At 51.6% G+C, this 57,671-nt stretch carries 42 protein-coding genes (1 of these 42 running past the window's edge); 25 read left to right on the top strand and 17 right to left on the bottom strand.

Translation table 11 applies throughout. The annotated features are described in order from the left end of the window. Positions 1–1,221, top strand: the 3' portion of a protein-coding gene (locus JTN23_RS23020; protein WP_247237431.1) for a M56 family metallopeptidase. 711 nt of this gene lie to the left of the window's left edge; only the last 1,221 of its 1,932 coding nucleotides appear in the window; the start codon falls outside the window, past its left edge; its stop codon occupies positions 1,219–1,221. Between the two features lie 36 nt (positions 1,222–1,257). Here the strand turns inward: JTN23_RS23020 and JTN23_RS23015 are convergent, their stop codons facing one another. The 4 genes from JTN23_RS23015 to JTN23_RS23000 form a co-directional block, all read right to left on the bottom strand. Beyond that, entirely contained in the window at positions 1,258–2,964 is a 1,707-nt protein-coding gene (locus JTN23_RS23015) for a GH39 family glycosyl hydrolase (RefSeq protein WP_247237430.1), read from the bottom strand. A gap of 120 nt (positions 2,965–3,084) precedes the next feature. Continuing rightward, complete coding sequence (locus JTN23_RS23010) at positions 3,085–3,918, bottom strand: helix-turn-helix domain-containing protein (protein WP_247237429.1); 834 nt, start codon at positions 3,916–3,918, stop codon at positions 3,085–3,087. Positions 3,919–3,954: 36 nt separating this feature from the next. Then, a complete protein-coding gene (locus JTN23_RS23005) occupies positions 3,955–4,509 on the bottom strand; it encodes a cupin domain-containing protein (RefSeq protein ID WP_247237428.1) in 555 nt (184 codons plus the stop codon). Between the two features lie 191 nt (positions 4,510–4,700). Further along, positions 4,701–5,939 carry a porin gene (locus JTN23_RS23000; RefSeq protein WP_247237427.1) on the bottom strand — a complete coding sequence of 413 codons (1,239 nt, stop codon included), beginning with the start codon at positions 5,937–5,939 and terminating at the stop codon, positions 4,701–4,703. Positions 5,940–6,607: 668 nt separating this feature from the next. On the opposite strand from JTN23_RS23000, the gene JTN23_RS22995 reads away from it, so the two are divergent. The 4 genes from JTN23_RS22995 to JTN23_RS22980 all read left to right on the top strand — a co-directional run bounded on the left by JTN23_RS22995 (position 6,608) and on the right by JTN23_RS22980 (position 12,025). Beyond that, the gene (locus tag JTN23_RS22995) at positions 6,608–8,584 is read left to right on the top strand and encodes a DUF3858 domain-containing protein (RefSeq protein ID WP_247237426.1); all 1,977 of its coding nucleotides are present in this window, start codon (positions 6,608–6,610) and stop codon (positions 8,582–8,584) included. Positions 8,585–8,608: 24 nt separating this feature from the next. Then, the gene (locus JTN23_RS22990; protein WP_247237425.1) at positions 8,609–10,513 is read left to right on the top strand and encodes a DUF3858 domain-containing protein; all 1,905 of its coding nucleotides are present in this window, start codon (positions 8,609–8,611) and stop codon (positions 10,511–10,513) included. 126 nt (positions 10,514–10,639) lie between these two features. After that, positions 10,640–11,119 (top strand): GAF domain-containing protein, encoded by a 480-nt coding sequence (locus tag JTN23_RS22985; RefSeq protein WP_247237424.1) that lies wholly within the window; start codon positions 10,640–10,642, stop codon positions 11,117–11,119. Positions 11,120–11,308: 189 nt separating this feature from the next. Continuing rightward, the gene (locus JTN23_RS22980; RefSeq protein WP_247237423.1) at positions 11,309–12,025 is read left to right on the top strand and encodes a YgaP-like transmembrane domain; all 717 of its coding nucleotides are present in this window, start codon (positions 11,309–11,311) and stop codon (positions 12,023–12,025) included. A gap of 80 nt (positions 12,026–12,105) precedes the next feature. On the opposite strand, the gene JTN23_RS22975 is transcribed toward JTN23_RS22980, so the two are convergent. Then, a complete protein-coding gene (locus tag JTN23_RS22975) occupies positions 12,106–14,304 on the bottom strand; it encodes a B12-binding domain-containing radical SAM protein (protein WP_247237422.1) in 2,199 nt (732 codons plus the stop codon). 159 nt (positions 14,305–14,463) lie between these two features. On the opposite strand from JTN23_RS22975, the gene JTN23_RS22970 reads away from it, so the two are divergent. Further along, a complete protein-coding gene (locus JTN23_RS22970; RefSeq protein ID WP_247237421.1) occupies positions 14,464–15,621 on the top strand; it encodes a zinc-dependent alcohol dehydrogenase in 1,158 nt (385 codons plus the stop codon). Between the two features lie 89 nt (positions 15,622–15,710). Here JTN23_RS22970 and JTN23_RS22965 read toward each other — a convergent pair whose 3' ends face one another. Both JTN23_RS22965 and rbp read right to left on the bottom strand, forming a co-directional pair. Continuing rightward, positions 15,711–16,586 carry an aldose 1-epimerase family protein gene (locus JTN23_RS22965; RefSeq protein ID WP_247237420.1) on the bottom strand — a complete coding sequence of 292 codons (876 nt, stop codon included), beginning with the start codon at positions 16,584–16,586 and terminating at the stop codon, positions 15,711–15,713. 39 nt (positions 16,587–16,625) lie between these two features. Beyond that, complete coding sequence (gene rbp, locus JTN23_RS22960; protein WP_247237419.1) at positions 16,626–17,333, bottom strand: RNA-binding regulator; 708 nt, start codon at positions 17,331–17,333, stop codon at positions 16,626–16,628. Positions 17,334–17,456: 123 nt separating this feature from the next. Here rbp and JTN23_RS22955 point away from each other — a divergent pair, with 123 nt between their 5' ends. Next, complete coding sequence (locus JTN23_RS22955) at positions 17,457–18,905, top strand: glycoside hydrolase family 30 protein (RefSeq protein ID WP_247237418.1); 1,449 nt, start codon at positions 17,457–17,459, stop codon at positions 18,903–18,905. A gap of 164 nt (positions 18,906–19,069) precedes the next feature. Continuing rightward, positions 19,070–22,291 (top strand): WD40/YVTN/BNR-like repeat-containing protein, encoded by a 3,222-nt coding sequence (locus JTN23_RS22950; protein ID WP_247237417.1) that lies wholly within the window; start codon positions 19,070–19,072, stop codon positions 22,289–22,291. 123 nt (positions 22,292–22,414) lie between these two features. Here JTN23_RS22950 and JTN23_RS22945 read toward each other — a convergent pair whose 3' ends face one another. Together JTN23_RS22945 and JTN23_RS22940 are read right to left on the bottom strand one after the other, a co-directional pair. Next, positions 22,415–24,616: a TonB-dependent receptor plug domain-containing protein gene (locus JTN23_RS22945; RefSeq protein WP_247237416.1), complete on the bottom strand. Its 2,202-nt coding sequence runs from the start codon at positions 24,614–24,616 to the stop codon at positions 22,415–22,417. Between the two features lie 149 nt (positions 24,617–24,765). Further along, positions 24,766–25,275, bottom strand: a complete 510-nt coding sequence (locus tag JTN23_RS22940; RefSeq protein WP_247237415.1) for a metallophosphoesterase family protein — start codon at positions 25,273–25,275, stop codon at positions 24,766–24,768. Between the two features lie 142 nt (positions 25,276–25,417). On the opposite strand from JTN23_RS22940, the gene JTN23_RS22935 reads away from it, so the two are divergent. Then, positions 25,418–26,473, top strand: coding sequence for a 3-oxoacyl-ACP synthase III family protein (locus JTN23_RS22935; protein ID WP_247237414.1), 1,056 nt, complete (start codon positions 25,418–25,420; stop codon positions 26,471–26,473). A gap of 150 nt (positions 26,474–26,623) precedes the next feature. Here the strand turns inward: JTN23_RS22935 and JTN23_RS22930 are convergent, their stop codons facing one another. Beyond that, the gene (locus tag JTN23_RS22930; protein ID WP_247237413.1) at positions 26,624–28,213 is read right to left on the bottom strand and encodes a glucoamylase family protein; all 1,590 of its coding nucleotides are present in this window, start codon (positions 28,211–28,213) and stop codon (positions 26,624–26,626) included. Between the two features lie 399 nt (positions 28,214–28,612). Between JTN23_RS22930 and JTN23_RS22925 the strand changes: the two genes are divergently transcribed. Continuing rightward, entirely contained in the window at positions 28,613–29,227 is a 615-nt protein-coding gene (locus tag JTN23_RS22925; RefSeq protein ID WP_247237412.1) for a DUF6134 family protein, read from the top strand. Between the two features lie 60 nt (positions 29,228–29,287). On the opposite strand, the gene JTN23_RS22920 is transcribed toward JTN23_RS22925, so the two are convergent. The 3 genes from JTN23_RS22920 to JTN23_RS22910 form a co-directional block, all read right to left on the bottom strand. Next, entirely contained in the window at positions 29,288–31,957 is a 2,670-nt protein-coding gene (locus JTN23_RS22920; RefSeq protein ID WP_247237411.1) for a S41 family peptidase, read from the bottom strand. Positions 31,958–32,124: 167 nt separating this feature from the next. Then, positions 32,125–32,862 (bottom strand): hypothetical protein, encoded by a 738-nt coding sequence (locus JTN23_RS22915; protein ID WP_247237410.1) that lies wholly within the window; start codon positions 32,860–32,862, stop codon positions 32,125–32,127. A 53-nt stretch (positions 32,863–32,915) separates the two neighbouring features. Continuing rightward, positions 32,916–33,578, bottom strand: a complete 663-nt coding sequence (locus JTN23_RS22910; RefSeq protein ID WP_247237409.1) for a hypothetical protein — start codon at positions 33,576–33,578, stop codon at positions 32,916–32,918. Positions 33,579–33,829: 251 nt separating this feature from the next. Here JTN23_RS22910 and JTN23_RS22905 point away from each other — a divergent pair, with 251 nt between their 5' ends. From JTN23_RS22905 to JTN23_RS22895, 3 genes are all read left to right on the top strand, one after another. After that, positions 33,830–36,664, top strand: a complete 2,835-nt coding sequence (locus JTN23_RS22905; protein ID WP_262918633.1) for an outer membrane beta-barrel family protein — start codon at positions 33,830–33,832, stop codon at positions 36,662–36,664. A gap of 128 nt (positions 36,665–36,792) precedes the next feature. Next, positions 36,793–37,539 carry a GLPGLI family protein gene (locus JTN23_RS22900; protein WP_247237407.1) on the top strand — a complete coding sequence of 249 codons (747 nt, stop codon included), beginning with the start codon at positions 36,793–36,795 and terminating at the stop codon, positions 37,537–37,539. Between the two features lie 498 nt (positions 37,540–38,037). Then, positions 38,038–38,925 (top strand): OmpA/MotB family protein, encoded by an 888-nt coding sequence (locus JTN23_RS22895; protein WP_409049469.1) that lies wholly within the window; start codon positions 38,038–38,040, stop codon positions 38,923–38,925. A gap of 128 nt (positions 38,926–39,053) precedes the next feature. On the opposite strand, the gene JTN23_RS22890 is transcribed toward JTN23_RS22895, so the two are convergent. Then, the gene (locus JTN23_RS22890) at positions 39,054–40,064 is read right to left on the bottom strand and encodes a phosphotriesterase family protein (RefSeq protein WP_247237405.1); all 1,011 of its coding nucleotides are present in this window, start codon (positions 40,062–40,064) and stop codon (positions 39,054–39,056) included. 102 nt (positions 40,065–40,166) lie between these two features. Here JTN23_RS22890 and JTN23_RS22885 point away from each other — a divergent pair, with 102 nt between their 5' ends. Continuing rightward, on the top strand, positions 40,167–41,465 hold the full coding sequence (locus JTN23_RS22885) for a serine hydrolase domain-containing protein (RefSeq protein WP_247237404.1): 1,299 nt from the start codon (positions 40,167–40,169) through the stop codon (positions 41,463–41,465). Positions 41,466–41,483: 18 nt separating this feature from the next. Next, positions 41,484–42,788 carry a serine hydrolase domain-containing protein gene (locus tag JTN23_RS22880; protein ID WP_247237403.1) on the top strand — a complete coding sequence of 435 codons (1,305 nt, stop codon included), beginning with the start codon at positions 41,484–41,486 and terminating at the stop codon, positions 42,786–42,788. Positions 42,789–42,827: 39 nt separating this feature from the next. On the opposite strand, the gene JTN23_RS22875 is transcribed toward JTN23_RS22880, so the two are convergent. Then, positions 42,828–44,519, bottom strand: coding sequence for a fatty acid--CoA ligase (locus JTN23_RS22875; protein WP_247237478.1), 1,692 nt, complete (start codon positions 44,517–44,519; stop codon positions 42,828–42,830). 222 nt (positions 44,520–44,741) lie between these two features. Here JTN23_RS22875 and JTN23_RS22870 point away from each other — a divergent pair, with 222 nt between their 5' ends. Together JTN23_RS22870 and JTN23_RS22865 are read left to right on the top strand one after the other, a co-directional pair. Beyond that, positions 44,742–45,698: a threonine ammonia-lyase gene (locus JTN23_RS22870; RefSeq protein ID WP_247237402.1), complete on the top strand. Its 957-nt coding sequence runs from the start codon at positions 44,742–44,744 to the stop codon at positions 45,696–45,698. 303 nt (positions 45,699–46,001) lie between these two features. Further along, positions 46,002–46,319, top strand: coding sequence for a hypothetical protein (locus tag JTN23_RS22865; RefSeq protein WP_247237400.1), 318 nt, complete (start codon positions 46,002–46,004; stop codon positions 46,317–46,319). A gap of 34 nt (positions 46,320–46,353) precedes the next feature. On the opposite strand, the gene JTN23_RS22860 is transcribed toward JTN23_RS22865, so the two are convergent. Both JTN23_RS22860 and JTN23_RS22855 read right to left on the bottom strand, forming a co-directional pair. Further along, complete coding sequence (locus JTN23_RS22860) at positions 46,354–46,836, bottom strand: hypothetical protein (RefSeq protein ID WP_247237399.1); 483 nt, start codon at positions 46,834–46,836, stop codon at positions 46,354–46,356. An 84-nt stretch (positions 46,837–46,920) separates the two neighbouring features. Then, complete coding sequence (locus JTN23_RS22855) at positions 46,921–47,736, bottom strand: SDR family NAD(P)-dependent oxidoreductase (RefSeq protein ID WP_247237398.1); 816 nt, start codon at positions 47,734–47,736, stop codon at positions 46,921–46,923. Between the two features lie 50 nt (positions 47,737–47,786). Here JTN23_RS22855 and JTN23_RS22850 point away from each other — a divergent pair, with 50 nt between their 5' ends. The 8 genes from JTN23_RS22850 to JTN23_RS22815 all read left to right on the top strand — a co-directional run bounded on the left by JTN23_RS22850 (position 47,787) and on the right by JTN23_RS22815 (position 57,570). Further along, complete coding sequence (locus JTN23_RS22850) at positions 47,787–47,954, top strand: hypothetical protein (RefSeq protein WP_247237397.1); 168 nt, start codon at positions 47,787–47,789, stop codon at positions 47,952–47,954. 175 nt (positions 47,955–48,129) lie between these two features. After that, the gene (locus tag JTN23_RS25885) at positions 48,130–48,708 is read left to right on the top strand and encodes a hypothetical protein (RefSeq protein WP_262918632.1); all 579 of its coding nucleotides are present in this window, start codon (positions 48,130–48,132) and stop codon (positions 48,706–48,708) included. 174 nt (positions 48,709–48,882) lie between these two features. Continuing rightward, positions 48,883–50,340 carry a PQQ-dependent sugar dehydrogenase gene (locus JTN23_RS22840; RefSeq protein WP_247237396.1) on the top strand — a complete coding sequence of 486 codons (1,458 nt, stop codon included), beginning with the start codon at positions 48,883–48,885 and terminating at the stop codon, positions 50,338–50,340. Positions 50,341–50,356: 16 nt separating this feature from the next. Then, the gene (locus JTN23_RS22835) at positions 50,357–50,698 is read left to right on the top strand and encodes a c-type cytochrome (protein WP_247237395.1); all 342 of its coding nucleotides are present in this window, start codon (positions 50,357–50,359) and stop codon (positions 50,696–50,698) included. 150 nt (positions 50,699–50,848) lie between these two features. Further along, entirely contained in the window at positions 50,849–52,228 is a 1,380-nt protein-coding gene (locus tag JTN23_RS22830; RefSeq protein WP_247237394.1) for a Gfo/Idh/MocA family protein, read from the top strand. Between the two features lie 762 nt (positions 52,229–52,990). Continuing rightward, complete coding sequence (locus tag JTN23_RS22825; protein ID WP_247237393.1) at positions 52,991–54,619, top strand: carboxylesterase/lipase family protein; 1,629 nt, start codon at positions 52,991–52,993, stop codon at positions 54,617–54,619. 97 nt (positions 54,620–54,716) lie between these two features. Beyond that, on the top strand, positions 54,717–56,261 hold the full coding sequence (locus tag JTN23_RS22820; protein ID WP_247237392.1) for a carboxylesterase/lipase family protein: 1,545 nt from the start codon (positions 54,717–54,719) through the stop codon (positions 56,259–56,261). Positions 56,262–56,274: 13 nt separating this feature from the next. Next, on the top strand, positions 56,275–57,570 hold the full coding sequence (locus tag JTN23_RS22815) for a CitMHS family transporter (RefSeq protein ID WP_247237391.1): 1,296 nt from the start codon (positions 56,275–56,277) through the stop codon (positions 57,568–57,570). The last annotated feature ends 101 nt before the right edge of the window (positions 57,571–57,671 follow it).

The raw sequence follows: 57,671 nt of genomic DNA, 5'->3' as shown, positions 1-57,671 counted from the left end.
AAAGTAGTAGGAGTACCAGATTTCCGGATTGCCAATCAGTTCAATTTGTCGTCCCTAAAACAGCGAATCAAGATGATGAACCGTATGAAAACTGCCCGGATCCAGTTAATCCGGTTCCTGTTTGTGCTACCCCTGCTATCCATCCTGCTGCTGGCCTTCCGGAGCGATATTGAATCCCTGGTTCCTCCAACCCAAGCCGCGCCAACCCAGGCATCAGCCAGTAAAAGTCAGAATGTTAACGACAGCACCATGTACATAGCCGGAATACTATTGGATGGTACTACGGGTAAGCCCATTCCTGATTTTCCCATTGCGGTTACAGTCAACAAAGAGGATAAAGGAACAATTGTGACGGACAAAGATGGCTTTTATGCTATGGAGTTCGAGGTAAAGGAGGGCGAAGAGATTTCTTACATGCTTACCAATGAAAACAGTCCGTATAGGGATTTCGGTACTGCTTCTACCTTAGGAAGAATCAAGGAATTACGTAATCATAATATGAATATTGTTTTTCTTGGAAGAAGGCCAGAAAATAGGTTTCAAAACGATGATTACAGGTTTTCAGATTGGTATAGGTTTTCTTTTGATCCGGCAGCTATTAACTGGACTGCTACCTCCAAAGAGGAGATGAAGCAGTTGATGATGGAGCACCTACCCCGGTTCGCAGCAGAGAATAAACTAAAACGGGATTTCAGAAGAGAATACAAAAGACCAAAGGAGGTAATATCAAAGTTCAGGAACGGCTATTTCGATCGGAAAAGGGAATTAGTAGGATACGAATCAGTTACCGAGTTTTTCCTGGATGGGGAGAAGGTATCGTATCAGGCTATTAATATGGCTTTCAGGAACAAACCAGCGGAGGTAGCTTACAAAGACTATAAAAATCCGTATGGTATCAATGACAAAATGGTCTACCTGACTTTCCCGCTATTCAAAGACACACCCCCGCCATCCCTGGTGTCAGATCGGAATGTGGAATGGATAGATGTAGAAAAATTTGATCTGGCAGTACTGGAAAAAGAACCCTATATGCTGGATGGATTCCGCCAGGTTTACGGAGTGGGTAGTAACCTGATGCCGCAAAAGGAGGAGATCAAACGAGTGGCTGTACTCAAAGGAGCCCTTGCCCGCTACTACGACCGCAGCCTTAAGAAGATCTGGTGGATCGAAACCCGGCCGCCGGCTGAGGTACAGGGGCGACCGGAGTTTGCCAACCGGTAGTAAGGTAGATATGAGCTACTCCATTTTCTGATAGAATTACCACGAAACCTTGATCAGCGATACGCCCTGGCGGGGCAGCGAAAAATCCAATTGTAATAAACCGTTTTTAGCATCCATCCAGGTTGGGGAAGTATAAGCCTGAAGTTGGCCTGCTTTTTCCAGGGTGGCTATCTGTTCGGCCGTGGGGTTCTGGGGAGAACCCATGCTTTTCCAGACTTCGTAGGAGTTGCTATGCTGCTGATCAATGCGGTAGTGATGCACCAGTACCCGTCGGGCGGGTACGCCTTTGAGCTGAACCGAAACCGGAGCGCCTGGCTCGAGCTTGTTGTCGTCGTGGTAGTGCCATACCATCACGGCGGCTTCCTGAGCCCCTTTGGTCGCGTAGGCATTAATATCGGCTTCTCCGCGTACGCTTTCAGCTTTCAGCTTTTGGGCATTGTAGGCCAGGTCCTGCTGTACCTGCACCCGTTTGCCGGACATCATCCCGAACATCCTGAACACGTTGAGCACGGGCTTATCTACCCCATTGGTAGCCAGGTCCCGGAATCCCCTGAACCAAGGCTGATTTTCAAATTCGAAGCCCCAGGTAACCGCTCCCAGCAGATTGACCCCCCGGGCATCGGCCAGTTCGTGCTTGCGGGCAAAAGAAGCGGCCGTGTAGCTGGAGTACATGGTACCGTTGCGGTAGGCGTTCTGCGGATGAAGGTCTTCGGAGCAGGCCGCACAGCCTTCCGGGTCCGACTCCCCGATGATGATAGGTAGTTTTTTCAGGTTAGGGTAGGAGGCTACAATTTCAAAGCCCTTGTCAATATCCCTGAGCTGGGTACCCATGTTCATCTGTACGATGCCGTCTACTACCTTGGGTGAGCCCTTGGCGTGGAAGGTGATGAAGTCCAGGGGAGATCCGGTTTTGCCGGTCACGTAGTTCTTTCCGCTTACAACATGGTCCAGAAAGGCTTTCATAAACTTCGCTGATACATCCCAGTTAGGTCCCGTCACCTCGGGGCCACCGATCTTGGCCGTAGGCAGGGCACGCTTGACGGCGTCGGCCGTATAATCGTACAGCTTGATGTACTCTTCGGTGGTGCCTTTCCAGTACCCTATGTTCGGCTCGTTCCAGAGCTCCCAGTACCACGACTCTACCTCCTGCTTCCCGTACCGCTCTACCGAATGCCTGACCCACTGGTACACCAGTTCCGCAAATTTCGCGTAGTCTTTGGGTGGGTACGCCCAGCCGGTATAGATATCGTTGTAGTTGTCGCCGGGCTTCCAGTAGTGCCGGTAGGGCTGGGGATTAGTTGACAGGGCCTCGGGCATAAAGCCAATCTGCGCCATGGGCTTCATACCCCGCTCTATGTAGGTGTCAAAAATCTTGTCAACGATGGTCCAGTTGTAGATGGGCTTTCCGTTGGCATCTTCGGTGTAGGCGTTGGTGGAGCCCCACTTGAGGGCAGCTTCTCCGTCGCCGGTTACCAGCAGGCCGTGTGTCCTCACAAATACCGGCACCTTGCTAAGCTGAGAGATTTCGGTGAGCAGCTTCTTCCCATCCTTCATGTAGGTATAGTTGGGCTCGTCGTAGCCAAACCACGCCCAAATCGGTTTTGCCTCGCCCAGTTCTTTGGTCAGGTCAACCCGAATGGGAACAGGACCGGTAGCGGTGCTTTGGGCCCGGCTGACGTGGGCAAGCAGAAGTAGCAAAAGAGCCGCTAGCAGGCGGATGGGGAGGAAGGAGTTAGAGTACATGGTCAGACAAAGTAGAAAAAGACTACCCTTAAAATGTCAGTACGCCCTTTTTATACTAACTAGACCTGCACAAAAAGGCCTCCCCTCATCACAATGGGAGGCCCGGAAGGTAGTGAAGTACTATACCTCCTTAAACCCGTACTTCCGTTCGGGAGCTTTGCTGTCCTGCTGGTAGAAGGCCGAGGGAGTCAGGTGGGTAAACTCCCGGAAGTCCCGCACTAGGTGCTGGTAGTCATAGTACCCCAGGTCCAGGGCTATGCTCAGCCAGTCTTTCTCAGGGTGAGCGTTTTTCATCTTTACTGCATTATCAAACTGTACGATTCGGGAGTAGAATTTTGGACTTACGCCCATACGCTCGACAAACTTTCGGTAAAACTGCTTCCGGCTGAGGCAGGCCTGCCGGGCCAGCCAGTCCATTGATACCGGTTTTGGACTTGATATCAGGTACATCCCCACCTTATCTACCGGTCTGACATCGTACTTTTCCTTCCGGATCAGATACCACAGAAATTGCTCCACGATCTCCACCATTTCGAGGTAGTTGCCGGTACTGCTCAGTCGTTCATTGACCAGATTGATTTCGGAAGAGAAAATAGCCTCGGCGTCAAAGAACTGATTCGTAAGAAGATTGGCGGGTACGCCCGTCAGCCGGAACAGTGCTCCCGGCTGAAAGACGATCTGGAACATCATAAAGTTATTACTCGGCTGTCGATTGGTGATAACGCAGGGCTGCCCCATGACGGAGGCGCGGTGCCTGCGTTCTTCCTGATGGCCGTCGGCAAATTCTATGATTTCCGTTTTTCTCGGGTAAAATGACAGGCAGTTCTCCGGTCGCGGCCAGTAGGGCTTCCAGGGAGCCGTTTCTGATGCTGCAAACTCAAAACCAACGATCTGAAACAGCCTGACGTACTCTCTCAAACCGGGGCTGGGCAGTCTGTAGTCAAAGACGATCATGTACGTTTGTGTTTAGGCTGTTGGAACGTTACATCTTTACACGGTCAAAGGCGGACCTACTACTTTCAGGTCATGAGCCAGATGTATTTTCTGGACCACTTCGGCGGTAGGTATACCTTCCAGAGCATTCATTTTCTTAAAGAACTCCTCCATCTTACCGGCCGGCTGGAGCAGGTACATCAGCTTGCCCCGGTCTGACAGCTGCAGCCAGGTATGAGGTACATTGCGTGGCAGAAATATAGTATCTCCTGCGACAAGCGTCTGGCGCTGGTCACCTACCTGAAACAAGAACTCCCCGTCCAGTACATAAAAGGTTTCGTCCTGTTTGAAATGTACATGCAGATCAGGACCCATTTTAGCCACGCCTTCGTATTCAAATATCGAATAAATTCCACCGGTATCTTTGGCTGATATCTTCACCAGATTGGGATTAATGCCCCGGTACTTGATGGGTTCGTTAAAGCGATCTTCTCCCGTCTTGACCGTGAAGCTCTTGGTAGCCGGTTTGGTGTCAATTCCCTCAACAACTGATGTCAGTCCAACCAGAGGGGCCGCCACCAGACTTCTCTGAATAAATGTTCTGCGCTCCATAACTATTTCATTTTGAAGTTAATGAAAAATTGATTGTTATGTAAATTTCAGCAGGTTAGCGTGTAGTCTGGTGGTAAAAACTGGTCATTTTTGTGAACCGGTGTTCGATGTAATGGTGGAGTGTTAACAAAAGAAAAAGGCCTCCAATCGTACGACTGGAGGCCCTGACAAAAGAATTACTCTCTATAATTTTAAAAGTTAACCTGAGCCTGTAGTCTTAGAAGGCGACCCGTCTGAAAGTTGTTCTGTTTCTGAAAATCTTCGTAGCGTCGGCTGGAAATGGTGTACATAGGTACCAGCTCAAAATTCTTAAAGGGTTGCCACTCCACGCCGATTTCCAGTTCCCGTACCAGGTAGCTGCGGGCATCCCGTTCGTGCTTCTTACCGCCGTCGTAGTACTGAGCCCTAATGAATGGGTACAGGAGCTGGTCTTTAATTGCGGTTTTGTAGTTGAATAGCACGTACCCGCCCGTCAGTTTCTGTACCTCAATGGTCTCCGTTGCTTTGTTGAATTCCGGCCCTCGACCTATGTTGTATTCGGTCTGGATACCAAAGGGCTTTGGATACAGGACAAAGGTAGCCGCTACCCGTTGATCAATATAATTGAGATCTTCTACAAACTTTACCCCCTGGCTCAAATTCGCCCTGGGCATTACATACTTGCCGGTATATCCCTGAATCCCCGTTTCAATGATTTGGTTTCCTACCGTAAAAGGATAGGTGAGTCGGGCCACTACGTGACGGTTCTTGTTGAGCTCAGGTGTGTTGGCTGTCTGGCCATTGTAGATACCAAGGCCAAGCACCCCGTAGTCACCACTCCCTTTGAGACCTGAATCGACCAGCTCTTTGAATAAGGCACGGATGCGCTTCGGCGCCCAGTAAAACATGACCCCCAGGTCCCGCTCGTTGGCTATGGCACTGTTAAGCGCATCGTTCCGGTCCAGCGGTATCCGGTTCTGGCTCGACTGCATGTTTTCAAAGCCGTAGGGGATTTTGCTTTGACCGATCCGGAAGCGGAATTCGTTGTCGTCATCCAGTCCCACATCAAAGTACATATCCCTTAATTGAGCAAAGTGGAGCCGGTCGGAGGAGGGACTATTGGCAAAGTCGGGCTGGATGTACAGGTACACCCGCTTGTGGATCTGCCCGTAGATGATAACCCGGGTACGCCGTATAAAGAAACCCCCATTGCCGCCCCACGACCGGTCGCACTGCTCACATCCTAGGTCCGGGTTGGTTTCGAAGAGGCCATTGTACCGTACCTGAGCGTACCCTCTGATCTGAATGTTTTCAAACCATTTTTTGGGAGCAGCCTGTACGGGCTGAGCGGGAAGCTGGGTAGCAGGTGGCTGTGTAAGGGTGGAGTCACTTTGGGAAAACCCTAATAGGGGAATGAGTAGCCATGCTACCGCAAGCCATTTTACATTCATCAGAAACTTTTCTTATATGGGTGTCAAATTGTGTTTTACAAGCCAGAATGCAATTTTTAAGTACATTCTGGTTGAAAATAGCCACGAAAGTAGTAAAAAAATACTACTTCTGAGCTATTGATTTTGTCAGGTTGGATAGAGGAAAGTACACTAGTCGGCTTCTGGTACTGCCTGTGCGGGTTCAGCAGCATCAGCCGTTGTATTTATTTTTAAAATGCCATACCAGCAGTGTGCAAGGGGGAGGTACTATAGATTCAATATGGAGAGATGACCGTTGGATAAAAAAACAGGAAAAAGTAGTGGTACTTTGGTGTGACCAGGATGGGGTGACCTACCGGAAGGGAGGCTATCTGGTACTATTCTACGCCACCTACACCTCCTGCATGTAGGGGCTCATTACTATTAGGTTGCAGGACTCACTTATCCGACTGGTCTGTAGAAGGGCTCTTAGCCCATGAGTATATACCCTTTCGTTAGTAGGTACACAAGGCTTCCCAAGTACCTTATAACTCCACATCAGATGCGACTGCTGAGATGATATGGCACATATATTGCGGCAAATGTAGGTTGAGCCCGGCCTGCTGACAGGGTGGGAATCACCCCTATGTCCCGAACAATACATTGTAACCTCATACCTCTGATTCATTACAACTACTCTCTATCTGCACATGCGTAACCTTATCCTTTACTGGGGGCTAATCCTCCTGTCGGTGACTTCGTTTGCCCAGAAACAATCCGTAGAATTCGGTAAGATCAAACCGGAGGACCTTCAGCTGCTTAAGATGAAGGCATACCCCAAAGACTCCTCAGCCGATGCGGTAGTACTGTATGACTACGGCGAAACCGACTTTACCATCATAGGCAACGAACTCTATATTCGGACTACCTACCACGAGCGGATCAAAATTCTGAATAAGTCGGCTTTTGACCTAGCCAATGTACACATACAGTACTACTGGGGAGGGAATAACAAATCAGAGATCATAACCAATATTAAGGGATATACCTATAACCTTGAAAATGGAGTAGTCAAACAGGAAAGTTTGACTAAGGATATGATTTTCGATGAAAGGTCTTCAGATGGGTTCTCTTCAAGAAAAATTACACTACCAAATGTGAAAGAAGGGTCAATCATCGAATATACCTATGAGGATTTAACTCCGTGGGTAATCAGAAATAGTCCAGCAGGCTGGAAGTTTCAAGGAGAACGGCCGGTGGAGTGGAGCGAATATCGCATTACTATACCTCAGACTCTCTATTACCGCATGGTTATGTCGGGCTTCTTAGGCTTATATATTAACGAAAGCAAACCTGCAGATATCAATCTTGAAAATCTGGGCACTAGGGCCACCAGCTACCGCTTTGTCGTGAAGGATGCGCCAGCGTTCCGTAATGAGCCTTTTATTACTACGTACTCCGACTATATATCCACGATCAATTTTGCTCTGGCTCGCGTTGATGTTCCAGGTAGTTTGATTAAGAACATTTCATTGAGTTGGAAGGACCTGAATAATACATTACTAAGCAGTGAGTACATCGGGGGCCAGTTAGAGCGTACTGGCTTTCTTAAGGATGCAGCTACTAGAATCAAAGCCCAGACTTCCGATACCACCGCTCAACTAGAGGCAGCTATGAAGTACATTCAGAACAGTGTACGTTGGAATGGTGAAATAAATAGGAGCTCTGAGAGTATCAAAAAAGCATTAGAAAAAAGGGAGGGAGACTCTGGTGATATTAACCTGCTACTGACGGCCCTATTGCGGGAGATCGGCTATGATGCGCATCCCCTCATCCTGAGTACACGGCAGCACGGACGCATTGACAGCAGTTATGCTATGATCAATAAGTTTAATGCTCTGGTGGCCCACCTCTCCCTCAACGGAAAGGATGTACTTCTGGATGGTACCGATGAATTCCTGAAAGTAGGTATGCTGCCCGACTACTGTCTCAACCAGGTAGGCTGGCTGCTACACCCGAAGAATGCCCGCTTCGTAGCCATCAAACCTACCGAGCTGGATCGGAATTTTGAAAAGGCAGACCTGACCATCGGAGAAGACGGCGAACTGACCGGGACCTTCACGAGGTCGTACGGAGGGTACAGCGGCTGGAACGCCCGGAAAAAATACAAGGCGGAGGGCGAAGCCAGGTTTGTGGCAACTGTCAAAGAAGGAAGGCCCTCCTGGGATATTTCCAAAACTACCATCATCAACCAGGAGGCCGTAAACCTGAGTATGGATGCGACCTTCGAGTTGAGTATGCACGACTACGTGACCCAGGCCGGTGATATGCTGTACCTGAAGCCCATGCTCTCCGAAGCCCACACCGAAAACGCGCTGAAAGCAGAAACGCGCGCCTATCCGGTAGACTTCGCCTATCCCAAAGAAGAAGTATTCGTGGCTACGTACCGGCTCCCGGCCGGGTACAAGGTGCTGGAGCAACCCAAGCCGGTAGCCGTCAATCTGCCCAACAACGAAGGACGCTTCCTGTACGCCGTTAGCGTAAATGACAAGCAGGTGACGGTAACCAGCCGTATCCATCTGCGAAAGGCGGTTTTTGGGGCCGATGAATACAGCATGCTGAAGATGTTCTACGATCAGATCATCGCCAAGCACAACGAGCAGATCGTGCTCAAGAAAGCCAACTAATACTTATCTATTTAACCCCTCGCTATGCGATTTTACCTGTTTATACTCCTCGTACTTATTACCGGATGGGTCGCTCGGGCGCAGAATTACTCGGCTTTCTCCATACCCACTGCTCTTACGATTAATGCGCATGCGGTGGTAAGGTACCAGGACACCGAGTTTCATGTTAAAAGTGCCGGAGAAGCCGTAACCCGGGTCAATGGAGCGGTTACCGTATTGGACGAGAAGGGGGAAGTGTACGCCACACTGGCTATACCCTACAGTAAGTTCATCAGGATCACGGACATGGAAGCGCAGCTCTACGACGCCAGCGGGCAGCGGGTAAAGCGACTCAAGCGAAGTGATATCGAGAGCTTCGGTACCAACTCGGGCAGTAACACCATTGACGACAGCTACATCAAAGCGGCGGTACTGAAGCATACGCATTACCCCTATACCGTGGCCTACTCCTATGAGTACACTACCCGCAATATGATGTTTTACCCGACCTGGAAGGCGTACCCGTACACGCTGGAAGGTACTTCCGTGGTGAGGAGTTCGTTTGTGGTGTCCATGCCCGCCGGGCTGGCACTCCGCTACCGGGAGCAGCATATGCCCCAGCCGGCCGTACAGTCGGATAAGGATGGCCGTAAACTATACCGCTGGGAGGTAGCTAACCTCCGACCCTTCGAGACCGAACCGTACGCGCCTAATGTAGAGCTGTCGCTGCCGATCGTCTATACGGGGCCAACAGACTTTGAGGTGGAGCAGTACAAGGGAAAGCTTACCAGTTGGAAAGACGTAGGTACATTTTATCGGGAGCTGAACCGGGACCGGCAGGCGCTGCCTCCGGCACTGGTCACTGCCATTCAGGAGCAGACTAAGGCGCTGGCATCGCCCGTTCAGAAAGCGCAGAAGATCTACGAGTACCTGCAGGCCAACACGCGCTACGTGAGTATCCAGTTGGGGATCGGGGGGTGGCAGTCCATGCGGGCGGAGGAGGTAGCGGCCAAAGGCTACGGCGACTGCAAGGGCCTGACTACCTACATGGGAGCTATGCTTCAGGCCGCGGGCATCCGGTCGTACCCGGCACTGGTACGGGCCGGGGAGGATGAAGATGAGATACGCGCTGATTTCCCGTCGTTTCAGTTCAACCACGTCATCCTGTGTGTACCTGCCGCCAGGGATACCCTCTGGATCGAATGTACCAGCCAGACCAACCCCTTCGGCTACCTGGGTAGCTTTACCTCAGACCGGCAGGTACTGCTGATCACCGAGGAAGGAGGGAAGCTCGTACGGACACCTACCTACCAGCCCACTGACAACCTGCAGCAGCGCCAGGCCCTGGTGAGGCTGGCCGAGAATGGAGAAGCTACCGTTACCATGAATACCCTCTACACCGGCCTCCAGCACGATGAGCGAGCCGCGGTCATGCACGCGCTGGGTACCGAAGATCAAAAGAAGTGGATCCTGAAATCGCTAAGTCTGCCCAGTGTCGAGATCCGGAGCTTTGAGCTGAAGGAAAGCCGGAAGGGGCTGCCCATCGTGGAGGAAAACCTGAACCTTTTCGTCCGGAATGCCTGCACCCGCAGTGGTACCCGGCTCTTTCTGATCCCTAACCAGCTCAACCAAGTCAGGAGTGCGCCGGTACCTAATGCCAGCCGTAAGTTTGAGTTTGAGCAGTCGCTTCACTACGCGGATGTGGACAGTATTCAGTTTGAGATTCCTGAGGGCTACGCCCCGGAGTACCTGCCCGAGCCTACCCGTATCGAGTCTGCCTTCGGGAGTTACGAGTCGCTGGTCCGGCAGTCCGGCAGTACCCTTACCTACGTGCGCCGGGTGGTGATGAGGAAGGGAAGGTACCCGGCCGCCAACTACAACGCCTGGGTAGACTTCCGTAAGAAAATGGCCAAAGCCGACAAGAACCAGATCGTGCTGGTGAAGAAATAGCAGGTAAGATGTGTATAAACTATAAGAGAATGTAAACCTAAGGAAAGTGCTGCTTGTTTGGCTATATTACCGGGCATAAAAGCAAGCTACTGCATTCCGTGATTTATCTTATAATTCTAACATAGTATGAGAACCAACACTTCATCCATCTATAGCTCATTACAATCAGTGCCGTCGGCGGTTGACTGGCAGTTACTACTTTCGGATATAATCGAGGCTTTCGATTGTACCACCGGTACCATTCACTTTCTGGACGAGGGGAGCCAGCTCCTGAAGCTGCAGGCGCAGCAGGGCATTCCTGAGTTTCTGCTTCCCAAAATGCAGGAGATACCCATTGGCAAAGGCATGGCCGGCATCGCCGCCGAGCGCCGTGAACCCGTGGAGATGTGCAACCTCCAGACCGACGAATCGGGCGTAGCACGGCCCGCTGCCCGCGAAACTAAAGTAGAAGGCTCCATAGCCGCCCCTATGATGCTGGAGGGCGAATTGCACGGGGTATTGGGAATAGCCAAGCCCGTTCCCTATGACTTTACGGAGGAAGAGGTAAGCGAGCTGATGAAAATAGGGGAAGAAATGAGCCGCTGCCTGATCAGAGGTAAGGAATAAGTCTACCCTTAGGGCGTAAGTATATGAAACACCGGCAGATTCATAGCCGGTGTTTTTGTTTTTAAAGGGAGTAAGGGCAGTTTCCGGGGCCTATCACCAAAGCTCCTAAGGGTATATTGGGTGAAACTCGCGCAAACAACCCGCCAGTGCTCCTGGTTATAGCTACACCACACCAAGTAGATACATGTTATGAAAGACGCATATAGTCCGATCCTGCGAAACCAGAAAATCAATGTTGGCTCTACGGAGCGTATCCTGTCCGTGTTAGGTGGTTCGTACCTGCTGTACGACGCTCTGACCAGTAGACGAACCAGTATGACGGAGGCTCTGCTGGGAGGGTACCTGCTGTTCAGAGGTACCACGGGCTACTGTCCGGTACACGGTATGATCGAGGACCGTCCGGCGCAGGAGCACAGCCAGAACATCAACATCCGCGTCAACATGACGGTTAACCGCAACCGTATGGATGTATACAACTTCTGGCGCAAGCTCGAAAACCTGCCGCTCTTTATGAGCCATATCAAAAAAGTACATGAGCTGGACAGCAAGACCTCCGAATGGACCGCAACCGGACCCGGAGGTATTGGCAGCGTAAGCTGGAAAGCCGAGATCGTGAAGGATGAGCCGGGCCGTCTGCTAAGCTGGCGTTCGTTACTGGACTCCACCATTGAGAATGCCGGTAAGGTGGAGTTCCTGGATCAGGGAGCCCTGGGTACTACCCTGCACGTAGTGATTACCTATAAGGCACCGCTGGGGGTGCCCGGTAAAGAACTGGCCCGCCTGCTGAACCCCATGTTTGAGGATATCGTAAAGGATGATGTTCTGAACTTCAAATCCTACATGGAAACCGGGGAGACGCTGACCATGAACGATGTTCAAGGTACTGACGAAGGCATGCTTGAATAATAAGTACATAAGCAAAAAGAGAGGAGCCAGCACTACTACTGGCTCCTCTCTTTTTCTATAAATGGAATTTCGTTTTCTCTTTAAACTACCAGCAGTCCGTTCTGATGCAACTCCTTCCACACGTACGAGTGCCTGAAGTCGTCAAAGCTGCCGAGTCCGGCCTGCTCATAGCGGGCTTTTAGCTGCTGCATCGACAGGGGCTCGTGCGTCCCAATGGCCAGTTGAGGCAGGGTATCCACCAGCCAGTCGGCCAGTAGTACATGGGTGGTAAGTACCCAGTGATTCTTCTTGCTGTAAAATTCCAGCTCAGCGATCTCTACTACCTGTCGGCCCTGCTTCTGCTCAAACACCGTCAGCGAGGGCTGACCTCCCAGCCATACGGCCAGCGCATTGGGGCGAGCTTGACCATCGGTAGCATCATTGATACTACGCTCAATGTAGTTAGGGGGAATGGAGGTAGGAGGTACTTTGAAATCAAACCATTTCTTAAGCGGCATGTCGAAGCCAACACCGTGCATGTAGTTGAAGAGAGACTTCCTGAGTCCTTCGGCAAACAGGTCATGATCAGCACCGGTGGGGTCATCGTGGAAGAGGTCATTGTCGGCAAATCCCCCAAAGTCAGGACCAATGCGCATCACATCAAACTCCGCCGGATGCAGCCCCACAGGGCTGTGGGCTGTCATGGCAAAGCGGTGCCAGAAGCCCGACTGCACTACCCCCAGCTGGAACAGCTGCCGGACCATCTCCAGGGAGTCTATGGTTTCCAGCGCCGTCTGGGTGGGGAAGCCGTACATCAGGTAGGCATGTACCATAATACCCGCCTGCGTAAATCCATCGGCCACGCGGGCTACCTGAGCTACAGTTACCCCCTTTTTCATGCGCTCGAGCAGGCGGTCCGAGGCCACCTCCAATCCGCCCGATACGGCTATACAGCCGGAGGCTTTCAGGAGCTGACACAGGTCCGCCGTGAAGTTCTTCTCAAAACGAATGTTGGTCCACCACACTACCGTCAGCTTGCGGCGGATGATCTCCAGCGCCAGGTCACGGAGCAGGGCCGGAGGAGCGGCCTCGTCCACGAAGTGAAACCCATTCTGTCCCGTCTGCTCGATGATCTCTTCGATGCGGTCGCATAGGAGGGAGGCTGTAACGGGCTCATAGCGCTTGATGTAGTCCAGTGAGATGTCACAGAACGAGCACTTGCCCCAGTAGCATCCGTGGGCCAGGGTCAGCTTGTTCCAGCGACCATCGCTCCACAGCCGGTGCATGGGGTTGACGATCTCGATCACCGACAGGTACTCGTGTAGCGGCAGATCGCCGTAGTCGGGAGTACCGGTATCGCGCTGGGAGACGTCCTTTTCTTTGGCTCCGTTGTAGTAGATGACCGTTCCGTCGGTGCGGGCAAATACCCGTTTTAGCTCCCGCTGCTCCCGCTGGCCCGACAGGTACTCCAGCAGGTTGATAAGCGGCGCTTCACCGTCGTCGAGGCTGATGTAATCTATATAGTCAAATACCCGTGGTTCGCGCAGAGTACGAAGTTCGGTATTGGCGTATCCACCTCCCATCACCAAGGCTATCTGCGGGTAGTGGCGCTTAATGTACTGTCCGCATTTGAAGGCCCCGTACAGGTTGCCCGGGAAGGGCACCGTCAGACACACCACGGTAGGCTGCCACTGCTGAATTTTCTGCTCGAGCAGATCTACCAGTAGGGAGGAGATAAGTGTATCAGGCGCCAGTAAAGTGGCTTCAATTTCGTCAAAATGCGTAGCGGTACGCCCCAGCCTCTCGGCGTAGCGGCTAAATCCAAAATGCGGGTCAATGGCCTCCTGAATCAGATCCCCCAGGTCCTCGAGGTACAGCGTGGCCAGGTGCCGCGCCTTGTCCTGGATGCCCATGGTACCAAAAGCCCAATCCAGCTCGTCGAGCTGCTCAAAACGCGAGGCTTCGGGCAGGTAGCTCCGGTCGCAGATGCTGTGGGCCAGTGTCGGGTTTTTGTTCTGCAGGAATCGGATCACCGGGTCGATGGTACTAATGTACTCGTCGCGCAGGGCGTAGATGCGGTAGCTGTTGTCAGAAAGCTCCACATCCGAGGCCTCCAGCTCCGCAAACATCCGCCGTAACCCCTTGGAAGAAAATAGTCTCAGGATCACCTCTATACCCAGGTCGGCCTGGTGCGACTCGTAGCCTCTGGTGTTCAGAAAGCCTTTGAGATACGCCGTGGCCGGGTAGGGGGTATTGAGCTGGGTAAACGGAGGGGTAATAAATAAGATCTTCTGTGTCAAGGCGCTACTCATTCTGCTGTGATTCGGATGCAAAGGTAACGTTAGTTTAGGATATGGTGGTTCCTGGAGTAGTAGTGTTGTGGGAAAAGCCGGAGGCTGGCTTGATTTTTTTGGCGGTACTGGTGGTAAATTGTTTATTCACACTTCAACAAGAATACTATGAAAGCAGCTGTTTTCCACAAGATTGGTGATATCAGAGTAGACACCGTCGAAGATCCGCGTATTGAAATGAAAGGTGATGTTATTCTGAAGGTGACTTCTACCGCCATTTGTGGCTCTGACCTGCACATCTACGATGGATTCTTCCCCCAGCTACGCAATCAGATTCTGGGTCATGAGTTTATGGGAGTAGTAGAGGAGGTAGGTCCCAATGTTAAAAATCTTAAAAAAGGCGACCGGGTAGTGGTGCCCTTTCCGGTTGCCTGTGGGGGCTGCTTCTTCTGTAACAATGACCTGCATACCCATTGTGAAAACTCTAACCCTGAGTTCTACGGACCTGAGGGGAACATGTTGAGTGGCAAAGGGGCCGGACTCTATGGCTACACCGATATCTATGGTGGCTACGCCGGCGGACAGGCTGAATACGCCCGTGTTCAGTATTCTGAATTTAACGTACGAAAAGTACCCGAAGGCATGACCGACGAGCAGGTCCTGTTCCTGACGGATATATTTCCAACGGGTTGGGCAGCCATTGACTGGGCCAATCTGAAAGGGGGCGAAACGGTAGCGATCTTTGGTTCGGGGCCGGTGGGGCTGATGGCCCAGAAGGCGGCCTGGCTGCAGGGGGCCAAACGGGTGATTGCCATTGATCCGCTGGACTACCGCCTCGACATGGCCAAAAAGAACAACAACGTAGAGGTACTGAACCCCCACAAGGTAGATGTAATTGAAGCCATCCGGGAGATGACCTCCGGGCGGGGAGCCGATGTATGCGTGGATGCCGTAGGCGTGGAAGCCGAGCGCAGTACGCTGGATAAGGTAAAGGCTACCCTGATGCTGGAAAAAGGTACCGTTAAGGTTCTGGAGCAATGTTTTGAAGCAGTACGGCGTGGAGGTACGGTTACCGTGGTAGGAGTATACGGCAGTCCGTATAATAACTTTCCGCTTCACCGTATTTTTGACAAAGGACTCACCATCAAGATGGGGCAGGCCATGGTGCAGCGCTATATCGATCACCTCTTTGACCTGGTGAAGGACCAGAAAGTAGTCCTTAATGATATTATCACCCACGAGATTCCTCTGATTGATGCATCACGTGGTTACGAAATGTTTAAGCACAAGAAAGATGACTGCGTAAAGGTGGTGCTGAAACCCTGATACTAGTTGATGGCTCATTTCAACTACAAAGCCCCCGACCAGGTTTCTGGCGGGGGCTTTTCTATATCTGCTAAGTAAGTACGTATCTGTTACTCGATGATCTCGATGGTATAGGAGGCCGTGAAAGTACCACCCCCCTGTAACCTGATGATCCCTTCCTTGGTTTCGAGGTTCTGGTCCGTATCATGGCTGTCGGCTACTCCGTGCCAGGGCTCTATACATACATAGTCACCTTTGGGCTTGGCCCAGATGCCCAGGTACGGAAAATCACCAAAATACAAAGCCACTACCTGATCTGACTTCCTGCTCTTAAGGCTAACTTTGGTAGATTTTAAATCCTTGAACACCAGTGCATCCTGATCAAATAACCTGTGATATATGGGCAGGTTTTTGGTATCCTTTAAGACGGGTTCAGTTTCGCCGCTTAGCAGCCCCTTGTCGGTCAGTAACCAGCGGGATACGGTTTCGCGCTGCTCAAATTCCAGGTAGAAGTCATCATAGTTTTCACCATTCTGACGTGGACACCTGAAGGCAGGGTGCCCGCCTATCGAGAACAACATCACATCGTCTCCCAGATTTTTTACCTCGTGGTGTACGATGATGCGGTTATCTTCCAGCGTATAACGGATGTTAAACTCAAACCGGAACGGGTAAGCCAGCAGCAAGTCTTCGTCGTAGCTCAGTGTGAAGCGCAGACTGTTGTCGGTACTGTCGGCCAGCCTCACCTTAGGGTTGTTCCGAACGAAACCGTGTCGATTGAGCTGGTAGTTGTTGCCCTGGTAGTGGTAAGTACCTTCTTTCAGTTCACCTATAATGGGGAAAAGTACCGGTGCATGGCTGGGCCAGATATCCGGGTTACCGTCCCACAAGTAATCCATACCGGTAATTACTGATTGAATCCGGCAAAGTTCAGCTCCGGTTTCCTTGACGGTTACTCTTAGCTGATTGTTCTCAATTGTATGCATGTATGATTATGAATAGGATTGTAATGGAGTTGAAAAGACTTATTCATCATCATCCCAATCCCAGCGATTACCTCCTTTTTTGCCTTTATTACGGTCAAAGCTACCCTTATTGCCATTACGGCCGGAGCCACTGTCTTTACGGGTGTCTTTGCCTCTACGTGAGTTACCTTTTTGAGCGCCTGCATCCCAGCTGAAGTCACCTCCGGAGCTAAATCCGCCGCTGCCCTGAGAGCCACTGCCACTGTTACGATCAAAGGTTCGGCCCTGGTAGTCACCGCTTCCTCTTTTGAAACTGCTGTTGTCTGAGCGACTGCTGTCTGTACGGCTGCTGTCTGAGCGACCGCTGTCTGAGCGGCTGCTGTCAGGTCGGCTGCCATACCCGCTTTCCGGACGGCTGCTGCCGCTATCGGAGCGGGGGCCACTACCCTGAGGGCGAGGACCGCTTCCCTGTGGACGTGGACCACTTCTTTCCGGACGGCTATCGCCACCGGGACGACCGGCCTCTTTCTTGAACTTGGATTCGTTTACAACGAGCGGACGCCCGTCTATCTCTACACCATTCAGTTCCGAGATGGCATGCTGAGCCTGCTGTTCGTCGGGCATTTTAACGAAGCCAAACCCTTTATTCTGTCGGGTTTCATGATCGATGATGATCTTCACGGAAGATACTTCTCCGTACTTCTCAAAGATCTCCTGCAATTCTCTTTCCTTCATTTTGAAGGGAAGGCTGCCCACAAAGATGTCCATTTGTAGTTAATAGTTAGCTAGATGTGTTTTTTTTGTAAATGTAGCTTTTTTTGTTTTAGATAAAATCAGCAGGTATTTACATTAATTGGAAGACCTGCTTCACCGCCGTTTACCCTTACCATTATGCGTACAATTCTTTACAGCCCAGCATGGCTTCTGCTGCCTTTGTTACTGGGCCTACTATCTTGTAATAAAAAGTATACCACACAACAAACTACTGTTCAGGATAATCAGTCGGGGCAGGTAGCCGTATGGCTGACCCATCCAGCCGGGCAGGTACTGTTTCAGCGGCAGCAGGCATTGCGAATAGGAGCTTCAGCAGATACTACTGGTGGCCCGGTCATTATGGTAGATGATAGTCAGACCTACCAGCATATCGAAGGCTTTGGTTATACCCTCACGGGCGGCAGCGCTATCCTGCTTAACCGGATGAGACCGGCAGCCCGGGAGGCCCTGCTCAGGGAGCTGATCAGCACCGCAGGGAATGGTATTGGCGTCAGCTACCTGAGGTTGAGTATCGGAGCGTCTGATCTGAGTGACCGGGTATTCAGCTACAACGATCTACCTGCCGGACAAACTGACCCGGAGATGACCCGGTTCAGTTTGGAACCGGAGCGAAAGGATCTGTTGCCTATACTTAAGCAGATACTGGCTATCAATCGGGATATACGCATTATGGCTTCGCCCTGGTCGCCGCCCGTCTGGATGAAGACCAATGAGAGCTCAAAAGGAGGTAGCCTGAAGCCCGAGTTTTATGATGCCTACGCCAGGTACTTTGTAAGGTACAAACAGGAGATGCGGAAGGAGGGAATAGATATTGACGCCATTACCATCCAGAACGAGCCCCTGCACCCCGGCAATAACCCCAGCCTGCTGATGCTTCCCGACGAGCAGGCCACCTTTATCAAGCGCAGCTTGGGACCAGCCTTCGCAGAGGCTGGTCTGAAAACAAAAATCCTTATCTACGACCACAACGCCGATCGTCCTGACTACCCTATTACTATCCTCAATGACCCGGAGGCCCGAAAGTACGTAGATGGCTCAGCCTTTCACCTGTACGGCGGCTCCATTGAAGCTCTTTCGGAAGTACACCGTGCCCATCCCGACAAAGCTATCTACTTTACGGAGCAGTGGGTGGGGGCGCCGGGCAACTTGGCCGGTGACCTGCCCTGGCACGTCAGGAACCTGATCATAGGAGCCTCCCGCAACTGGTCCCGTACGGTACTGGAGTGGAACCTGGCCTCTGACCCCCAGCAACGGCCGCATACCGAAGGAGGCTGCGATCAGTGCCTGGGTGCTGTTACCATTGCTCCCAACGATGAGATAGTACGCAATCCGGCCTACTACGTCATAGCCCATGCTGCCAAATGGGTACGGCCGGGCTCCGTCCGCATCGGGTCCAATGTGCCTGCTCAACTACCCAATGTGGCGTTTCGGACCCCCTCCGGCCAGAAAGTACTGGTCGTGCTGAATGAGGGGCGAACTAGCCAGACATTCTCTATCCGATCCGGAGGTAAAGCTGTATCTGCTACGCTAGCGGCCGGAGCGGTGGCTACCTATGTATGGGAGTAAAAGATGGCCTTATACCCTAATCGGGCGATTGAGCTATTCAAGGAGACGGTATTCTTATCATAGGAATAGCCAGTTCATCCTCCGTGGGTTCATCTGTACTTCGGGTAATTTGATTACTTTGGTAGGAATTTTCTTGCCCTATTAACAATTCTTTTATCCATTTCATGAAAAAAACGCTCCTCTTTCTGGGACTGGCGGCTCTGCCTCTGGGACTTAGTGCCCAGAAGAAAAAAGCAAAGACACCAACTGGTACAAATACTACGACCAGCCCTTCCATTGCTAATTATGATACCCTTTTTAAAGCCGTAAAGTGGCGCAACATCGGCCCTTACCGTGGTGGCCGTTCGGTAGCGGCTAGTGGAGTCATAGGCGATCCGCTGACCTACTACATGGGTACCACGGGTGGCGGCCTCTGGAAAACCACCGATGCCGGTGTATCCTGGCAGAATATCTCGGACGGTTTTTTCAAGACCGGCTCGGTAGGAGCGGTTACGGTATCCGAATCAGATCCCAATGTTGTGTACGTAGGAATGGGTGAACACGCTCCGCGCGGAGTAATGACCTCCCACGGGGATGGCGTGTATAAATCAACCGACGCCGGCAAAACCTGGACCAAACTGGGCCTGGACCTAACCCGCCACATTGCCCGCATCAGCGTACATCCTACGGATCCGGATATTGTATTTGTAGCGGCGCAGGGAGCCTTACACGGACCTTCGCAGGAGCGGGGTATTTACAAATCAGTCGACGGCGGTAAAACCTGGAAGAAGGTCCTTTATGTTGACGAAAACACCGGCTGTGCCGACCTGAGCATGGACATGACCAACCCCCGCATCCTGTACGCTGCCATGTGGGATCACCGTCGCCTGCCCTGGCAGATGGTGAGCGGGGGCAAGGGAAGTGGTATGTACAAATCAACCGACGGTGGCGAAACCTGGAACCAGATCCAGAAAGGACTGCCCAAGGAGCTGGGTAAAATGGGTATATCAGTATCCCGCGCCAATCCGGAGCGGGTGTATGCCGTAGTGGAATCCGATACCGAGAAAGAGCAGGGGGGAGTATTCCGTTCGGATGATGCCGGCAAAAGCTGGACGCGCATCAGCAAGGACCACCGCACCGTACAGCGCGCCTGGTACTACATCGAAATATTTGCCGACCCCAACAATGAGGATGTAGTATACGTCATGAACTCGCCCGCCCTTAAATCCATTGATGGCGGAAAAACATTCAGCCGGGTATTTACTACTACCCACGGCGACTACCACGACCTGTGGATTAACCCTAAAAACAGCAAAAACCTGGTAAGTGCCAATGACGGCGGAGCGGCGGTATCCTTCAACGGGGGTACTACCTTTTCGCTTCAGAATGGCATGCCAACGGCGCAGTTTTACCGGATCAGTGCCGATAACCTGTTCCCGTACCGGGTGTACGCCGGGCAGCAGGATAATACCTCGGTCATGATCGCCAGCCGTACCACCAACGGGGGCGGCATTACCGATAAGGACTGGGAAGCGTCGGCCGGGGGGGAAAGTGCCTTCCTGGCGTTTGATCCGGATGCGCCCCGCTACGTGATGGGAGGCAGCTACCAGGGTACCATCGAACTGCTGGACCAGCAGAACAAGGAAGGCAAGGGCGTGATGGTGTCTCCGATCCAGTACCAGTCGGTAAAGGCCAAAGACATGAAGTACCGCTTCAACTGGAACGCTCCGATCATCTACTCCCAGCGCGAAAAAGCCTACTATCACGCCGGAAACGTAGTGTTCAAGACCACTGATCTGGGTAAGACCTGGGGCCCCATCTCTCCCGATCTGACCCGTGGCGATACTACGAAGCTGGGGCTGGGGGGCGCTCCCTATACCAATGAAGGAGCCGGTGGAGAAAACTATGCTACCATCTCGTACCTGCTGGAGTCTCCGCAGGAAGCGGGTGTACTCTGGGCGGGTAGTGACGATGGACTGGTACATATTACCCGTGATAACGGCAAGACCTGGACCAACGTGACACCGGCGGGACTGGAAGAGACCCTGATCAACAGCATCGAGGTATCTCCGCACGATAAGGCTACGGCCTACATCGCGACTACCCGCTATAAGGTCAATGACTTCAGACCTTCAATCTATAAAACCACCGACTACGGCAAGACCTGGACGAAGATCACGAATGGTATACCTGACGGAGCCTTTACCCGGGTAGTGCGCGAAGATACCCAGCGGAAAGGCCTCTTATTTGCCGGTACCGAAACGGGAATGTACGTGTCGTTTAACGGGGGAAACCAGTGGGCACCCATGCAGCTGAACCTGCCCGTTACGCCCATTACCGACCTGAAAGTACATCAGAATGACCTGATCGCGGCTACTTCCGGCAGATCGTTTTGGATACTGGATGATCTGGCCCCCTTCCGTCAGTACAGCGACAAGCAGTCAAAAGACAGCCTGCTGGTATACACTCCTGAGGATACCTACCGCGTATCAGGCCGCAGTACTTTGGACAAAGTAGAGGAAGGCGAGGATGCGTCGATAGGTGTGGGTAGCTCCGGCTCGGTAGGTACCAACCCGGCCACGGGAGTAGTGCTTTACTACCAACTACCCGCCAAGGTAGATACCAGCCTGACCCTGACTATGGAGGTATTGGATGCGAAGGGAGAGGTAGTACGCGAGTACAGCAGCAAGAAAGATGAGGAGTTTGAAGAGTACCCCGGTGGACCTTCCCCTGATCCTACCTTGCCTATCAAAGCTGGTCTGAACCGCTTTGTGTGGGATTTGCGCGCGGAGACCCTGCCCGGAGTACCTAAGGTATTTATCGAAGGTAGCTACGATGGCCGCAAAATGGCTCCCGGGGCTTACAAAGCCCGCTTTACCTACGGAAAGCAGAGTCATACGGTCGCCTTCAACGTACTACCAGATCCCCGCATAAACGCCACGGCTGCCGACTACGAAGACCAGCAGAAGACTATGATCGCTATCGAAAATGGCGTGAAAGACATCCATGAGTCGGTGCTGAAAATGCGTAAAGTACGCAAGCAGGTGAGCGAAGTAGTAGACCTGCTGAAAGACAAGGCCGACATGAAGGAGGTGACCGACCAGGGTAAGGCTTTGGTGAAGAAACTATCCGCCTGGGAAGACAAACTGGTGCAGAACAAATCACAGTCGAATGATGACGTGATCAACTTCCTGAACATGCTCAGCGCCGACTACATCTTTGTGCGTGGCGAACTGGACACCAATGTACCCTTCGTGACCAACGGACAGAAGCAGCGGGTGGCCGAGCTGGACGCTCAGTGGCAGAAGCTGAAATCTGAAATGAACGATATCGTGAGCAAGGAAGTGGCCGCTTTCAATACCCTGACTAAGCAGAAAGGCATTGAGAAGGTGATCGTGTCCTTATAGATGAGGTTATCAGCTGCGAGCAATCAGGTAGTAGCTATTTCCTGCAAGTAAAAAAGACCGGGCTATTGATTGGTCCGGTCTTTTTATTGCTCATAAACTCATGTACTCCCAACTCATGAACTCCTAAAAATTTCCTCTCACCGCCAGGATAAAGTTACGGCCGGGGGCGCTGACGCCACTGGCAAAGTAGCGGTAGTTGCGGTCGAGAATATTCTCACAGGCCAGTTGCATCGTCAGGAACTGACTGACCTTATACGAGGTACGGAGGTTGAGTGTCCACCAGGCGGGGGTGCCAGCCGGGGTAGCAAAGGCTTCGTTATCTTCCCCTCCTAAACGATAGTCTTTGATCCGCTTCCAGCCATTGTACAGGGCAAACAGCTCTGCCCGTAGTGCCGACCGTTCGTAGAGCAGACTGGTTCTGCCAAAGCGGGGAGGAATATGATCCAGGGGCGTGGTGGCTCCGTTTGATTCCACCACTCGTCCGTAGGTGTAGTTATAGGTACTTCGTAGGCTCAGATCCTGACCGAGTCGGGCCTGCAAGCCCAGATTATAGCCCTGTACATACGCCTGCTGCTTATTCTGATTGGCCGTAACGCGGCTAAGTACCCCATCGTATTCAATGAGGGATTGCCCATTGAATCTAAAGAGATCCGTCACAATAGCGTCCCGGATCCAGGTCTGGTAGGCGGTAGCTTCCAGCCAGATGCTACTACCTATTTGTTGACTCCCCGATACTTCCAGGTTGTAGGTGTACTCAGGGCGCAGGTTAGGGTTAGGTACTACCACCAGTCCCGGCTGCGAATCAAATACTTTGCCCAGATCATCCACATTGGGGCTACGGAAACCGGTAGAGCCGAGCAGGCTTAGCTTAGTACCTGAGTAAGGTAGCCATACCGCGCCCAGGTTGCCTGTCAGATTGCCCGACTGCTGATGGGCCTCGTCGTAGGGGAAGGGAAAGAACTCCTTGCTCCTGAACTGCGCGTCCAGCTTGACGAGGGAATACCGCAGCCCTCCATTGAGATAAAACTGCTCCGATACGGCCCACTGATCCGTCAGGTAGGCCGCCATCCAGTCCATGGTGCTGCCACCGTCGGGGTAGCGGGTATCGGTGGGTACTACGGCGTTGGTGATGATGTTACGGCTGGTAGCCGTCGAAAAGACCTGATTAGATACCATTTCGAGGCCATAGCGCCAGGTGTGTGATCCAACCCTCTTCTGAGCATCCGCGTTCAGGCTGTATACATCCACATTCTCGACCTGCGACTTCAAACTGGTGCTATTCAGCCGGCGGCTGTTCCGGCTCTCCTGTATGCCCTGAAAGGCTGCCGTCACCATCAGATTGTCGTAGAATATCTTGCCTTTGAGGTTGAGCTGGTAGCTGGCCATAAAGCGCTTCTCGGGGCCGTAGTACCACTCGGCAAAGGTAGGGGAGCCACTGCTGTTGCTGACCTGAGTGAGGCGGTCGTAGCGCGATACATTACCCGTGGTGGAAAATTGAATATTCACCACATGCTCGACCCGGTCCGAAGGCTTGTACAGAAACTTCTGCAGCATATCGTGCTGCCGGTACGCGGTACCTACCTGTACATTGGGCCTGGAGTTGGTTCTGATGATATCCGCATTATTCTCCCGCTCTACGTAGAAGGGCCGTTTGCCAAAGTGGGGATAGTCACTTAGCCGGTTTTGCCCCTGTCGGATATCTCCGAACTCCGATAGGGTGACGCTGGTAAAGGAGCCGAACTTCTTTCCTCCCAGACTCACGGTACCGTGCTGAGCCGTCTCTTTGTTTGCGCTCGAAAAGCGGGTCAGTAAGGAGGTTTTCAGCAGTAGTCTGTCGTCGGTGGAGAGGGTAGGTTTCCGGGTCTGGAAGCTGATCACACCACCCAGGGCGTCGCTGCCGTACAGGACCGAACTGGGGCCAAACAGTACCTCTACCTTATTGAGCGCGTTGTTGTCGATACGGAGGATGTTCTGAAGGTGCCCTCCCCGGTAGATGGCATTATTCATCCTGACCCCGTCAACTACGATAAGTACCCGGTTGGCCTCAAAACCCCGCAGTACCGGGCTACCCCCGCCGCCCTGGCTTTTCTGCACAAATACATCTCCGCTCTGCATCAGTACATCGGCCGAGGTCTGGCTGTTGCGGAAGGCTAGTTCGGGTGATTGGATCTGGGTAATCTGAAATGGGAGAGTGCGCTTTTGTGAAGCAAATCTGCCGGCCGTTACCACCAGTTCATCAAGACGGAGGGTATCCTTTTCGAGCGTCTGCGCACTTGCAAGTGGTGCTCCGGCGAGAAGACCGGCTACTAGTAAATATCTGTACATATTCGTATTCATTCAACACATCAGCCACGTACCTGATAGAGGTAGAGGGGCTGATATCCAAAGGAGGATCTATTTCAAAAAGGTCTGGTAGCTGCACGTACAGCCTACTAGTGACTTTAGTTTACAAAGTTAGGGAATAGAAGCCGGTATTACTGGAGGGCACCTCTTTTTCCTAATTCGATCACTTCCATAGCAGGGACTTTTCCATTATCAAGGGTAAACCTGAGTGCCGTACGGATCTTGTGAAATCCTTCCCTGCCGGCTGCTCCGGGATTGATGTAAAGCATGTTTCGTAGCTTGGGGTCACGCATGACGCGCAGGATATGGGAGTGGCCGCAGATGAAAATATTGGGTGGATTGGCCTGCAAGGTAGGCTTGACCTGCGGGTTGTATCTGGGAGGAGCACCGCCAATGTGCGTCATCCATACCCGGAACCCTTCGAGATCATAGTAGAGGTTTTCGGCCGAAAGATCCCGCACTTCCCGTCCGTCAATATTACCCGAAACCACTCTGAGAGGCTTGAAGGCTTGCAAATCAAGGATGATTTTGGCGTCCCCTACATCCCCGGCATGCCATATTTCGTCGCAGTCGGCAAAGTGGTCGTACAGACGCTCGTCGAGGTAGCCGTGGGTATCAGATAAGAGTCCAATTTTTAGCATGCGGAGGAAGTAGTAAATTATAGATTTCGTAGAAACAGTTGGATATACAGAACAATAGTATCAACTTTGAGAGTTACTATATATCCTGATTCCTTACAAAGTAATCATATACCAACTCTTTATCAAAACCAGACTAAAACGAATGATACGTTCTAAAATAGCCGGTATCGGCCGCTATGTACCCGAGCAGGTAGTAACCAACCACGACCTGACGAAGCTCATGGATACTTCTGACGAATGGATTCAGGAGCGGACGGGCATCAAAGAGCGCCGCTACGCCAAAAAGCACGAAGAAACGACTACCACCATGGGTACCCGGGCGGCCGAAATAGCCATTGAGCGGGCCGGTATCCAGAAAGAAGACGTGGACTTTATCATCTTTGCTACCCTTAGCCCCGACTACTACTTCCCCGGCTGTGGGGTACTGCTCCAACGGGAACTGGGCATCACCAAAACTGAAATTGGAGCCTTGGACATCCGTAACCAGTGCTCGGGCTTTATCTACGGACTATCCATCGCTGACCAGTTCATCAAGACGGGTATGTACAAAAACATCCTGCTGGTGGGCTCGGAGATGCATTCGATGGGACTCGAGTTCAGTACCAAGGGGCGTAACGTGACGGTGATATTTGGTGATGGAGCCGGAGCCGTAGTGCTGCAACCCACCGAAAAGGAAGACCAGGGTATCCTGACCACGCACCTGCACTCGGACGGTACCCACGCCGAGCAGCTGGCTATGATCAGTCCGGGGAGCCACGGTGGCTATCACCTGGGCAAGGACAAGTTCGGATTTCCGGATGTGGAGTACGGTGAGCTGTTTATTTATCCCAACCTGATAGAAAACAATAGCTACTACCCAAATATGGACGGGCAGCTGGTATTCAAGAATGCCGTGCAGAAGTTTCCGGAAGTGATCAACGAGGCTCTCCAGAAAACAGGCCTCAATGCTTCGGACATAGATATGCTGGTACCTCACCAGGCCAACCTCCGCATCAGTCAGTTTATCCAGGGCAAGCTGGGGCTACGCGACGATCAGGTATGGAACAATATCCAGAAGTACGGCAACACCACCGCCGCCTCTATCCCCATAGCCCTGTGTGAGGCCTGGGAAGCCGGTAAGATCAACGAAGGCGATTTGGTATGTCTGGCCGCCTTCGGCAGTGGCTTCACCTGGGGATCCGCGCTTATTAAATGGTGATTGAGTGAATGGTGATTGAGTGAATGGTGAATGAGTGATTTGTGAATGAGTGGCCTGAGGAGCGCCTCATGTCGCTACGGTGATATAGTAAATTAGTGATTGAGTGAAATATTGGATGAAATTCACTCAATCACTAACTCACACATTCACTCAATATAACCGGAACGGTAGTTCTTTTGCGCCTTCGGTGGTCAGGAACCGAATGGTGTATTCGCCGGGATCAGTCACGAAGGTGGCCTGCTGCGGACCTTTGGTTTGAGCCTGATTAGTAAGGAGTTTGGTGACTTTGCCTTCTTTGTCCTGCAGCTCAATACTGATAGCCTGTGGGGTTGCTATATAGTAGTCGAGTACGTATTTCCCCAGATCCGGATGCCTCAGCAAAGGTGCCTTTTTTGTCTGTTTATCAACTACATACATATAATAGCCCGTAGGGTAGTCGGGCCTCCTGATTCCCATTTTGGGTAAAGCCTGCTGCATCTCTTTGATCTTTTCTCCCAACTTCCACAGTAGTCCCGAGCGGTAGTTTTCAATCATGACCACGATAGGTCCCTGATCAATAGCCAGATGCTGATTGGAGTACCAGCCCTTGTGCTTGTTGTAGGCATCAAAGAAGCCGTAGTCGCCAAACAGCCGGTTGCCCTCGCGGCGATACAGGTGCATGAGTACCTGCATGGAGTAAGCAGGCGTGTACGGAAACGACGATAGAGCCGCCGTAGGCGTAATGGTACCGTTGTCTTCCTTTGGGTTGTGCGCCCCGTAGAATTGGTGGTTGTCGCTGGCGGTAAGGCCCCAGTTTTCTTCGGAGTAGCCATACTCTTTGGGGGCTTCGTAGATACAGTACGCCCGGTTGATCAGCGTGTGCTTTACGTTCAGGTCCCAGTAGTTAGCGTCTTCGTCCTGCATCCATCTGGGGTCAAGGCTCAGGTACGAGTAGTGGGCAAAGAACAGCGGCCCGCCGTAGTCGAAGCCGATGGGGAGCCGGTAACCTACGAACTCCTTGCCGTTGATGTAGTGCCAGGGCTCGGCCTTCTTCCAGGTATTGACGTACACTTCGGGCGTGATGGGGTGGGTAGGTGAGGCCATGGCCAGTACATAGGTCACGAAGCACTCGTTGTAGCCGCCGATGGCGTGGTTCATCTGCCAGCCGTGGTTGGGCGACCAGTGCCAGAGCAGTTTGCCGTTGTGCACGTACCAGTTCCACTCAACACCCCGCCACAGACGATCGATGCGCTGGCGTAGTTCGGTCTCCTGGGCCGTTTTGCCATCAAAATACTCACGGGCTACCAGCAGGCCATTAACAAGGAAAGCTGTCTCCACCAGGTCGCCGCCGTCGTCGTACTTACTGAAAGGCACCACCTTTCCGGTGCGGCCGTCGAGCCAGTGCGACCAGGCCCCGTGGAAGCGGTCGGCTTTTTCCAGAAAACGGGTTATCTTCAGCATCCTTTCTACGGCCTGCTGCCTCGTGATCCACTGCCGGTAGGTACCTACCACCAGTGCCATAATGCCAAAGCCGGTACCACCACTGGTAACGACGTTGGGCGTGGCCGTACGCTCGGGGATCATACCTGATACGGGATGGGCAAAGTCCCAGAAGTACCGGAAGGTTTTTTCCTGTACTACGTTGAGGTACTCCCCCTGCTCGGTGGGAGGATAAAAAGGAGCGGTCCGGGTCTGGGCCTTTGTACTAGTACTTACTGACAGCAGGTAGAAAAGAGAAAATGTATAAATAAAGTAGCGCATACGTACCAGGTAGCTTTTAAGGTTGGTTTGGGTAAAATAATAAAATCGTAATGCAGCAGATCCTACTTCTGACCAGGAATATAGGTCTTAAAAATAGGCCCATAATCACAAAGTACTAACCATTTTGTGGTCTGATGGTTGGTAGTAGTAGTGGTAAAGGGCCAGTTAGTTGTCACATACAAAGCAGGGATCAAGCTAGCAGACCGCCGGTGATCAGCCCGATTTAACCGTTTATTATTTTCGGATGTATAAGAGTTCAGCTATCTGTTCGTTTCATTATCTACACTGATAATCAATAACGAACGGTAATCAGTCAGTTGTAGCATGAGTAGGATCAGCGGAGGTGCGGCAGCGGGAAAGTAACTTTTTTAGGATTTAGGTACTATTTGTGAATAGCTCATGAAAACATTGATTCTGTTGTTTTTGATAATGTTGGTGATAAGTAAGGTTCCGGCCGCCGGGCAGGCGCTGGTGTATGATATACTGCTGGCGGGGCGTGACGTGGGGGAATTGAAGATTGCTCCGGCCGAAAGCAACAGTACCAGTGAGAGCCTCCGGGTGGAGGGCGCCATCAATACCTTTTTGTACGATGTGGTGTACGTAGGGGAGAATCTGTTTGAGAAGGGCATACTTAAAACATCATTATCTACCCAGGAAGTAAACGGACGGATGAAGGAAAAAACCAAAACCATCCAGACGCAAGGCAGCTATCAGGTAGTTTTTGCCGATGCCAAAGACACCCGGACTAAACCGCCCCAGCTTCCGCATCCCATCAACCATACCGTTACCAGTCTGTACTACCGCGAGCCGGTCAACTTCCGGCATGTCTATTCAGAGCGTTTTGGCAAGATGTGCCCGGTCAGGAAGGTTGCCGCCGGATTATACGAAGTAACGATGCCTGACGGCAAAAAAGCCACCTACCACTACCGCCAGGGCCAGTGCCACAAAGTAGAGTCTGAAATCGTAGGCATCGGACTGCAGTTCAAACTGAGGGATACCAGTGTGAGGAGGTAGGTAGCCGTAATGTACTTGTAAAGCCTGCATAGGCTGAGCTAATCCCGGGAGGCTACTTCACTAGTTGGACTTTCTGATCAGTTCCAGACATACTTCCATGTCTCTATCCCGGTTTGATACAATGTCTTCCGAACTGTAAGTAGTTGTATAGTCGGGTATGGTGCCATGGCCAACGGGTACATCGTGTGAAACTGCCAACTCGTACTTTGCCAATGGAACGGCTAGCCTAATTTTTGAATTGGGGAGTGTGAGTAGAGGGGTAGCCAGGCTGCTGTTGCCATAGTAGCCTCCCCCTGTTTCCTGACCTATAAAAACCGCCCTTTTGTTACTACGGGCAATGGCAGTGAATTCGGCCGCCGTCGAAAAAGTCCCACCATTGATCAGTATATATACCTTCCCCCTGAATGCATGGGGCTGAGACTGTTGAATGGCCAGATTGGCATGATCCGAATAGGTTAGTACTCCATCCGATTGCTGAATGTGGGATGTATAGCGCGGAAGTACCTTCAGTAGGGGCAGGTCACTCACTGACAATCGGTTGAGCAGGGAACTATCTTCAGTAGCGACCGAAATACGATCATAATACCTGAATGGCTCACCTGTCAGATAAGCAAAAAGCAAGGCACCATACTCATCACTACCTCCCTGGTTGTTTCTCAGGTCTATCACCAGGTTTTTAATACCTTTTGACGCAATCACTCGAAATGTTTCTTTTAAAAAGGCCGGAAAATCCTGTTGGGTTGAGAAGGAAGGTATTCTGAGCACCAGTGTTTGAAGTGAGTCAATGATCTGTGCGGTCGCCAGTTCTGCGGGATGGACTTCGTTCCCGCGGGGCTTCCCGTCCAGGCGCAGGGTCCTGATTTGTCCACTGCCCTCTTTTATTCTTACTTCAAATTGGTCCGTCCTTTGAATATAGCGTTCATACAGAACCGGAAATTCAGTTTGCAGACGAAACCACTTATAGGTCTGATTAAATCCATCGGAAGGTATGGAGGAGGTAATGCGGCGGATTACCTCCGCAACATCCAGATTATTGATGGACATAACTTGTGATCCTGCGGGAATCCCTTCGTACTCACTACTAACCATAGCGCTGTCACCACTGAACCACAGGTCCAACGGATATATGTTGGCAGATGAAGCTTTATTTTCCGCAGCTGTCGACGAAGGGAGTAATTCGGTATGACCACAGTGGAGCTGTTCGATGATAGGACTCAGCAATTGAAAAAAGTCGCTTTCGGAGGTTACCCCTGCTAGCTTGCTTCGCACGGAGCTGAATGATGAGTCAAGGCTGGCTTTATCCGTATACCAGGTCAATCCGGGATGCAGTTTTACCAGACTTTCCTGTAGATAGTCTATATCACTGGTGAGTTGCTGGGTAGTGAAAGGGCCACTGTTCATTCCGTTTTTATTGGCTCTCAGTCGAAGCTCCTGTTCCCATTGCTGATTATTCAGGCTTAGCTGCTCAGCAAGGTGAGCTGTAGCAGTGTCTGATGGAATAATATTACTTCTCGTCCAGTTCTCGGTACCTGGTTCATCGTAACGTTCGTATTGCTTTTTGATGAAGTTCTGTAGCGTTGGTATACTGCCCACGTCCGCCATACTGGCGGCCAGCGTTTCCTGCGTAGTACTTAGTGTGTCAATAGCGGTAACTATACGTTCGGAGTGGAGCCGTAAAGAACTTTGCTGCGCCTGTACCATACCCAGAATGACCAGTGCCGCCGTAAAATCAGTATCGATTACTACACTATTGAGGTACCATTTCTGACCGTATTGCCTGTAGGTCGTAACCCAGCGATCCTGCTGAACCGTAATTCGTTTAGGAGGTTTGCTGATCGTTAGCTCTCCCCAGGTTTGATGCGGTTTAAGGAATCGTACCCCTCGCGGGCTGAGCTCATGCTCCATTCTGACAATAGCCCCCGATTCTACATCAATATACAAGGTACCTTTCAGCAAGGCTTTGCGAATCTGCTTCTTTTGATCAAAATCAAGTACGTACACCTCCCTGCCATCCTGGCTGATTGTGTTTCTGTACGTAAACTCATAGTACCTCCTTAAGTCGCTACTTTTCTTTAACGTGATACCCAGAAAACTCCCCTGACCTGGTACCTCAATGCCTGATACGGAGGTCCAGCCGAAGGTATAAAAGCCACCGCGGGAGGGATTCCAGAGTGGCGCCTTTTCTCGTTTAGCTTCCAGGTAGCGGGCGTCAAGTACCTGGGTCGTTTGGGATGCCGCCGAGCCTTTGCTCCGGAAGGCAACCTCAAGCAATTGGATTACTTTCTGGTTAGATGTAACGTATTCCCTCTGGAAGCCTTCGGCTACATAGGGGCTTGACGAGTAGTTGTGAGGGAGTTTTTTAATACTTTGCTCAACAAGGGCCCACGGATCAATGGGACGAACCGTGACTTCGCCTAAATCCACCGCTACGGGATCAAGGGCAATGTGCAGGCGCTTTTGATCAATGGTATCCGGATTGATTCTAACAGATTGATAACCCAGATACGATACACTTACCACCCGACCCGAGTAGGTGGTGGGAATACTGAATACAAATTCACCGGACTGATTGGAGGTGGTGCCGATACTGGTCCCATCTAGGCGAATGGTAGCATAAGGTAGGGCTTCTCCACTCGATCTGCTGACTACTCTACCCGAAAGGGACACCTGTTCCTGAGCGGCTCCTACTCGTACGATCAACAAGATGAGGTAAAGAGTGAGTCGCTTCATACAATGGAGACAGGTTAGGGCTGGTATTCACGATGTACCCTGCAAAGATCCATTTTAAAGAAGCAGAAGCTAATAATCAGCACGTTAAAAAATGTTAACGACTCGCTCCACTGTGCATTTAAGGGCTTCTCTTCAAGGTCATTGGGTAGCGGCCGTCATTCCCATTCCTATTTACAGGTATTGTTCTGGAGGTTGGTCAGGTAATGAATGTATTTTTTATTCTTTAAAATCCTTTTGGATATATCATCAAAAATGAACTGTTCAACCGGATTGGGATCTTTTTCGAGATTTTGTTGTAGATGTTTGATATCCCCCTCCTGATTGCTGACTATCCATTGACAGTAAGGTATAAAAGAGTGAAGGGATTCGCAGACTTTCCCTTTCTCTTTGCTTTCCTGAAGCAGTGTAAAAGAAGCGCAGATCAATTCAATATTTAAGCCTCCCGCTTCTTTCATTTCGCTAAGGTAGTAAACTAATTTTCGGTCTCTCTCCTGCTTTGATGAATACATAGCTGGCGATAAACAAATATGCTTAATAAGTACCTGCGACGCTACCTGTCTGTATATCTTTCTATATGATTCGCCCTTGATTTTTTTCAGGTTTGCAGCATATTCCTTATCCAGCGAGGTCAAGTTCTGGTCATATCTACCCTGAATGTCTTCTATACCACTGGTTGGCAATCCTACGCTTTTCAGAAAGTTGATCTGGTCTTGCATCAGAGAATCTGATCTTACTTCACTTTCCTTGTCATATTCAAATTGTATTGTCAGAAACAAACCCCTTAAATCAATTTCTTCATTGGATAGGGTATCGGTTAGTAGTGTCTGATTTGCGTAGGTACTTTGTATATATGTGAGGCAGATCACGATGGTACATCCGATAAGCAAGGCTAATGATTTTTTCATAGGTGCGAGTGTTTGTTGAGAAAAAGTCAGGAAAATACCTTACGATTTACTGCTTATCTGCCGGCAGGACCTACTTCGAACTTTACTTCTTCCGGCTTCCACACTACCTTCGCCTTGCCTGATTCTGTCCAACCGGGAGTGTAGTCTGCATTGGGATTATAGGCGTAGGTAGTGGTGATGGTTTCCCTGCGGGTAGACCGGGGCAGGAGTGGCTCTTGGAACGTTAAGTCTACGGATAGTAGACTACCTCCAGTAGCGGTCTGATAGTACAGAAACCCGCTCAGGGATTTTACCTTCCGATCTGATGTATTGCTGATACTGATCGAGTAGCGAAACTGTACGGTAGAGTCGGTGTACTGAGTTGTAATTTCCCGTAGGTGTACATCCACTACTTTCGCCAGTTCTTCGCTCCGCTTTTGCTCGGCCTCCGCTTCCAGCGCGGCCTGTACCTCCTCCCTGGTTCGCCGGGCTTTGTCCTGTACATCCCACAATTGGTACAGGTCCAGAATCTGCCGGTACGTTTTTCCTTCCAGCTTCTCCTCCGTAAACGACATCAGCAGCAGGTACTGCGTGATGCCCTTGTAGGCAGCAGAGTCGGGCGAGTCGGTAAGTAGGATGGCCTGCAGGTCAGCCGTTACCGTCTGTTCGCTGTACGGCCGGTCCAGCGGGTCTGTTTCTATGAATAGCAGAAGTAGTGTTAGAAGTAGCGTGTGCATGGATATAGAAAAGTTTGCGTAGGTACCTATGGTTGGCCTCGGCTGGTGTAGCTACATATATATAGAACTTGCTCCTCTAAACTACAATTATTATTCTTTTATATAAAAGAAAATTAAATATTTTTTGGCTTCTGCTTGACCGTTAACTAAAATTATAGTTAAATTTAAGAAAAATTAACATCCTGTACTGCAACAGTATGTAATTTAAAGTCGACTTTTAGCCATTATACACCGCTCTAAACCATCCACTTTTGAAAAAACATCTCCTTGTCCTATGCTTATGTATCATAAGCGGGATCACTTTTGCTCAAAACACCGGGCGCTTCAGTATAAAGGGTACTGTAGTTGATTCAGCCGGAGTGAAGCTTCCCTTTGCCACCGTCATGCTGCTGTTACCCCAGGACTCTTCCCTGGTCAACTACGGACGTACCAACGACGACGGTATTCTTGAATTCAAAAACCTAAAGCGCGGCAAGTACCTGCTCAAGGTCAACTACGTGGGGTACCTGCCCCATCAGCAGGATGTGGAGCCCGCCGAAGGGCCCGTTACCGACATAGGTACCATCCAGATGAAAATCCTGAATCAGGACCTGTTCGAAGTAGTAGTCAAGACGGCCCGGGCACCGCTCAGTATACGGGGCGATACGGTCGAGTACAATGCCGCTTCCTTCAAGGTACCTCCCGGCTCCTCGGTCGAGGACCTGCTGCGGCGCCTGCCGGGGATGCAGATCGAGCAGGATGGTACCATCCGGGCGCAGGGACAGGAGGTCAAACGCGTGACGGTAGATGGTAAGCGTTTCTTCGGGGACGATCCCAAGATGGCTACCAAAAACCTACCCGCCGAAGCCATCTCCAAAGTACAGGTATTCAACGGCAAGACCGAGCAGTCCCGTATTACGGGCGTCGATGACGGGAAGCAGGAAAAGACCGTGAACCTCGAGCTGAAGGACAGCCACAAGAAGGGCGGCTTCGGCAAGGCTACCGTCGGGGTGGGTACTGACTCCCGCATGGAAGGAAAAGTTAGCTACAACCGCTTCAATGATAAGCAGCAGCTCGCCTTCTTTGGCCTGGGCAACAACACCAACCAGAGCGGCATGTCGTGGGATGACTACCAGGACTTCCGGGGGAGCCAGTCGTTCAACTGGGGCGACGACGGCGACTTTGGCTTCAACAGCGGGGGAGGGGTACGTTTTATCAGTGGCGGTGATGGGGACGAAGAAAGCCTGACCATCCAGGCCGGACGCGGGGGGCAGGACCGGGGCTTTACCAAGAACTACGCCGGGGGCGCCAACTACAACTACGACACCAAGAAAACCAAGTTTAGCAGCAGCTACTTCTACAACCAGACCGACCAGACGCTGGATGCCTTCTCGAGCCGCGAAAACTTCCTCAACAATACTTCTTTCCTGAGCCAGGACGACAACCTTCGTCTCAACTTCAACGGCAACCACCGCGGTAGTCTGCGCTTCGAGAAGAACCTGGACTCGCTGAATACCCTGGTACTAATCAGTAACTCGCGCCTGGGGCAGGGCAATAACGCGTTCAGCAGTTTTCAGCAGTTTTTCCGCGGAGGCAACACCCTCACCAACCAGACCACCATCAACAACTTCAACCGGTTCAACTCCTTCTCGATGGGTAATACGGCCATCTATCGTCACAAGTTCCGGAAGAAGGGGCGCAACTTCGCGGCCAGCGTCGGCTACAACATCAACAACTCGGATGGCAATGCTGAGCAGCGCTCAATCAACGAGTTTCTGCAAGGGACCACGCAGGACTCCACGCAGGTGATAAACATCAACCAGTACAACCAGACCCGCAGCCTACGTACCCAATTTAAGGGAAGCCTCCTGTACGTGGAGCCGTTTGCCAAGAAGTTCTTTTGGGAGTCGTTCTATAACTTCTCATTGCGTAACGATGAGGTAGACCGTGACGTGTACGACCGTCGATCGGAGAATGAGTTCCGGAACGAGCAGCTCAGCCGCTACTACACCAACGAGTTTATCTACAACCGCCTGGGAAGCAGCGTGCGGTATTCGTTCAACGGACTGAACCTGACGGCGGGGATAGCGGCCATTCAGTTTGACCTGAAGGGTAAGTTTGCCAGCGATCAGTCGGCTGCCCAGTTTGGCCGGGTAGACCGCAAGTACTTTACCTGGGCACCGAGCGTTTCGCTCAACTACGACCTGAAGAACAACCGCTTCCTGTACGGCGGCTACAACATGAACGTCAACGAACCCAACATCCGGGACCTGCAGCCCATCGTGGACAACAGCAATCCGCTCTTCATCCGGGAGGGTAACCCAGACCTGCTGCCGCAGTCCAGCCACAACCTCAACGCCGGATTCAACTACTTCAATCCCGGTAGCTTTACCCAGCTGTACGTGGGCCTGAACTACAACTACTATGTCAATCAGATCGTGTATACGCAGCAGGTAGACGAGAACTTCATCACCCGTACCCGGCCTATCAATATCTCCGGCGGTAATTGGATGGGATCGTACATGGGATTTGGCTTCCCGCTGAAGAAGACTAAAGCCACCCTGAACATGAACGGAGGGGCCAATCTATCCAAAAACCTGACCTACATCAACAACGTCCTGAACGAGACCAATACCAACAGCTACAACTTTGGTTTACGTATGGACCTGACGCCCAGTGACCGGTTTACGTTCTATCCCTCGGCCAACTGGAACCTGAGCAATACCCGCTACTCGATCAACTCAGGCCAGAATCAGAGGATCGTGAACGCCACCTATAATGCCGAAATGAACGTAAAGCTACCCGCCGACCTGTTCTTCAACGGACGCTTCAGCTACCGTACTTTTGTTAACGAGCGGTTTGGGTTTAACCAGCGGCAGCCTATCCTGAACCTGTCGGTGTACAAAGTCGTCCTGAAAAACAAGAAGGGCGAGGTGCGCTTTACGGCCTATGACGTATTCAACCAGAACCGGGGCATCTCACAGTTTGCAAGCCAGAACTTCGTCACTACTGAGCAGGTACAGACGCTCGCGCGGTATTTTATGCTGAGCTTTACCTACAACATGCGCGGAGTGACCGGTAGCGTACGCCGGAGAGGTTTCTTTTGATGGTGAATGAGCGAATGAGTGAATGAGAGAAAATACGATCTCAATCTGTACTCGCTCTTGACTCACTTTATTAGTACTAACAGCTTAAAGCTAACAGCTAATACCTAAAACGCTAAAACCTAATACCAATGAAATACATAAAGATACTACTACTGGTACTGCTTACTACGCCGTCATGGGCGCAGAAGATGGAAGGAGTCGTTACCTACGAGCGGGTACAGTACTGGACCAAAATTATCTCGCGCCTGACTTTTCTGAGTCAGGAAGAAAAAGACCGGGTCAAAATGACCTGGGGCAATGACGACGAGTGGAAGACCAAGATGAAACTGTACTTCAGCCCCACCCAGAGCAAGTATACCTACTTTAATACCCAGGGGCAGACCGAGGATGGCAACTACTCCTGGCGGCAGGATGAGTACGAGATCTACCGCGACTTTGATAAGGAAAGGAAAACGGAGATCATCGAAATGCTCGGCAGGACTTACTTGCTGGAGGACTCGCTGAACATGCCCCGCTGGAAGATCATGAACCAGATCAAGGACATACAGGGTCACGTGTGCATGATGGCTGTTACCGAAGATACCATCCGGAACCAGAAGATTACCGCCTGGTTTGCGGACGACATACCCGTGCAGGCCGGACCGGAGCGCTACTTCGGACTGCCGGGGCTGATCATGGAACTCAGCCTCAATGACGGCGATGTGGTCATTACCGCTACCAACATCGAGATGAAGCCGGTAGTCGAAGAGCTGAAGCTGCCCAAAAAACTGAAAGGACGGAAGATTACGGATGCCGATTACGACAAGATAATATCCACCCATATCCGCGACAGTATCAAATCGCACCGCAATCCCTACTGGGCCATCCGCTACTGACCAACCTGAATGCCCTGGTACAATAAGTACTTCAGAAGGCTCTCCTTATGGAGAGCCTTTTTTTGTTATTTTTACAAGAAGAGGTAGGGTTACCGTCCTTTTAAGTCTTTGTTTTTAAAATGTTATTATAAAAAAATTAGAAATTGATCCTGTGTTCAGAGCCTTTACTGTCTAAAACACAGAGACTTATTGAGCCCAAAGAGCAACTGGAAATAAGGTAATGGGTTGATAATCAATAGTAGTTTATGTAGAAGGAGTGAACTTTATTGAAGAGTTACAAGTTGAAAATTAGGAATTTTTTAATGTAATATCAGAAGAATATTAGGGTAGTTACAGAAGTAATACTTCTTTTTTTAGGAAGGTGCATTAAATTTGTATTGCGAAAACGTTATCAGAATACTGGTAAATAGTAGAAGCAGATTATTTAACAACCTGTTGCTTTTTTGTAGAAAACCAATTTTTTCAATCTAATAACTATTTATAAAACCTCCTGATCCCATGCAAAAATTAATTATTGCAATTGCAGTGGTCCTAACCCTCGGCTCTTGTGCAAGTAAGAAGAAGATGCTTGCTATGGAAACAAAAGCCAACGAAATCCAACTACAACTTGACAAGGCGCGTGCTGACCTGAACGACTGTGATACTCGTTCGGCTGGCCTGAATCAAAGACTTAAAACCAGAGAAGACGAACTGGCAAGCCGCACTGCCCGCGTAAAAGAACTGGAAGATCAGATGGAGTTCCTGAAAAAGAACAACAACCAGCTTCTGGATCGTATGGCTGACCTTTCGATCGTTACAAAAGAAGGTGCTGAGAGTATCCGTAAGTCCATGGAGACTATGAACCAGCAGGGTAAGTACATCCAGAACCTGAACTCGAGCATCCAGCGTAAAGACTCCCTGAACATGGCTCTGGTGATGAACCTGAAGCGCTCACTGCAGGACGTAAGCGACGAGGATGTACAGATCGAAGTGAAGAAGGGTGTTGTATACGTGTCACTGTCTGACAAGATGCTGTTCCACTCAGGTAGCTACATGATCACGTCAAGAGCTGAAAGCGTACTGAGCAAAGTAGCCAAGATCCTGAACGACTACAAAGAGATCGAAATCCTGGTTGAAGGTCATACGGACAACGTACCGTACCGCAACGACAACCTGGTTGATAACTGGGATCTTAGCGTGAAGCGTGCTACTTCGGTGGTACGTACTCTTCAGGAGAAATATGGTGTTGCACCTTCTCGTATGATTGCCGGTGGTCGTGGTGAGCACCTGCCTAAGGCTGGTAACGAAAGCAAAGAAAATCGTAGCCAGAACCGTCGTACCGAGATCATCATCACTCCTAAACTGGATCAGTTCTTCAACCTGTACACTCCACAGGCTGGTAACTAATTAGATTATTATCTCTCTTTTTGACCATAATGCCCGGCCCGTCAGCACTGCTGACGGGCCTTTTTTGCTTAATGCTCTTTGGGTACAGTAGGGGAGAGTACTACTCTGCCTGGCCGGATCCGGAGTACTTACCCCTTCCGAACCCGGATGGTGAAAGCCTCAGCTGGGTTACGTACAAGTAGTTGTTCGAAGTCATTATCCGAGAAACCCCTGGTTTTGAGCAAGGGGAACAGCCCGTCAAAAATGGCTGTAAAGCCAATGAAGTCTCCGCCGTTGGGCTCACCGGGGCGGTACCAGCCGGCATCGTGCGATATAAGTACCCGGTTGAGGTGGCCGCTGTCCTTTATGGTTTTGATCCATTCGGCATATTGATCCAGATTAGTAGCACTGACCCCATCCAGACTCACCCAGGCTCCCTGCTGGGCGGCCTTGATGTAAGTAGATTTGTTGGGCTCGCTCTGGGCGTGTACCCACACAAACGCGGAGGGATGCACACCCAGCTTCTTAAGCACGTCTATCTCTTCAAAGGCTGTTTGGGCCGGGCCGGTATGGGAGCAGATGGTGAGTCCGGTTTGCTGATGGGTCAGCGCGGCAGCCGTTACGAGCTTACGGTGCAGTTTGGAGAGGGAGCCGCTGTTGACACCAATTTTGATAAAGCCCGGCTTGATGGTGGTCCCGGCTATGCCATTCTGATATTCCCTGATCCAGCGTTCGGACAGTTGCTCGGCCGATTCGGTCTGGGTCCAGGGAGGCAGGTACTTGTTGTCAGAGGCACCGTAGTAGCCGGTGTTGGTCAAGATCTGTAAGCCACTCTGCTCCGCCAGCATTTTCAGCAGTTGAACATCCCGCCCCAGAAAAGCCGGCGTACATTCTAATATGCTTTTGACTCCTTTCGCTTTGACTTCCATCAGATAGGGCAGTACCTTCTTTACCACCTCCTCGCGGTTCCACCGATCCATACTGATGTTGTCGGCCCCGATAAAATCAACCAGAAAATGCTCATGGATAAGCGTCATGCCCAGGGCCGCCGGATCAATGGTGCCATTGACGGTATGGATGCTTCCGGCTTTGGCGGAAAAGCCTGTAAGACAGATTGGTGTGGCTGCGCAGGCCAGCAAAAAGTCACGTCGGGAGAGCATATCTTTTGTGTTATATTTTCGGTAAGGTAGAAAAAAATCAAAAACTTCCTCCATTTTTAGCTGGTATATGTACAAATGAAAATTGATATCTAACTATTACCTATGCAAAGTATTTTTCCTGCCTGTTCTAACAGACTCCTCCTGCTTGGCCTGCTCTTTGGCTTGTCTTTCCTTCCACTCTTTGCCCAAACCCTTACCGAAGCTTCCCCCGAAAGCGTGGGGATGAGCACCGAACGACTACAGCGTATCGAAAGCGTCGTTCAGGACTACGTGAATCAGCAACGGATCGCCGGAGCGGTGGCCCTGGTAGTACGAAACGGAAAGATCGTGTACTACAAAGGCATCGGCTACGACGACATGGATACCAAGTCGCCGCTGAAGCGGGACGCCATTTTTCGGATCGCCTCGCAGACCAAAGCCATTACCAGTACGGCCGTGATGATGCTGTACGAAGAGGGGAAGCTGCTGCTGGATGATCCGGTGTCGAAGTACATCCCTTCCTTTAAGGAGCCCAAAGTACTGGCAACTTTCAACGAGAAAGACACCACCTTCACGACGGTACCCGCCAAGCGTGAGATCACCATCCGCGACCTGCTGACCCATACCTCCGGCATCAGCTACGCGGGTATAGGTACCAAGGAAGCTACCGCCATCTATGCCAAGTACAAGATCCCCAGCGGTATCGGTACTCCTAATTATAAACTGGCCGATGCCATCACTCTGCTAGGTACTATGCCCCTCGTCCACCAGCCGGGCGAGAAGTTTTCGTACGGACTCAATACAGATGTGCTGGGGTACGTGGTGGAGGTAGTGTCGGGCAAAACGCTGGACGAGTTTTTCCGCCAGCGTATCTTCGAACCCCTTGGAATGAAGGATACCTACTTCTACCTCCCGTCCGACAAGGCGGGCCGCCTCACTACCCTGTATACCCAAAACCGCGAAGGCGCTACCATCAAATCAGTCGCCCGCAATGGAAGTACCCCTGATTTTCCGAAGCAGAAAGGTACCTTCTATTCGGGCGGGGCGGGGTTGTCGTCAACGGCCTATGATTACGCTATCTTTTTGCAGAGCATGCTCAACGGAGGCCAGTACGGAAGCAAGCGCATCCTTGGCCCCATTACCATAGACATGATGACGGCCAATCAGATTGGGGACCTGAACGTGGGCGCCAGGAAGTTTGGCCTGGGCTATGCGGTAGCTACCGAGAAGGAAGCCGCCCGGATACCCGTATCGGTCGGGACCTATGAGTGGGGCGGTATATTCGGTACTACCTACTGGGCCGATCCGAAGGAAGGCATCGTCGCGCTGATCATGACCCAGAAGTACCCCAACTCCTACGGCGATCTGAGCGATAAATTCAAGGTACTGGTATACCAGGCCATCACTAAAAAGAATCCTTAGCAGTAGTGCCTGTACGGTATGATTGTACGACTTAGCCTTACACCCCGAAGAAGTCTCCTTATATTTTTTTTACTGGCTCTGGCCATTGCTTTATATTATGTATTTACGGATCAACCCCTGGCCAAAGCCTCACCTGAAAGTGTGGGGATGAGTGAGGAGCGGCTGGAACGCATCGATAGCGTCATGCAGGAGTACGTCACGAAGGGAAGGATACCGGGAGCGGTGGCTCTGGTCATGCGCGAGGGGAAGGTGGTGTACCACCGGAGCTTTGGCTATAACGACACAGAGAAGAAGGTCGCTCTGCCGAAGGATGCCATTGTACGAATAGCCTCCATGAGTAAGGCCGTTACCAGCGTAGCCGTGATGATGCTGTACGAAGAAGGCAGGTTTCTGCTGGATGATCCGGTGTCGAAGTACATTCCTTCTTTTAAGGAGCCCAAAGTACTGGCTACTTTTCAGGCCACTGACACTACCTTTACCACCGTACCGGCTAAGCGCGAAATCACCATCCGGGACCTGCTGACGCATACATCCGGTATCAGCTATCCCGAGATTGGTACGGTAGAAGCCATAGCCCTGTATGCCAAACACGACATACCCAGCGGTATAGGTACTCCGCACTACAAGCTCGGGGAAGTGATCAACCGCCTGGCTGCGCTGCCCCTCATGCACCAGCCGGGTGAGCGCTTTACCTACGGCCTCAATACCGATGTACTGGGGTACCTGGTGGAGGTAGTATCGGGCAAGTCGCTGGACCAGTTTATGCGGGAGCGGATTTTTGAACCGCTGGAGATGAAGGATACCGGCTTTTACCTGTCAGACGACAAAGCTGCCCGCCTGAGTACCCTGTTTTCAGAATATGAGGAAGGCGTGACTACCGTGGCCAAAACCGGATACGGCTTCTACCCCAACTTCCCGCTGGAAAAGGGTACCTACTACTCGGGGGGAGCCGGGCTGGTAAGTACCGCCTATGACTACGCCATTTTTCTGCAGATGCTCCTCAATGGAGGCGCACTCAACGGGCAGCAAATACTGGGGCCCGTAACCGTAAGGCTGATGACCACCAATCAGATCGGTGATATGAACCTGATCTACAAGAAGCTCGGGTTTGGATTCTCCATTGCCACCGAGCGGGAGGCGGCCCGCTTGCCCCCCTCGGTTGGCTCGCTCGACTGGAACGGCATCTATGGTACTACCTACTGGGTAGACCCCCAGCAGCGAATAGTGGCAGTATTGATGACGCAGAAGTACCCCAACCCGCACGTGGACCTGGGGGAGAAATTCAGGGTACTGGTGTACCAGGCGATCAAACAACTAGACTAGATGACACCCCCTACGGCCGTCACCGTGGGGGGTAGTTTATTAAGATTGGGAGGCGCCATTGATTATCTCCTGCATCTCAGTCCGTATTTTCTTCTTGTCGATCTTCCCTACGCTGGTCTTTGGTATTTCCTTTACAAATACAATCCGGTCGGGGACGTACCACTTGTTCAGCTCGCCGGAGTCTACTCGGTCCTGGATGGACTCCCTGATACTCTCGGGAGTAACATCATCCATATAGCCGGGCTTTACTACCACCAGTGCGTGTGGCCGCTCGCCCCAGCGGGAGTCGGGAAGGCCTACTACGGCTACTTCGACTACTCCCTCAACCTGTGATATCAGGTTCTCGATATCCAGCGAAGATACCCATTCCCCTCCCGACTTGATCACGTCTTTGACGCGATCGGCAATGGCCACATAGTAGTCAGGGCCGATACTGGCTACGTCACCGGTATGGAGCCAGCCGTTTCGCCAGAGCTTTTCTGAGCTTTCGGCATCCTTCAGGTACCCCTGCGTCATCCAGGGGCCACGGGCCACTACTTCACCCAGCGTGTGCCCGTCCTGGGGCAGGTAGTTATCCTCTTCGTCCACCAGTCGCAGTTCTACGAAGGGCGCTATCTTACCGGCTTTGGTGCGGTAGTCGAGCTGGTCATCCATTGGGAGGTCCTGCTGCTCGTCGTTGAGGTGTACCACCGACATGATCGGAGCTGTCTCGGACATGCCATACCCCTGTGATACGTTGATGCCCAGCTTCAGGGCCGCTTTGGCCAGGCCACGGGTGAGGGCCGAGCCGCCGATGATCACCTTCCAGCGGCTGAGGTCTACCTGCTGTACCACCGGACTGTTGACCAGCATATTCAGGATGGTAGGTACGCAGTGCGACAGCGTCACCTCCTCTTTGACCAGGAGCTTCAGGAGCATCTCCGGCTCGTACCGGCCCGGGTACACCTGCTTGTTGTTAAGCAGGGTAGCCGCGTAGGGGAAGCCCCAGGCGTGCACATGGAACAGGGGGGTAATGGGCATGTATACATCCTGATGGGTAAAGGGCAGTGCCTGGTACCCGCAGAAGAACGTAACCAGCCCCATGGTGTGCATAAACAACTGCCGGTGTGAGAAGTACACGCCCTTGGGATTGCCCGTCGTACCGGTGGTGTAGAAGGTCGTGGCCATGGTATTTTCGTCAAAGTCCGGGAAGTCGTACTGATCGGAAGCCCGGCTGAGGAGCTGTTCGTACTCGCCGGCTACCTCAAAGGAGGTAGTGGGCAGGGGCGGCTTTTCGGAGCCATACACCTTATCACTCAGGATGACGTACTTCGGTGAGGTCGTGATCTGGTCCTTGATGGCCTCCAGAATGGGCAGGAAATCCTCGTGTACCAGTATCACCTTATCTTCGGCGTGGTTGATGGTATAGAGTATCTGAGAAGGGGAGAGGCGCACGTTGATCGTGTGCAGTACGGCTCCGTAGCAGGGTACCGCAAAAAAGCTCTCGAGGTAGCGGTGGCTGTCCCAGTCCATCACCGCTACGGTATCACCCGGCTGTACGCCCAGCCCTTCAAGCATGTGTGCCAGCCGACGTACCCGTTTATTAAATTCAATATAATCCATCCAGAACAAATCGCGGTACACGATGCGGCGCTGAGGGTTGTAGCGCAGGCTCTGAGCCAGCAGGGTCTTGATCAGCAGCGGCTGGTCATAGGCAGACTCGGTACGGGGTATCAGTTTGGTCTGGATCATACGTCTCATAACATTAAGGGTGAATTAGTAAGCCATCGTATCTACTGAAATAGCTTTTAAAGCATTTAGTTTTCCTGACGAGCCAATTTATTACCTATACTTGTGGTCCTGTTGGCTGGTACGGTCAGCCTGTTGAGCATTGGTAGCTCGTATTGAGTACCTGAGGCCGGGTGGCCGACAGTCTGCAACTAAAATACTTTTTATTCTCAATATATTACTACTATGACTTCTGAAACCTATCCTTCGCAGTCCATCATAGAGCAAAGTCACGACCTGATCCGTCCCTACATACATCGTACTCCCGTATTTACCAATACTACCATCAACCAGCTGAGCGGGGCGGAGGTGTACTTCAAGTGTGAGAATTTTCAGAAGATCGGAGCCTTCAAGGCACGCGGAGGCATCAATGCCGTACTATCGCTGTCGGAGGCCGATCGTGCTAACGGCATTACTACGCATTCGTCGGGCAACCACGCCCAGGCCATTGCCTACGCGGCCCGTCAGGTAGGAGCCAGGGCGTACATCGTCATGCCTGACAACTCACCCAGCGTCAAGATCAAAGCTGTCGAAGGGTACGGCGCCGAGATCACGTTCTGCCCCAATACTCCCGAGGACCGCGAGGCTACCGTGCAGAAGATCATTGAGCGTACAGGGGCTACCTTTATTCACCCGTTCAACGACTACCGCGTGATAGCCGGACAGGCCACCGCCGCCCGTGAACTGCTGGAACAGGTAGATGGCTCACTCGATGTACTGATGGCCCCTGTGGGTGGGGGAGGACTGCTGAGCGGTACGGCTCTGTCGGCGCGTTACTTTTCACCCTCTACACAGGTAATAGCCGGTGAGCCCGAGGGGGCGGCCGATGCCATTCTTTCTTTCAAATCAGGACAAGTAGAACGGGCTCCTTTTGTCAAAACCATTGCGGATGGGCTGCTGACCCCGCTGGGTGACAAGACGCTTGCCATCATCCGCGAGCACGTCAGGGAGATACTGACCGTATCGGACGAAGAGATCGTAGCAGCCATGCGCCTGCTGTGGGAGCGTATGAAAATAGTGGTAGAGCCCTCGGGAGCCGTACCCTTTGCCGCCCTGCTTAAGCACAGGGAGCAGTTTGCCGGAAAGAAAGTAGGGATCATCCTGACGGGTGGAAACGTAGACCTGGGCAAGCTTCCCTTCTAAATACTATCGTTGGCAGCTGAGGTAGTAGGTGTTGGTTACTTAATTGGTTGATAAGTAGGTGGTTGCCTTAAACAATTTAGTTGTTGGTGTGTTATGAAACAGAATGGTATAGTTTGTGCTGTGAATTCAAAGTGATATCTTATATAAATATGATCAGCTTTATTATGACTATTGTTATACGCCCTGTTATGTGTCGGTAATACATAAAGTATTGCTTAAACAGGAGTTTACATATATATTTGAGGTTCTATTTTCGTTGACACTATAATAACACAACATAAGTACAACCAAGTTACCTGTCGTATGGCTACATTCATCAGTTGCCCCGGCCAAAATCAAGCAGTAAATCTGGACAGTGTGGATACCATCACCCTGATCGACACCAACAACCACCAGTACTGCATTGAGTTTTATAAGAAGATCATGGTGCAGATACCGACGCAGGTAGCGTCGTGGTCATTCGAGTCCAGAAGGGAAAGAGACGCGGTATACCAGCAATTAAAGGCGAAGCATTTTTCGGAACTGATAGCCGATACTTTACCGGATACCAGATTTATAAAGCCCGGAGATATTACCAAATCGAACGGATCAAACGGAAACTATAACAGCGAGTCCAACTAAGCGTAGTATATCTACTGTTCATTTGCGCGTAGGTCTAATATAAGCACTTGGCGTACTGCCTGAACCTTTCAGATTTCTTTTTGACGATTTCTTCCTTGTAATCATCGATTTCAAGCGCTTTGATGGACTTAGTACCCAGCAAGGCCACTGTCCTGCGGTCCAGCAGGGCGGTGTAGGTATACACGTGCCTGCCATCCTGTACGTGGTAGTCCAGCTCGCCGTCCAGTCTGAGGGGTTTGTGCTCATTCAGGTATAGCCTGGCTACTTTGGGCTTTCGGAGGGACTTCGCTCCTGCCACCCGTATGGTAGTCACGTAGGTAGTATCATTCCCCTTGATTATCCGCGCCAGATACATGGATTCCTCAATGGGCGAGTGGGTAATGGTAGAGCCTTCGGAGGTAGTGGTTTCGACACCCAAGCAATCCGATTCAGTACCGGTTGGGGGAGTAGGGGCAGGAACGGTACCCGAAAAAAGCTGAACCGAGATCAGGAAGGGCAGTAGCAGGTAGGGTTTCATGAATGATACAGTTGAGGATTTGCGCCTCAAATTAATGCTTTTGCTCTGAATTTCTGCTACTGCGCGCTATATCTCAACCTCTAATTAGCCAAAGGCCGACTCTACCGAGCCACCATCCACGCGGTAGTTGCTGCCATTGACGTAGCTGGCCAGTTCTGAGCTTAGGAAGGCGATCACCGCGGCTACTTCATCAGGTTGGCCGCGCCGGTGTACGGCTATATGCGGGCGCTTGTTTTTCAGGAACCAGTCCACCACCTCTTCTACGGATGTATTGCGCTCCTGGGCCAGTTCTTCCATCATGGTGTTGGTCATGGGCGTCTCTACGTAAGCGGGCGATACGCAGTTGATCAGCAGCCCGTCGCGGGAGTAGGCGCGGGAGAGGCACTTGGCCAGATTGATAATAGCCGCCTTGCAGGCGTTGTAGGGGCTCTCTTCTTCGTAGGGTTGGAAAGCGTTTTCGGAAGATACCAGTACCACCCGTCCCCAGCCCCTGGCCTGCATCTGGGGGATAAAAGCCCGGCATACCCGTACCGCCCCCATCAGGTCTATGTCGATGGTTCCGAGCCAGTCGTCGTCACTGAGGCTAAGAAAGTCGCCGGCGGCTCCGCGCGCACCGGCACAGTTGATCAGGATATCCGCTCCTCCCAATTCCACCTTCACCCGGTCGGCTAGCTGGAGTACCTGGTCGTTCCGGGTCAGGTCGGCTGTGATGGCCAGTACCCGGGCGTTGTGGCTGAGGTGGGCCTTTATCGCTTCGGCAACTTGGTCCAGCTTTTCCTGCGTTTTGTCAGTGAGTACTATATTCACTCCTTCGCTGGCCAGTAGCCTGGCGGTAGCCAGTCCAATTCCTGAATCACCTCCCGTAATGACTGCGGTTCGTCCTGCAATTGATAAGTCCATAATATTGTAAAATAGATGTTTACTACTACAGTTGAGGAGCTAACTGGCTGATGAAGTTTAAGGTTATGGGGCTGGAAAAGAAAAAGCTGCAGGTGGGGTATAAAGGGGGAGTAATAGCATTTTGCGAAGTACCTACTACGGGCCACGTATTAGTGGCGATTCTAGTCTACTTTTTGGGAGGTACCTTCATAGGGATCCGGCTTTTGAGCAACGTATAAAAGGAGTGGTAAAAGGTAATGGATAAAGGGGGCTGATTCACGCAAAAATGGCGGTAAGAGCAATTACGGCGTGGTATTTGTTGCGATTTGTTCACTGTTCTATTCATATCACTAAACACAACACTTTATGTTAAAACCAATCCTCTATTCTGTATTACTGTCTGCACTTGTAATAATGGGCTCCTGTAAAGGTAAACAAGGTGAAATAGGTCCTCAAGGCGTAGCCGGTGTGGCGGGGGCCGCCGGTCCAGCTGGTTCCAAGGGAGACAAAGGCGATAAGGGTGACGCCGGAGCTACCGGAACTACCGGCGAGACTGGAGCTACGGGTGAAAAAGGGGACAAAGGAGACAAGGGGGACAAAGGAGATTCGGCCGGCGCTTTACAATTTAGTGTAGGACAGATAGAGTCGGACGGTGACCTCCGTTTCAATCTGAGCTTTGATCTTTCTTCTGTACCCAATCGGGCGGCCGTTGAGAAAGGCATGGTACTTTGCTACTACAAGAGCGCTGACTTCTGGTTTCCGGTACCGGGTGTAGTACCCCTCAACCATGGTCGTCTGGGTACTATGTTATTTGCGTACCGCCTGGAAGATACCCAGATGAAAGTGGTGGTATATTCTTTAGATATGCGGGGTAAAGAAGTCGCTACGGATATTCGGGTAGTACTGGTACCTGCCCAGAATGCCCGCCTGAATGCTACTATTGATTACAAGAATTACCTGGAAGTGGCCAAAGCATATAATCTGCCAATATAAATTTTTTGATGTCATAGTTGTTTTAGAAAAAGCTCCCTTAGGGAGCTTTTTGCGTTTATATACGTCAGCTATCAATCATTTTTCACTAGTATACGTGTAGGTAATTGGTACTATCCTGGCATACTTTTATCACTGTAAGAGGAAACGTAACAACTTATTGTAAGTAAGCGGATAATGAGAAGACTTTTCCTTTCGCTGGCGTTGCCGGCAGCTTTGTTTTCAGTACTTACCGGTTGCTACCGGATGAGGCCTTCCAACGGAGGCGGTGAGACTAAATCCATCTCACAGGAACGGCGGGTTAATCCTGCTGATGTACTGCTTCCACCCGGCTATACCATCGAAGCCGTTGCCCGTGATTTTACATTTCCTTCCGCCGTAGTCTTTGATGCTCAGAACCGCCTGCACGTACTGGAGTCGGGCTACTCGTACGGTGAAGTATGGACCGAACCCAAGCTGATCCGGATCGACAACAACGGTACCCGCACGGTGGTAGCTACCGGTACCCGCAATGGTCCCTGGTCGGGTGTCACCTACCACGATGGTAACTTCTATGTGGCGGAGGGGGGTACGTTAGAAGGGGGCAAGATCCTGCGCATAGCACCGAATGGTACCATCACACCCATGGTAGATAAGCTACCGACCATGGGCGACCATCACACCAATGGTCCGGTCGTCAGGGATGGATACGTGTACTTTGGCTTGGGAACCGCTACCAACTCGGGAGTAGTCGGTACGGACAACTACGAGTACGGCTGGCTCAAACGCGAGCCCCGCTTCCACGATATTCCCTGTCAGGATGTAGTACTGAGCGGCCTCAACTTCGATACGCCCAATGTACTTCAGGATTCCTCCACCAGGGCTTCTACCGGAGCTTTCTCGCCCTACAATACGACCAGCTATCCCGGCCAGATCATTAAAGGAAGCCTGCCCTGCTCAGGAGCTATTATGCGGATAGCTGTGACGGGTGGCAAGCTGGAGTTGGTAGCCTGGGGCATCCGCAATCCTTTCGGGATGGCTTTTTCTAATGACGGCAGATTGTACGTAACCGAAAACAACTACGACGTCAGGGGGAGCCGCCCCGTGTGGGGGAGTGGCGATGTACTTTGGGAGATCAAAGAGGGCATGTGGTACGGCTGGCCCGACTTCTCGGCCGGCAGACCCATTCGGGACGAAGAGGAATTTAAGCCACCGGGCAAAGACCCGCTTAAGCCCCTCTTGCGACAGTACCCCAATGAGCCGCCTAAGCCGGCGGCCATACTCGGAGTTCACTCCTCATCCAATGGATTTGACTTCTCCCGAAGTGCCGCCTTTGGTTTTGAGGGAGAGGCCTTTGTAGCGCAGTTTGGTGATATGGCTCCCAAGGTAGGCAAGGTCATGGCACCGGTTGGGTACAAGATCGTACGGGTGGATGTCCAGAACGGTATAATTAAGGATTTTGTGGTAAACAAAGGCAAGCGCAATGGCCCCGCCTCCTGGCTCAACAGCGGTGGGCTGGAGCGTCCCGTTGCGGCCCGCTTTGATGCTTCTGGCAATACCCTGTATGTAGTTGACTTTGGCGTGATGCGCATGTCAGAGAAGGGCCCGGAGCCCAAGCCCAATAGTGGTGTAATCTGGAAGATAACCCGGAAGTAAGAATATGAATATATATATGAGAATAGTAACCCTGGGTGTGGTCCTGCTGATCTGGGGACTGGTAGTAGCGGGTTGTGCAGGCCGCAGGTCTGAACCCATCAGGAAGGAATACTTCAAGCCTGCCAATGCCAGTATCGCTAACGGCGAAAAAATGTATATGGCCTACTGTCAGAAGTGCCATCCCGGCGGAGAAGCAGGGCTGGGCCCGTCGATCAATGCCAACCCCGCTCCCCAGTTTATCAAGCGGTTCCAGATGCGGCACGGGCTGGGTGTCATGCCCGGCTTCAAACGCGACGAGATATCCAAAGAAGACCTGAGAGATATATCCAGGTACAGTAAAGCCTGGAAACACTACTGATAAGTGGTGACTAGCCGAAAATAAACTTCTGCTGTTGGGTGGTAAAATGATCCAATTTCGACTTTATAAAGTAAAAGGCCCTGCTATGGCTTCTAACTGGCTGAGCAGGACTATTACTGATGTAAAGAAGTACTACCTATTCAATACAAAATGAAAAACAACAGAAGGAAGTTTATCAAAGAGCTGGCTATGGGTACTGCCGGTGTTGCTGTAAGCGGAAGCCTGGTCAATGGTCTGGCTAACAGCGTACCCGCTACGGCTGGTATGCCTGCCCGTAGCTATTCCAAAATCATTGGAGCCAATGACCGTATCGGCGTAGCCATTGCCGGTTTGGGACGTCGGTACGGTGCGTACCTGGAAGCCATCTCGGATAAAGCCAATAACGTAGAGCTGGTGTACCTGTGCGATGTGATGAAGAAGCAGCGCGATGCCGCCGGTAAGAAGCTGTCCAAGATGGTTGATAATACGCCAAAACTGGAAAACGATATCCGTAAAGTCTTTGCTGATAAGCAGGTAGATGCTCTTTTCAACGCTACCCCCGACCACTGGCATGCGCCGGGTGCTTGTCTGGCGATGCAGGCAGGGCAGCATGTATTCGTTGAGAAACCCTGTAGCCATAACCCCCGTGAGGGCGAAATGCTGGTCGAGTTCCAGAAGAAGTACAACAAGGTGGTACAGATGGGTAACCAGCAGCGCTCGGCCACTGAGTCCATCGAGATTGTCCGTGAAATCCACAATGGAGTGATCGGTAAGCCTTTTAAGGCTATTGCCTTCTACTCAAGCGGCCGCGGTGAGGTACCCCTTCCTAAGAAGGCTCCCGTACCCGATGGACTGGACTGGGAACTGTTCCAGGGACCGGCTCCCCGTCGGGAGTATACCCACGACACCTGGGACTACAACTGGCACTGGTACGGCTGGGACTACGGTACCGCCGAGGCCGGTAACAATGCTACCCACGAGCTGGACGTAGCGCGCTGGGCCCTGCAGGAAGACTATCCGGAGTTCGTAGAGGTGGAGGCGGCCAAGCGCTACTTCCCCAACGACGGCTGGACCATGTACGATACCATGCTGGCTACGTTCCGCTTCCCCGAGAACAAGATCATCCAGTGGGATGGCAAGAGCCGCAACTCCTACAATACCTACGGCAGCGACCGTGGTACTATCATCTACGGTACCAATGGTACCGTGTTTGTAGACCGTAATGGTTATAAACTGCACGACCGGAGCGGCAAGCTCATCAAGAGCAACCTGTCCAAGGGACAGGAATCCGGTACGGCTCTGGGTGGTGGTGGCGATATGTCTACCCTGCACGTGGTGAACTTCTTCGATGCCATTCGGGGTAAAGCCAAGCTTAACTCCCCCATTGACGAAGGAGCTAAGAGTACCCACCTGTGTCACCTGGCTAATATTTCGGCTCGTACGGGTAAGTCATTCAAAGTAGATACCAAAACCGGACGTATAGCTGACAAGGAAGCAATGAAGCTATGGGGACGTGAGTACGCCCAAGGATGGGAACCGCGTATTTCGTAACTGGCTCTTAAATAGAACTATTCAAAGTCCAGGAGGCACCCTAAGCGGGTGCCTCTTTCTTTTTTGGCAGAAGGTATTCTTAGAATATGTATACTATATGGTTAAATTGGAGAAAAAATATAGTATATTCTACAATTAGTCATATACAAAAAATAATAATTGGCCTTTTGTTGATTATTCAAGATTAATAAATAATTTAGTACCGGTAATACGTTAATCCTCCTTTATCTTAAAAAAGTATGAAGCGCCCTCTTTTGACCCGCGATTGTGTATTGTCGGGCGAATCAAGTAGATCTATGCAAGGTATTGTTACCAGGCATCGTAAAGTAGTACAGTTGGTGTGTTTGCCTAAGAGGAAAAATCTGCTGGACCACCTGCTGGAGAATCCTTCGTTCTCATCCTTCGTTTTCTTTCTGAATTAATAAGATCTGCAGTGGAGTAGGCTGTCATGGCCTGGCATCTGTCCCTACCACTTTATTTCTTATACGTGATCCTGGTCAAAAAGCGCACAGCCCCGGCTGCGCGCTTTTTGCTTTTCCGGCCGGTAAATAGCTACTTTCTATATACTGCTACCTATATACTGCTACGTATTCAGGATGTATAAAATTTAAAAATAGCTCTGTGTGGATTTGACATAATGAATAATAGTAGTATCATTGTGTAAAAATTACAAAAATTGTAGCAAAAGTGCTATTGAGCTACGGTCCGTAAAACAAGCCAGTCAACCAATCAATCAACCTACATAACACTTATCTCTACTCCATGACAACCCGACAATCCCTCATGGCCCTGATGGTACTAATGGTACCTCTTGCAGGGGTGGCCCAGAAGCCGGCAAGTGCTACTTCATCCCCCATTCAGCTCAGCGCGGAACAGGCCATCGTAAATACTGAATATGGCAAACTGCGTGGCTACGTACAGCATGGTACCTACACCTTCAAGGGTATTCCCTACGCCAAAGCCGAGCGCTTTATGGCTCCCCAGAAACCCGATGCCTGGCAGGGTGTGCGTAGTTCGCTTTCGTACGGTCCAGTATGTCCTACCGATGTGACAACTACGGTGAACGATGAGTTTGAGTTTGTATTCCAGCACAACTGGGGCTACACCAACGAGAACTGCCTGAGCCTGAACGTATGGTCGCCGGGAATCAATGATAGTAAGAAACGCCCCGTGATGGTGTGGTTTCACGGAGGAGGATTTTCGGCGGGTTCATCCGTAGAGCTACCTTCCTACGACGGCGGCAACCTCACCCGCAAAGGGGACGTGGTAGTTGTAACCGTTAACCACCGCCTCAACCTGCTGGGCTTCCTGGATATGTCAGCCTACGGCGAGAAGTACAAGAACTCCGCCAACGCGGGCTTAATGGACCTCGTGGCTTCGCTGGAATGGGTGAAGAATAACATTGCCCAGTTTGGCGGTGACCCCAACAACGTGACCATCTTTGGTCAGTCGGGTGGGGGAGGCAAAGTAACCTCCCTGATGAACGCGCCCTCGGCCAAAGGACTGTTCCACAAAGCCATTGTGCAGAGCGGTAGCTACATCCAGAACTTCACCGAGCCGGCTATGGCTCAGCGGGTCAGCGCGGCTATGCTGGAAGAGCTGGGCCTTAAGCCCAACCAGGCTGATTCGCTGCAGAAGATCTCCTACGAGCGCCTCAACGCGGCCAGCAAGGTAGCCATGCGTAAGGTAGCCGAACAGCTGAAAGCCGAAGGCAAGCCGGCCATGGGTCTGGGTTGGAACGCTGTCCATGATGGTCACTTCCTGCCGTACCAGCCTTCGGAGGCAGCCGCTAAGGAGCTATCCAAAAATGTACCTCTGCTGGTAGGCTCTACCAAGACCGAGTTTGCTCCGTTCATGCCTGGTTCACGGGTGGCTACCATGGATGCCGCCAAAGCCAGTCTGCAAAAGCAGTACGGCGAAAAGGCCGAGGCCTACTTCAACGCCTACAAGAAAGCCTATCCCGAGGCAGTCACTCCTTCTGACTATGTTACCGTAGATATCAACTTCCGTCGCCTGGCCATTCAGCAGGCGAGCCAGCGGGCGGTAGCCGGTGCTGCTCCGGTATACATGTACCTGTTTACCTGGAGCTCACCCGTGATGGATGGCGCTTTTAAGTCGATGCACTGTATGGAGCTTCCTTTCGTGTTTGACAACATCAGCCGTTGCGAAGAGATGACAGGAGGTGGCAAAGAAGCCCACGCCCTGGCCGATAAGATGAGCCGCGCCTGGATCCAATTTGCAAAGACCGGTAACCCCAACCACAAAGGGCTACCTACCTGGCCGCAGTACTCTGCCGAGAACGGAGCCAACATGATCTTTGATAATGTGAGCCAGGTGAAGAATCATCATGACAAGGAGCTTCTGGAGATGGCATCCGGAACTACATTCTAAGAAAAAAAGCAATAGAACGTACCAGTCAGCTGCTTTCCTGACTGGTACGTTTTGTTTTATATAATCTTCTATATAGCCTTTGCAACCTATGTCCTCCATGCTCCGCCTTCCAGCCTTTGCCTGCCTGCTGGTAGTTAGCCTTACCTCTTTCCTTTCCGAAACCCTTACCCTGGATGTCGTAAAGACCGAGGCAGGAATGGTTTCGGGTACCAAAAGTGCCGATGGTACTATCGCTATATTTAGAGGTATTCCTTTCGCAGCCCCTCCGGTGGGCGACCTGCGCTGGAAAGCGCCCCAGCCCGTAAAGCCCTGGTCGGGGGTACTTAAGGCGGAGCAGTTTGGCCCCAGCCCCATGCAGAACTCTCCGGCTCCCTTCAGTATGTGGTCGGCCGAATTTCTGATTCCTAAAGAGCCCATCAGCGAAGACTGCCTGTACCTGAATGCCTGGTCAGGGGCTAAAACCGCCAGAGAGAAATTACCCGTACTGGTCTGGATCTACGGAGGAGGGTTTAATAGCGGAGGAACCGCCGTACCAATCTACGATGGAGAGGCTATGGCCCGGAAGGGGATCGTATTCGTAAGTGCCAACTACCGCGTAGGGCCCTTTGGCTTCTTTGCCCATCCGGAACTGACGAAGGAGTCGGGTACCAATGCCTCCGGCAACTACGGCCTGATGGATCAAATCGAGGCCCTGCAGTGGGTGAAGAAAAATATCGCGGCCTTTGGCGGCGATCCTAACAACGTAACCATTGCCGGACAGTCGGCGGGTTCCATGAGCGTGAGTTGTCTGGTGGCTTCCCCCCTGGCCAAAGGATTATTTAACAAAGCTATTGCTCAGAGTGGCGCCAGCTTTGGCCGCACTATGCCGGTACTGGCGCAGGCCGAGCGGGATGGCGAGCGCGTAGCTAATACCTTACATGCTACGTCACTGAAAGATTTACGGGCTCTACCCGCCGAGGAAATTCTGAAAAAAGGGCAGGGTATGCGGGTAATTATAGATGGCTATGTGCTACCAACCAAGGTGGCCGACATATTCGCGGCCGGTAAGCAAAACGACGTAACGCTCCTGACCGGCTGGAACCAGGACGAAGGATTGCTATTTGGCCCGATCAAAAACGCTGCTGATTTTAAGGCGCAGGCCGAACAGCAGTACGGTGCCGATGCTGCTACCTTCCTGAAGTACTACCCGGCTGGTACCGATGCCGAAGCTTCGCAATCCCAACTGGACCTGTCGAGAGACCAGACCTTTGGTACTCAGAACTATACTTGGGCCAACGTGCAGGCCACTCAGAACAAGTCAAAGGTGTACGTCTACCGCTTTACCCGTAAGGTACCTGCCACGGGCGAGTACGTGAAGTACGGCGCCTTCCATACCGGCGAGGTACCCTATGCGTATGATAATCTCAAATTTGTGGACCGTCCCTGGGAGCCGGTTGACCGGGAGCTGGCGCAGACCATGTCTACCTACTGGGCTAACTTCATCAAGAGCGGAAACCCTAACGGCAAGGGAGTACCTGCCTGGCCTGCCTATACCGTGAAGGAAAAGCAAATCATGGATCTGGGCAAAAAGCCCGAAGCCAAGCCCATACCGGATCGGGCCGCTCTGGACTTCCTGTATTCAAAAATGTCAGGCAACAACTAGTAGAAACCACCTCATGCTGGCATTCCTGGGTCTGTTGACCATTGTTTTACTTCTGGTGTTGGTGATGACCAAGAGGGCTTCGCCCGTAGTCGCCCTGATTATGGTACCCATTGTAACGGCCCTGCTGGGGGGATTTACGTCAGAGATAGTAACGTTTATCACGGATGGCATTCAGTCCATAGCCAGTACGGCCGTGATGTTTGTTTTTGCCATTCTTTTCTTTGGTGTACTGATGGACGCGGGTACATTTAGGCCCATCATAGCCCGGCTGCTGAAGGTAGCGGGGCATGATCCCGCCCGTATTACGGTAGTGACGGCTGTACTGGCCATGATTGTCCATCTGGATGGCTCGGGCGCGGTTACCTTTCTGGTGACGATACCGGCCATGCTGCCCTTATATGACGCGATGGGTATGCGCAGGACCACGCTGGCTACCACCGTGGCGCTCGCGGCAGGTACCATGAATATCCTCCCCTGGGGCGGCCCCACCATCCGAGCGGCTACGGCTCTGGAGGTACCCGTAACCGAGCTGTTCAACCCTTTGCTGGTCCCGGTTGCCTGTGGACTCATTACGGTACTGGTTATCGCCTATGTACTGGGTGTGAAAGAAAGGCCCTTGATTAAGGTACCTGAGCTAACTGCTCCGGAAACGAATTCCTACTCGGAGCAGCCAGGTAGTACGCTCGAAAGGCCCCGGTTGCTGTGGTTTAACCTGCTACTGGTCATCGTTTCCATCGTGGTACTTATTATGGCGCTGGCCCCTCCGCATGTCATCTTTATGGTAGCCTTTGCCATTGCTATCACCGTCAACTACCCCAATTTGACTATACAGCGCGAGCGGATTGACTCGCATGCTAAGGCCGCCCTTTTGATGGCCAGTATTCTTTTTGCAGCCGGATGCTTTACCGGTATTCTCAAAGGGTCGGGTATGATAGGAGCCATGGCTGAGGCCGCTGTCGCTTACATACCTGCTTCGGTGGGTAATCACCTGGCCCTGATCACCGGACTGGTAGCCATGCCGGCCAGCCTGCTGTTTGACCCGGATTCTTTTTACTTTGGCATACTACCCCTTCTCGGTACCACGGCCACCCATTTTCAGGGTGATGCCCTGGAAGTAGGCCGGGCCGCTATCCTGGGTCAGATGACCACCGGCTTTCCCGTAAGTCCCCTGACGGGCGCTACCTTTCTGCTTATCGGGCTGACGGGTGTGGACCTGGGAGATCACCAGCGGAAGACCATTCCCCTGGCCTTTCTGGTCACGATGGTTATGTTAGCAGTGGCTGTACTCATTGGAGTTATTAGCTATTAGTGGTTAGCTGTATTGGTTAACTAGGTTATTGCAAGGGCAAAATTTGTCCACAGCGGATGCTGTTTTTGAGCCATTTGGATGGGTGTCATATTATTAATGCC

The organism is Telluribacter roseus (genome assembly GCF_017355915.2).
In the GTDB taxonomy this organism is placed as follows: domain Bacteria; phylum Bacteroidota; class Bacteroidia; order Cytophagales; family Spirosomataceae; genus Telluribacter.
The sequence above is the reverse complement of the archived record's forward strand: the minus strand, read 5'-3'. Positions and strand labels throughout refer to the sequence as shown.

Coding starts and splice junctions, on each gene's coding strand:
- JTN23_RS23015 (WP_247237430.1), bottom strand. CDS start 2,964: ATGTACTCTAACTCCTTCCTCCCCATCCGCCTGCTAGCGGCTCTTTTG.
- JTN23_RS23010 (WP_247237429.1), bottom strand. CDS start 3,918: ATGATCGTCTTTGACTACAGACTGCCCAGCCCCGGTTTGAGAGAGTAC.
- JTN23_RS23005 (WP_247237428.1), bottom strand. CDS start 4,509: ATGGAGCGCAGAACATTTATTCAGAGAAGTCTGGTGGCGGCCCCTCTG.
- JTN23_RS23000 (WP_247237427.1), bottom strand. CDS start 5,939: ATGAATGTAAAATGGCTTGCGGTAGCATGGCTACTCATTCCCCTATTA.
- JTN23_RS22995 (WP_247237426.1), top strand. CDS start 6,608: ATGCGTAACCTTATCCTTTACTGGGGGCTAATCCTCCTGTCGGTGACT.
- JTN23_RS22990 (WP_247237425.1), top strand. CDS start 8,609: ATGCGATTTTACCTGTTTATACTCCTCGTACTTATTACCGGATGGGTC.
- JTN23_RS22985 (WP_247237424.1), top strand. CDS start 10,640: ATGAGAACCAACACTTCATCCATCTATAGCTCATTACAATCAGTGCCG.
- JTN23_RS22980 (WP_247237423.1), top strand. CDS start 11,309: ATGAAAGACGCATATAGTCCGATCCTGCGAAACCAGAAAATCAATGTT.
- JTN23_RS22970 (WP_247237421.1), top strand. CDS start 14,464: ATGAAAGCAGCTGTTTTCCACAAGATTGGTGATATCAGAGTAGACACC.
- JTN23_RS22965 (WP_247237420.1), bottom strand. CDS start 16,586: ATGCATACAATTGAGAACAATCAGCTAAGAGTAACCGTCAAGGAAACC.
- rbp (WP_247237419.1), bottom strand. CDS start 17,333: ATGGACATCTTTGTGGGCAGCCTTCCCTTCAAAATGAAGGAAAGAGAA.
- JTN23_RS22955 (WP_247237418.1), top strand. CDS start 17,457: ATGCGTACAATTCTTTACAGCCCAGCATGGCTTCTGCTGCCTTTGTTA.
- JTN23_RS22950 (WP_247237417.1), top strand. CDS start 19,070: ATGAAAAAAACGCTCCTCTTTCTGGGACTGGCGGCTCTGCCTCTGGGA.
- JTN23_RS22945 (WP_247237416.1), bottom strand. CDS start 24,616: ATGTACAGATATTTACTAGTAGCCGGTCTTCTCGCCGGAGCACCACTT.
- JTN23_RS22940 (WP_247237415.1), bottom strand. CDS start 25,275: ATGCTAAAAATTGGACTCTTATCTGATACCCACGGCTACCTCGACGAG.
- JTN23_RS22935 (WP_247237414.1), top strand. CDS start 25,418: ATGATACGTTCTAAAATAGCCGGTATCGGCCGCTATGTACCCGAGCAG.
- JTN23_RS22930 (WP_247237413.1), bottom strand. CDS start 28,213: ATGCGCTACTTTATTTATACATTTTCTCTTTTCTACCTGCTGTCAGTA.
- JTN23_RS22925 (WP_247237412.1), top strand. CDS start 28,613: ATGAAAACATTGATTCTGTTGTTTTTGATAATGTTGGTGATAAGTAAG.
- JTN23_RS22920 (WP_247237411.1), bottom strand. CDS start 31,957: ATGAAGCGACTCACTCTTTACCTCATCTTGTTGATCGTACGAGTAGGA.
- JTN23_RS22915 (WP_247237410.1), bottom strand. CDS start 32,862: ATGAAAAAATCATTAGCCTTGCTTATCGGATGTACCATCGTGATCTGC.
- JTN23_RS22910 (WP_247237409.1), bottom strand. CDS start 33,578: ATGCACACGCTACTTCTAACACTACTTCTGCTATTCATAGAAACAGAC.
- JTN23_RS22900 (WP_247237407.1), top strand. CDS start 36,793: ATGAAATACATAAAGATACTACTACTGGTACTGCTTACTACGCCGTCA.
- JTN23_RS22895 (WP_409049469.1), top strand. CDS start 38,038: ATGCAAAAATTAATTATTGCAATTGCAGTGGTCCTAACCCTCGGCTCT.
- JTN23_RS22890 (WP_247237405.1), bottom strand. CDS start 40,064: ATGCTCTCCCGACGTGACTTTTTGCTGGCCTGCGCAGCCACACCAATC.
- JTN23_RS22885 (WP_247237404.1), top strand. CDS start 40,167: ATGCAAAGTATTTTTCCTGCCTGTTCTAACAGACTCCTCCTGCTTGGC.
- JTN23_RS22880 (WP_247237403.1), top strand. CDS start 41,484: ATGATTGTACGACTTAGCCTTACACCCCGAAGAAGTCTCCTTATATTT.
- JTN23_RS22875 (WP_247237478.1), bottom strand. CDS start 44,519: ATGATCCAGACCAAACTGATACCCCGTACCGAGTCTGCCTATGACCAG.
- JTN23_RS22870 (WP_247237402.1), top strand. CDS start 44,742: ATGACTTCTGAAACCTATCCTTCGCAGTCCATCATAGAGCAAAGTCAC.
- JTN23_RS22865 (WP_247237400.1), top strand. CDS start 46,002: ATGGCTACATTCATCAGTTGCCCCGGCCAAAATCAAGCAGTAAATCTG.
- JTN23_RS22860 (WP_247237399.1), bottom strand. CDS start 46,836: ATGAAACCCTACCTGCTACTGCCCTTCCTGATCTCGGTTCAGCTTTTT.
- JTN23_RS22855 (WP_247237398.1), bottom strand. CDS start 47,736: ATGGACTTATCAATTGCAGGACGAACCGCAGTCATTACGGGAGGTGAT.
- JTN23_RS22850 (WP_247237397.1), top strand. CDS start 47,787: ATGAAGTTTAAGGTTATGGGGCTGGAAAAGAAAAAGCTGCAGGTGGGG.
- JTN23_RS25885 (WP_262918632.1), top strand. CDS start 48,130: ATGGGCTCCTGTAAAGGTAAACAAGGTGAAATAGGTCCTCAAGGCGTA.
- JTN23_RS22840 (WP_247237396.1), top strand. CDS start 48,883: ATGAGAAGACTTTTCCTTTCGCTGGCGTTGCCGGCAGCTTTGTTTTCA.
- JTN23_RS22835 (WP_247237395.1), top strand. CDS start 50,357: ATGAGAATAGTAACCCTGGGTGTGGTCCTGCTGATCTGGGGACTGGTA.
- JTN23_RS22830 (WP_247237394.1), top strand. CDS start 50,849: ATGAAAAACAACAGAAGGAAGTTTATCAAAGAGCTGGCTATGGGTACT.
- JTN23_RS22825 (WP_247237393.1), top strand. CDS start 52,991: ATGACAACCCGACAATCCCTCATGGCCCTGATGGTACTAATGGTACCT.
- JTN23_RS22820 (WP_247237392.1), top strand. CDS start 54,717: ATGCTCCGCCTTCCAGCCTTTGCCTGCCTGCTGGTAGTTAGCCTTACC.
- JTN23_RS22815 (WP_247237391.1), top strand. CDS start 56,275: ATGCTGGCATTCCTGGGTCTGTTGACCATTGTTTTACTTCTGGTGTTG.